This is a genomic window from Pseudomonas syringae group sp. J254-4, assembly GCF_032586855.1.
Lineage (GTDB): Bacteria > Pseudomonadota > Gammaproteobacteria > Pseudomonadales > Pseudomonadaceae > Aquipseudomonas > Aquipseudomonas amygdali.
This window is the reverse complement of sequence record NZ_JAWHOO010000020.1, coordinates 40,152-97,455: the sequence shown is the minus strand read 5'-3', so window position 1 is coordinate 97,455 and position 57,304 is coordinate 40,152. Positions and strand designations below refer to the sequence as shown.

General features: G+C 58.8%; 51 protein-coding genes. 35 read left to right on the top strand and 16 right to left on the bottom strand.

Features of this window, described 5'->3' with window-relative positions:
• The first annotated feature begins 487 nt into the window (after positions 1-487).
• Positions 488-1,405: a lipid kinase YegS gene (yegS, locus tag RYB09_RS21280; protein WP_316890098.1), complete on the top strand. Its 918-nt coding sequence runs from the start codon at positions 488-490 to the stop codon at positions 1,403-1,405.
• Here the strand turns inward: yegS and RYB09_RS21275 are convergent.
• Both RYB09_RS21275 and RYB09_RS21270 read right to left on the bottom strand, forming a co-directional pair.
• Positions 1,389-2,051 (bottom strand): response regulator, encoded by a 663-nt coding sequence (locus tag RYB09_RS21275; protein ID WP_058409056.1) that lies wholly within the window; start codon positions 2,049-2,051, stop codon positions 1,389-1,391. The genes yegS and RYB09_RS21275 overlap by 17 nt on opposite strands.
• A gap of 155 nt (positions 2,052-2,206) precedes the next feature.
• On the bottom strand, positions 2,207-2,638 hold the full coding sequence (locus tag RYB09_RS21270; protein WP_058401586.1) for a hypothetical protein: 432 nt from the start codon (positions 2,636-2,638) through the stop codon (positions 2,207-2,209).
• Between the two features lie 450 nt (positions 2,639-3,088).
• On the opposite strand from RYB09_RS21270, the gene RYB09_RS21265 reads away from it, so the two are divergent.
• Complete coding sequence (locus tag RYB09_RS21265; protein ID WP_002554114.1) at positions 3,089-4,015, top strand: chemotaxis protein CheV; 927 nt, start codon at positions 3,089-3,091, stop codon at positions 4,013-4,015.
• Positions 4,016-4,117: 102 nt separating this feature from the next.
• Positions 4,118-4,927, top strand: a complete 810-nt coding sequence (locus RYB09_RS21260) for an MOSC domain-containing protein (protein WP_057404139.1) — start codon at positions 4,118-4,120, stop codon at positions 4,925-4,927.
• A gap of 48 nt (positions 4,928-4,975) precedes the next feature.
• On the opposite strand, the gene RYB09_RS21255 is transcribed toward RYB09_RS21260, so the two are convergent.
• Positions 4,976-6,904, bottom strand: a complete 1,929-nt coding sequence (locus tag RYB09_RS21255; RefSeq protein ID WP_002554112.1) for a transglycosylase SLT domain-containing protein — start codon at positions 6,902-6,904, stop codon at positions 4,976-4,978.
• Between the two features lie 204 nt (positions 6,905-7,108).
• On the opposite strand from RYB09_RS21255, the gene RYB09_RS21250 reads away from it, so the two are divergent.
• On the top strand, positions 7,109-9,019 hold the full coding sequence (locus tag RYB09_RS21250) for an ATP-binding cassette domain-containing protein (protein WP_002554111.1): 1,911 nt from the start codon (positions 7,109-7,111) through the stop codon (positions 9,017-9,019).
• A 66-nt stretch (positions 9,020-9,085) separates the two neighbouring features.
• On the opposite strand, the gene RYB09_RS21245 is transcribed toward RYB09_RS21250, so the two are convergent.
• Positions 9,086-9,526: a universal stress protein gene (locus tag RYB09_RS21245; RefSeq protein ID WP_004665751.1), complete on the bottom strand. Its 441-nt coding sequence runs from the start codon at positions 9,524-9,526 to the stop codon at positions 9,086-9,088.
• A 131-nt stretch (positions 9,527-9,657) separates the two neighbouring features.
• Between RYB09_RS21245 and RYB09_RS21240 the strand changes: the two genes are divergently transcribed.
• From RYB09_RS21240 to RYB09_RS21210, 7 genes are all read left to right on the top strand, one after another.
• Positions 9,658-10,095: a hypothetical protein gene (locus tag RYB09_RS21240; RefSeq protein ID WP_122258393.1), complete on the top strand. Its 438-nt coding sequence runs from the start codon at positions 9,658-9,660 to the stop codon at positions 10,093-10,095.
• A gap of 651 nt (positions 10,096-10,746) precedes the next feature.
• Positions 10,747-12,912 (top strand): fatty acid oxidation complex subunit alpha FadB, encoded by a 2,166-nt coding sequence (gene fadB, locus RYB09_RS21235; RefSeq protein WP_316890094.1) that lies wholly within the window; start codon positions 10,747-10,749, stop codon positions 12,910-12,912.
• A gap of 4 nt (positions 12,913-12,916) precedes the next feature.
• The gene (fadA, locus tag RYB09_RS21230; protein WP_004656895.1) at positions 12,917-14,092 is read left to right on the top strand and encodes an acetyl-CoA C-acyltransferase FadA; all 1,176 of its coding nucleotides are present in this window, start codon (positions 12,917-12,919) and stop codon (positions 14,090-14,092) included.
• Positions 14,093-14,197: 105 nt separating this feature from the next.
• Entirely contained in the window at positions 14,198-14,434 is a 237-nt protein-coding gene (locus tag RYB09_RS21225; protein ID WP_004656893.1) for a DUF1653 domain-containing protein, read from the top strand.
• Between the two features lie 114 nt (positions 14,435-14,548).
• Positions 14,549-17,161 carry a type I DNA topoisomerase gene (gene topA / locus RYB09_RS21220; RefSeq protein WP_316890091.1) on the top strand — a complete coding sequence of 871 codons (2,613 nt, stop codon included), beginning with the start codon at positions 14,549-14,551 and terminating at the stop codon, positions 17,159-17,161.
• 122 nt (positions 17,162-17,283) lie between these two features.
• Positions 17,284-17,805, top strand: a complete 522-nt coding sequence (locus tag RYB09_RS21215) for a DUF6586 family protein (RefSeq protein ID WP_058401591.1) — start codon at positions 17,284-17,286, stop codon at positions 17,803-17,805.
• A gap of 61 nt (positions 17,806-17,866) precedes the next feature.
• Positions 17,867-18,100 (top strand): hypothetical protein, encoded by a 234-nt coding sequence (locus RYB09_RS21210; RefSeq protein ID WP_002554102.1) that lies wholly within the window; start codon positions 17,867-17,869, stop codon positions 18,098-18,100.
• Between the two features lie 15 nt (positions 18,101-18,115).
• Here the strand turns inward: RYB09_RS21210 and sulA are convergent, their stop codons facing one another.
• On the bottom strand, positions 18,116-18,586 hold the full coding sequence (sulA, locus tag RYB09_RS21205) for an SOS-induced cell division inhibitor SulA (protein ID WP_058401592.1): 471 nt from the start codon (positions 18,584-18,586) through the stop codon (positions 18,116-18,118).
• Between the two features lie 9 nt (positions 18,587-18,595).
• Entirely contained in the window at positions 18,596-19,204 is a 609-nt protein-coding gene (gene lexA / locus RYB09_RS21200; RefSeq protein ID WP_003315796.1) for a transcriptional repressor LexA, read from the bottom strand.
• A gap of 258 nt (positions 19,205-19,462) precedes the next feature.
• Between lexA and psrA the strand changes: the two genes are divergently transcribed.
• From psrA to RYB09_RS21185, 3 genes are all read left to right on the top strand, one after another.
• Positions 19,463-20,179 (top strand): transcriptional regulator PsrA, encoded by a 717-nt coding sequence (gene psrA / locus RYB09_RS21195; protein ID WP_004665746.1) that lies wholly within the window; start codon positions 19,463-19,465, stop codon positions 20,177-20,179.
• Between the two features lie 115 nt (positions 20,180-20,294).
• Positions 20,295-21,293 (top strand): beta-N-acetylhexosaminidase, encoded by a 999-nt coding sequence (gene nagZ / locus RYB09_RS21190; protein WP_177342383.1) that lies wholly within the window; start codon positions 20,295-20,297, stop codon positions 21,291-21,293.
• 9 nt (positions 21,294-21,302) lie between these two features.
• Positions 21,303-22,043 carry an S-methyl-5'-thioinosine phosphorylase gene (locus RYB09_RS21185; protein ID WP_002554097.1) on the top strand — a complete coding sequence of 247 codons (741 nt, stop codon included), beginning with the start codon at positions 21,303-21,305 and terminating at the stop codon, positions 22,041-22,043.
• Between the two features lies 1 nt (position 22,044).
• Here the strand turns inward: RYB09_RS21185 and RYB09_RS21180 are convergent, their stop codons facing one another.
• Positions 22,045-22,584, bottom strand: a complete 540-nt coding sequence (locus tag RYB09_RS21180) for a cytochrome b (protein ID WP_058401595.1) — start codon at positions 22,582-22,584, stop codon at positions 22,045-22,047.
• A 216-nt stretch (positions 22,585-22,800) separates the two neighbouring features.
• Between RYB09_RS21180 and RYB09_RS21175 the strand changes: the two genes are divergently transcribed.
• Genes RYB09_RS21175 through RYB09_RS21165 form a run of 3 tightly spaced genes read left to right on the top strand, consistent with a single transcriptional unit; the run spans position 22,801 to position 25,828 of the window.
• Positions 22,801-23,586: an endonuclease/exonuclease/phosphatase family protein gene (locus RYB09_RS21175; RefSeq protein ID WP_002554095.1), complete on the top strand. Its 786-nt coding sequence runs from the start codon at positions 22,801-22,803 to the stop codon at positions 23,584-23,586.
• Positions 23,583-24,833 (top strand): cardiolipin synthase ClsB, encoded by a 1,251-nt coding sequence (clsB, locus tag RYB09_RS21170; RefSeq protein WP_058401596.1) that lies wholly within the window; start codon positions 23,583-23,585, stop codon positions 24,831-24,833. Before RYB09_RS21175 ends, clsB begins: the two co-directional genes overlap by 4 nt.
• Positions 24,830-25,828 carry a lysylphosphatidylglycerol synthase domain-containing protein gene (locus RYB09_RS21165; protein ID WP_004665741.1) on the top strand — a complete coding sequence of 333 codons (999 nt, stop codon included), beginning with the start codon at positions 24,830-24,832 and terminating at the stop codon, positions 25,826-25,828. Before clsB ends, RYB09_RS21165 begins: the two co-directional genes overlap by 4 nt.
• Positions 25,829-25,847: 19 nt before the next feature.
• Here RYB09_RS21165 and RYB09_RS21160 read toward each other — a convergent pair whose 3' ends face one another.
• A complete protein-coding gene (locus RYB09_RS21160) occupies positions 25,848-26,756 on the bottom strand; it encodes a MurR/RpiR family transcriptional regulator (protein ID WP_010212666.1) in 909 nt (302 codons plus the stop codon).
• A gap of 309 nt (positions 26,757-27,065) precedes the next feature.
• Here RYB09_RS21160 and RYB09_RS21155 point away from each other — a divergent pair, with 309 nt between their 5' ends.
• The 15 genes from RYB09_RS21155 (at position 27,066) to RYB09_RS21085 (ending at position 46,623) form a co-directional block, all read left to right on the top strand.
• The gene (locus tag RYB09_RS21155) at positions 27,066-29,003 is read left to right on the top strand and encodes a bifunctional 5-dehydro-2-deoxygluconokinase/5-dehydro-2-deoxyphosphogluconate aldolase (protein WP_058409050.1); all 1,938 of its coding nucleotides are present in this window, start codon (positions 27,066-27,068) and stop codon (positions 29,001-29,003) included.
• Positions 29,004-29,049: 46 nt separating this feature from the next.
• Positions 29,050-29,955: a myo-inosose-2 dehydratase gene (iolE, locus tag RYB09_RS21150; protein ID WP_058401598.1), complete on the top strand. Its 906-nt coding sequence runs from the start codon at positions 29,050-29,052 to the stop codon at positions 29,953-29,955.
• Positions 29,956-29,968: 13 nt separating this feature from the next.
• A complete protein-coding gene (gene iolB / locus RYB09_RS21145) occupies positions 29,969-30,778 on the top strand; it encodes a 5-deoxy-glucuronate isomerase (protein ID WP_058401599.1) in 810 nt (269 codons plus the stop codon).
• A gap of 28 nt (positions 30,779-30,806) precedes the next feature.
• Positions 30,807-32,309, top strand: a complete 1,503-nt coding sequence (locus tag RYB09_RS21140; protein ID WP_058409048.1) for a CoA-acylating methylmalonate-semialdehyde dehydrogenase — start codon at positions 30,807-30,809, stop codon at positions 32,307-32,309.
• 35 nt (positions 32,310-32,344) lie between these two features.
• The gene (locus RYB09_RS21135; RefSeq protein ID WP_058401601.1) at positions 32,345-33,175 is read left to right on the top strand and encodes a TIM barrel protein; all 831 of its coding nucleotides are present in this window, start codon (positions 32,345-32,347) and stop codon (positions 33,173-33,175) included.
• Positions 33,176-33,233: 58 nt separating this feature from the next.
• On the top strand, positions 33,234-35,171 hold the full coding sequence (iolD, locus tag RYB09_RS21130) for a 3D-(3,5/4)-trihydroxycyclohexane-1,2-dione acylhydrolase (decyclizing) (RefSeq protein WP_316890080.1): 1,938 nt from the start codon (positions 33,234-33,236) through the stop codon (positions 35,169-35,171).
• 67 nt (positions 35,172-35,238) lie between these two features.
• Complete coding sequence (locus tag RYB09_RS21125) at positions 35,239-36,249, top strand: Gfo/Idh/MocA family protein (RefSeq protein WP_002554084.1); 1,011 nt, start codon at positions 35,239-35,241, stop codon at positions 36,247-36,249.
• A 51-nt stretch (positions 36,250-36,300) separates the two neighbouring features.
• Positions 36,301-37,161: a sugar phosphate isomerase/epimerase family protein gene (locus RYB09_RS21120; RefSeq protein ID WP_122258398.1), complete on the top strand. Its 861-nt coding sequence runs from the start codon at positions 36,301-36,303 to the stop codon at positions 37,159-37,161.
• A 66-nt stretch (positions 37,162-37,227) separates the two neighbouring features.
• Entirely contained in the window at positions 37,228-38,247 is a 1,020-nt protein-coding gene (locus RYB09_RS21115; protein ID WP_058401605.1) for a Gfo/Idh/MocA family protein, read from the top strand.
• A 464-nt stretch (positions 38,248-38,711) separates the two neighbouring features.
• Positions 38,712-39,653 carry a sugar ABC transporter substrate-binding protein gene (locus RYB09_RS21110; protein ID WP_058401606.1) on the top strand — a complete coding sequence of 314 codons (942 nt, stop codon included), beginning with the start codon at positions 38,712-38,714 and terminating at the stop codon, positions 39,651-39,653.
• Positions 39,654-39,716: 63 nt separating this feature from the next.
• Positions 39,717-41,294 carry a sugar ABC transporter ATP-binding protein gene (locus tag RYB09_RS21105; protein ID WP_316890076.1) on the top strand — a complete coding sequence of 526 codons (1,578 nt, stop codon included), beginning with the start codon at positions 39,717-39,719 and terminating at the stop codon, positions 41,292-41,294.
• Positions 41,295-41,341: 47 nt separating this feature from the next.
• Complete coding sequence (locus RYB09_RS21100) at positions 41,342-42,367, top strand: ABC transporter permease (RefSeq protein ID WP_002554079.1); 1,026 nt, start codon at positions 41,342-41,344, stop codon at positions 42,365-42,367.
• 303 nt (positions 42,368-42,670) lie between these two features.
• A complete protein-coding gene (locus RYB09_RS21095; RefSeq protein WP_002554078.1) occupies positions 42,671-43,075 on the top strand; it encodes a TraR/DksA family transcriptional regulator in 405 nt (134 codons plus the stop codon).
• A gap of 176 nt (positions 43,076-43,251) precedes the next feature.
• Positions 43,252-44,856 (top strand): methyl-accepting chemotaxis protein, encoded by a 1,605-nt coding sequence (locus RYB09_RS21090; RefSeq protein WP_230016470.1) that lies wholly within the window; start codon positions 43,252-43,254, stop codon positions 44,854-44,856.
• Positions 44,857-45,138: 282 nt separating this feature from the next.
• A complete protein-coding gene (locus tag RYB09_RS21085) occupies positions 45,139-46,623 on the top strand; it encodes a DUF2235 domain-containing protein (protein ID WP_316890072.1) in 1,485 nt (494 codons plus the stop codon).
• A 19-nt stretch (positions 46,624-46,642) separates the two neighbouring features.
• On the opposite strand, the gene RYB09_RS21080 is transcribed toward RYB09_RS21085, so the two are convergent.
• Entirely contained in the window at positions 46,643-46,882 is a 240-nt protein-coding gene (locus RYB09_RS21080; protein WP_002554074.1) for a DUF2789 domain-containing protein, read from the bottom strand.
• 445 nt (positions 46,883-47,327) lie between these two features.
• Here RYB09_RS21080 and RYB09_RS21075 point away from each other — a divergent pair, with 445 nt between their 5' ends.
• Complete coding sequence (locus RYB09_RS21075; protein ID WP_058401610.1) at positions 47,328-47,795, top strand: hypothetical protein; 468 nt, start codon at positions 47,328-47,330, stop codon at positions 47,793-47,795.
• 19 nt (positions 47,796-47,814) lie between these two features.
• On the opposite strand, the gene RYB09_RS21070 is transcribed toward RYB09_RS21075, so the two are convergent.
• The 7 genes from RYB09_RS21070 to RYB09_RS21040 all read right to left on the bottom strand — a co-directional run bounded on the left by RYB09_RS21070 (position 47,815) and on the right by RYB09_RS21040 (position 54,980).
• Positions 47,815-48,195, bottom strand: coding sequence for a Na+/H+ antiporter subunit G (locus RYB09_RS21070; protein WP_002554072.1), 381 nt, complete (start codon positions 48,193-48,195; stop codon positions 47,815-47,817).
• On the bottom strand, positions 48,192-48,470 hold the full coding sequence (locus tag RYB09_RS21065; RefSeq protein WP_002554071.1) for a K+/H+ antiporter subunit F: 279 nt from the start codon (positions 48,468-48,470) through the stop codon (positions 48,192-48,194). Before RYB09_RS21065 ends, RYB09_RS21070 begins: the two co-directional genes overlap by 4 nt.
• Complete coding sequence (locus tag RYB09_RS21060) at positions 48,467-48,955, bottom strand: Na+/H+ antiporter subunit E (RefSeq protein ID WP_058401611.1); 489 nt, start codon at positions 48,953-48,955, stop codon at positions 48,467-48,469. The genes RYB09_RS21065 and RYB09_RS21060 overlap by 4 nt, the downstream gene beginning before the upstream one ends.
• The gene (locus tag RYB09_RS21055) at positions 48,952-50,637 is read right to left on the bottom strand and encodes a monovalent cation/H+ antiporter subunit D (protein ID WP_058401612.1); all 1,686 of its coding nucleotides are present in this window, start codon (positions 50,635-50,637) and stop codon (positions 48,952-48,954) included. Before RYB09_RS21055 ends, RYB09_RS21060 begins: the two co-directional genes overlap by 4 nt.
• Complete coding sequence (locus RYB09_RS21050; RefSeq protein ID WP_002554068.1) at positions 50,634-50,978, bottom strand: Na+/H+ antiporter subunit C; 345 nt, start codon at positions 50,976-50,978, stop codon at positions 50,634-50,636. Before RYB09_RS21050 ends, RYB09_RS21055 begins: the two co-directional genes overlap by 4 nt.
• The gene (locus tag RYB09_RS21045) at positions 50,978-53,896 is read right to left on the bottom strand and encodes a monovalent cation/H+ antiporter subunit A (RefSeq protein ID WP_058401613.1); all 2,919 of its coding nucleotides are present in this window, start codon (positions 53,894-53,896) and stop codon (positions 50,978-50,980) included. Before RYB09_RS21045 ends, RYB09_RS21050 begins: the two co-directional genes overlap by 1 nt.
• 160 nt (positions 53,897-54,056) lie before the next feature.
• Positions 54,057-54,980 (bottom strand): DMT family transporter, encoded by a 924-nt coding sequence (locus RYB09_RS21040; protein WP_058401614.1) that lies wholly within the window; start codon positions 54,978-54,980, stop codon positions 54,057-54,059.
• Between the two features lie 121 nt (positions 54,981-55,101).
• On the opposite strand from RYB09_RS21040, the gene RYB09_RS21035 reads away from it, so the two are divergent.
• Positions 55,102-55,671, top strand: a complete 570-nt coding sequence (locus RYB09_RS21035) for a helix-turn-helix domain-containing protein (protein WP_058401615.1) — start codon at positions 55,102-55,104, stop codon at positions 55,669-55,671.
• Positions 55,672-55,713: 42 nt separating this feature from the next.
• Positions 55,714-57,117, top strand: coding sequence for an FAD/NAD(P)-binding protein (locus RYB09_RS21030; protein ID WP_058401616.1), 1,404 nt, complete (start codon positions 55,714-55,716; stop codon positions 57,115-57,117).
• The last annotated feature ends 187 nt before the right edge of the window (positions 57,118-57,304 follow it).

The window sequence follows — 57,304 nt, the reverse complement described above, 5'->3', positions numbered from 1 at the left end:
GCTGATCCTGGGCGTTTTGCGATGACGCGTTTGCAGCTTCAAATAGGCATCTGTTCACAGATAGTGTCCAAGCGTAGCCAGTTACGTGTCGAGGTCATGACGAATCCGGACTGTCTTTTGTGAATATCACTTTATATATGTCGTCCTGTTCCGAATTTTATTTAAGACTTTTCAACCATTTGTAGATGAAACTTCCCTCAAGTGAGGGTCCTGCTGTCAGTAAAGCTCATGAAACAAATAGCGTCAGTACAAAAGTGTGCCAACTCTGATGCAATCGTTGCTCCAGAGCTTCTGCTTCCGGGTTTTGCCCAGTATTGGCGGGGGTTGATCTGTTCTTGGTGACGTGAAAAAAATTTCTGTGACGGGTGGGCCTTTTTGACATGTGCGGGGTCACAGTCATGCGTCGTGCGAAATGTATGCGGGCGCTGACTACAGAAAGAGCGTCGCTCGCAGGCTTCAATTCGTAGGGTTCGTCAGAGGAGGTGTCATGACACAACGCAGGGCAATGCTCATTCTTCACGGTAAACAGGCGCTCAACGAAGACGTACGTGATGCCGTTGCAGACAAGCGCAAGCAGGGCTGGGAGCTGGACGTGAGGCTCACCTGGGAAGCTGGCGATGCCCAACGCCTGGTTGGCGAAGCGCTGGCCGCCGGGCATCGGCATATCGTGGCGGGCGGTGGTGACGGTACCTTGCGAGATATCGCCGAGGCCCTGGCGCTGGCTGAAACACAAGCCAGCCTGACTATTTTGCCGCTGGGCACTGCCAACGATTTTGCCCGCGCAGCCGGGGTGCCTCTTGAGGTCTCCAAGGCTCTGCAACTGATGGACGTAGCACCGCGTGCCGTTGATCTGGGTGAAGTTGGTGGCAAGCTGTTCCTCAACATGGCTACCGGCGGTTTTGGCAGTCAGGTAACCGCCAACACATCCGAAGACCTGAAAAAGGTATTGGGCGGCGCGGCCTATCTGTTTACCGGTCTGACAAGGTTCAGCGAGCTGCATGCTGCCCACGGCGAACTCACCGGGCCGGATTTCCACTGGCGTGGAGACCTGCTGGCGCTGGGTATCGGCAATGGCCGGCAGGCAGGCGGTGGACACGAGCTGTGCCCGACCGCACTGGCCGATGACGGTCTGCTCGACATCAGTATCCTGCCCGCGCCTCAGGAAGTGGTCGGCACGCTGAGGAGTCTGCTGGAAGGCGGGCTGGGCATCGACAACATGTTCATTCGCGCGCGTTTGCCCTGGGTAGAACTCAAGTCGGCTCAGGGCCTGGATATCAACCTTGATGGTGAGCCGTTGTCTGGCGAGGATCTGCGCTTCGAAGCACGACCGGGCGCGCTACAGGTGCATTTGCCGACGGATTCACCGGTGCTGAGCCGTGCACCGATGCTCAATCGTCCAGACTGATAATCCGCTCGCGAACGCAAAACAGTACCAGCCCGGCGACGTCGAATATCTGTAGCCGCTTCATGACCTGGGAGCGGTGGGTCTCGATGGTCTTGATGCTCAGTCCCAGGCCGACGGCAATCTCACGCGTGGACTTGCCGCGCACGATCAGACGCAGGATTTCCAGCTGGCGAGCGGTCAGGTGATACCGCTCCTTGGCCGCCTGGGCCCTGTCCGAGCGTGTTCCGCGCAGGGCGCGCTCGATAACGGTATGAGCGATGGCCGGGCTCAGATAGCGTTCGTTGTTGCGCAGCGCTTCCAGTGCCTGTTCCAGTTCGGTCGCGGTGGTGTCCTTGAGCAGATAGCCGCGAGCCCCGATGTCGAGCGCACGCATGATCATGTCCGGATCGGTGTGCATCGACAGGATCAAGACCTTGCAATGTGGCTGTACTTTAAATAGTTGCTCGAGCGCCTCAAGGCCGTCGACGCTCTTCATCCAGATATCGAGCAGGATGATATCGGGCTTGAGTCGCTGCGCCAGGCTCGACAACTGCGCGCCGTCCGCCCCTTCACCGAGAATGGCATAGCCCGGCATGTCTGCAACCAGCGCTCGCACGCCGGCTCTGATCAGGGAGTGGTCGTCGACCAGTAACAGATTGCAGGTCATTGTGGCTTCTTGTGTAGATGGGACCGCCGAGGCGTGCGTTCAGTCCCTGGTCAACCTTTAAGACGATTTGAAAGCAGTGAAGACAATGGACGGAAAACGCTGACGTGACAACATCACTTCACTGACATTGCGGTGTAATGCCCGACAGTCGAGCGTTATCGTTGGGTTGCATCCTTCGTCAGTGCCGATTGCGAGGAGGCGCTGGCCAGTTTTTCCAACAGCTCCAGCTGTTCGTTGTTGTCCATCGTCAACTCACCCGTTTGCGGATCGAGAAGCTCGACCTGCCAGGACATGAGCATCAGGCAGTTTTTAACGGTCAGCAGGGTTTCCTGTGAGAGTTCGTTGGCCTGGCCACCGCTTTTCAATAATTGACACAGCTGACGTGAAAACTCGGCAATGCACGGCACAGGCGCGGCTTCCGCCTCCTGGGCCAGAGTGCGCAGGGTGGTCAGAAGGCAGCCGGTGGCGTCCTCGTCGTTGGGGATCAACTCCAGGTGCGAAAGACATTCTTCCGACTTGTACAGAAGTGCCTGAGAGGTGCTCAGGAACTGGTCGTGCTTATGCTGCCAATCGTTGTTGCTCAGCATCCTTTGTCTCCACTGATCATGGATAGCGAACTTCCGCCCGCGGCGAATGGCTGACAGTTAATGTCGATTTCAAACAAAAGTATGTAGGGCATTTCTGAATGTTGCCAGCGCCGCTTGATTACAAGGTTTGAAAAGCGGACACGAACCTGACGCCATTCTTGTATTGAGAATGGCGTCACAATAGTGGCAATTAGATGTCGATCATATCAGGTTATCCCCGATTGACTTTTTGTGCTTCTTTGATTTTTACCTTGAGCGACTGGGTATGTTCAGGCTTTTCCAGGACGCGCCCATCGTCGTATTTGTCTGGCTGGAAAGCGACACCAGTAAACCATGATGGTAAAGTGACATCAATGCTGAGGATAGCCTTTCATCGCTATTAAGGTCCGGCTGGTTTCAGCCGATACAGGCTCAACAGACTCATCGTGACCATTGCTTCAGGAGCTAATAATGGCAGGCATTCTCGACACAGTAGATCAGCGCACACAACTGGTGGGCGAGAATCGCCTGGAAATCCTCATGTTTCGCCTTGCCGGTCGGCAATTGTTTGCGATCAACGTGTTCAAGGTCCAGGAAGTATTGCAGCTACCCAAGCTGACCCTCATGCCGCAACGTCACTCGTTCGTCTGTGGCGTTGTCAACCTGCGTGGCCAGACCCTGCCGGTGATCGACCTTTCCCAGGCTATCGGTATGCGGCCGCTGGTGCCGGGGCCTGGCAGCACGATCATCGTCACCGAGTACAATCGCTCGGTTCAGGCCTTCCTGGTCGGTGGTGTGGATCGCATCGTCAACATGAACTGGGACGCGATCATGCCGCCGCCGGCCAGCGCCGGTCGTCAGCATTACCTGACGGCGATCAGCAAGGTCGATGACCAACTGGTAGAAATCATCGACGTCGAAAAAGTACTTGCCGAGATCGTGCCGTACAACGCCAAGGTGTCCCGCGAGAAGCTCGAAGACCCGGTACTGGAAAATGCCCGTGGTCGTGAGGTGTTGCTGGTCGATGACTCCAAGGTGGCACTGGCGCAGTTGCGCGACACGCTGTCTCAATTGGGCCTCAAGCTGCACGTGGCCAGTGATGGTCTCAAGGCGTTGAACATGCTCAAGGGTTGGGCGGACGCGGGCGAGAACGTCCATGAAAAGCTGCTGATGGTATTCACCGATGCCGAAATGCCGGAAATGGACGGTTATCGCCTGACCACCGAGATTCGCAACGACCCGCGTTTGCGCAGTCTGTACATCGTTCTGCACACCTCGTTGTCCGGCAGCTTCAACGAATCGATGGTCAAGAAGGTCGGTTGCGACAACTTCCTCTCCAAATTCCAGCCCGACAAGCTGGTCGAGGTAGTGCGCGAACGTCTTTTGATGATTGGCTGATACCTTGCGCGATTGTTGATCGCGGATGCCTGCCGCTCCGGCTTCGGATAAGCTTTGATGTCTTCGTCAAAGCTTATCCCGCCATCAAAGGAACCGGCTCTCATGTTGCGTCTCAGCTCTCTCTATCGTTTCCCTCTCAAATCCTGCAAGGCGGAGACGCTGCAACGCGCGTCTTTCGACCAGCTGGGGTTGGCGGGGGACCGACGCTGGATGCTGGTCGACGAAAGCAACGGTCGGTTCTTCACCCAGCGCGCCCTGTCGCACATGTCCCAACTGACGGTGTTGTGGAATGCCCGCGGCGGTGTAACCCTTTCGGCACCCGGTTTCGAGCCTCTGGACGTCGCGGTTCCGCTGGATATCGAGTCAAACCTGCGCGGTGTGACAGTCTGGCGTGATTCGTTGCAGGTGCCGGACGCTGGCGATGTGGCTGCCGAATGGGTCAGCCGGTTTATTGGCAAGCCCACCCGCATGGTCTATCTGCCGGTGGAGCGTGCGCGCTGGCTGCCCGGGGGCTATCAGACGATTAACGACCGGGTGAGTTTTGCCGATGGCTTCCCGTTGCTGCTGATTGGTCAGGGCTCGCTCGATGACCTGTCGTCGCGCCTGGGCAGGCCATTGGAAATGCTGCGCTTCAGGCCCAATCTGGTGGTTGAAGGGGCTGAGGCCTTTGCCGAGGATGGCTGGAAGCGTATCCGTATCGGCGACATCGAATTCCAGCTGCTCAAGCCTTGCGCGCGCTGCATTCTCACCACTATCGACCCGGCTACCGGCGAGCGCAGCGCGGATCGCGAGCCCTTCGCCACACTCAAGACCTATCGGGAGGTGGAGGGTAACGTGCTGTTTGGCCAGAACGTGGTCAACGAGGGGCTGGGCGAGCTTGAAGTGGGTATGCCGGTCGAAGTGCTGGAATAGGTGTTGCGTGGCGGCAGGAGTGCTCTGAGAAGCACTCCTGCCGACCGGTCACTGATCGTCGAAAAACCGCTCGTGCCAGTCAACCAGCGGCTGAGGCGAGTTGAGCTTCTGGCCGTAGATCACCGAATAGGACAACACGTTCTGTACGTACTGGCGGGTTTCATCGAACGGTATGCTCTCTACCCAGACATCGAAGGCCAGGTGATTGGCACCTTTCAGCCATTGGCGTACGCGGCCTGGCCCGGCGTTGTAGGCGGCTGAAGCAAGCACGCGGTTGCCGTTGAACTGGGCATGCACCGAACTCAGGTAGGCAGCGCCCAGCTGAATGTTGGTGTCCGGGTCCAGCACCTGCTGCGGCGATGCCAGCGGGATGCTGAACTTGCGGGCAGTTTCCTTGGCGGTGGCAGGCATCAACTGCATCAGCCCGCTGGCACCGACGCCCGAGCGAGCGTCATCCATGAAGGCGCTCTCCTGGCGCGTAATGGCGAATACCCAGCTTGAGTGCAGCCCACGCACCTTGGCTTCGCGTACCAGTGTGTCGCGATGGGCCATCGGGAAGCGGATGTCCAGATCATCCCAGTATTGCGCCTGGCTGATCGTGCGAATGGCTGGGAAATACCATTTCAGGTCGTAGGCCAGTTTGGCCTGGGCAACCATTTCGTCACGGTTGAACTGGCGGCTGACGTGATACCACTCGCGTCGTCCATCGACGATTTCGCCGCGATCATGAAACTCCAGCGCACGACGCACCCCGGGTGTATTGCGTACCTTGTTGATCAGCGCCTGGCTGAGCACCAGGGGCTTGTTGTTGAGCTGATAGGGGCTTTGTGTGCGATCGGCCGCCAGAAAACCGTAGAAGTCGCGCTCTTTGGCCACGTCCTTGTACAGAGCGGCAATCAGCGGGCTGTTGGGCTGCGCCAGTTCCAGAGAGCGGGCTTCCCAGTAACGCCAGCGATTGGTCGCAGCAAGGTCCTTGGGCAGTCGACGTGCCAGTTCGTAGGCATCTTCCCAGCGACCCAGCCGCAGCAGCAGACGCATACGCCACTCGGTAACCGTATTGTCGCGCAGCTCCGGGTCGTACCGGGTCATGACCTCCAAGGCGCGGTCGTCGTAGCGACGTGCCAGGGTCAGGCCGATTTCCTTGGCAATTTCCACCTGCTCTTCACGGGAGAAGTGCATGGTTGCCGCGTAGCCATCGAGCATCGACAGGGCTTTCTGCGGATCCTCCTTGGCCAGTCTGCGCAGGCCAAGGCCGACCACATCGGACATGGCTTCATCCACCGGCGCGAACTGCGCGGGGTTGTTGACCATTTCCGGCTTCTGGGCGACGGCCAGCAGCAGGCGTCCTTGCGGGGCCAGGGAGTTGAGACTGTTGACCAGGGTGTTGGCCAGGCTGTAATTGCGTGCCTGAGCGGCCAGTTTGGCCCGTTGCCAGCGTTTCTGCTCTGTCAATTGGCCTGCGGCTGCCCATTGCGCGAAAAAGCCGTCACAGGCGGCTGGCAGTGTCTTGCCGGTCATCCACAGTTTTTCTGCGCTGGCATAGCCTTCGGCACGCTTGTTGTTGCTCAACTGGTATTGGCCGTACAGGCAATCCAGTTCGACGAAATTCATTTTCGGGTCGTAGTACTTGACGAACGGTTGCCAGTCGCCGCGTTCCGCCAGCCAGCGCAACCAGCGCAACTTCATCCAGTTGGCCTGCGGCAGGTCTCCATGCTCGGCAAGAAACTTCTCGATTTCCGCGTTGCTGGCAGTCTTCAGGCGCGCCGTCAGCTCGTCGTATTCGAGGTAGGGCTCCAGCGGATAATCGGCCAGCGCGGTGCTGTACATCTGATACGGGCCTGAATCGCCCTTGGCCAGCGCACGCTTGGCTTCGTCGTAATACTTGCGTTGTTGGTTGAGGTCTACCGCATGAGCAGTCTGGATGGCGGTGGTGGAGAGGAGCAGGCACGATAAAAAGCTGAACAAACGACTGCGCATGAGACTTCCGAGCAGATGAGTCGTGAAAAGTATTGCTAGCTTAGCCTTTTGCCAGCTCATGGTGAAAGCATTGCCGACGAGCTTGTCTCATATGGAAATAATTGTCGGTTATGAAGGGTATGTGGAAGTTGTCACGGGTGCCACGATTCCCGACATCCGCCGGTTATCTCAGGTAGAATGCGCGCCCGGTTTTTGGAGAAGCTCATGACCCTGCTCAAATTCAGCGATGTGTCCCTTGCTTTCGGCGCCATGCCGTTATTGGACAAGGTGTCCTGGCAGATCGCCCGTGGTGAGCGGGTGTGCATCATCGGCCGTAACGGCACAGGCAAATCCAGCATGTTGAAGCTGGTAAAAGGCGTTCAGAAGCCTGATGACGGGGCTGTCTGGCGTGCGCCCGGCCTCAAGATCGGCGAATTGCCCCAGGAATTGCCGGTAGCCGACGGACGGACTGTCTTCGACGTGGTAGCCGAAGGTCTGGATGGCGTCGGTGCGTTGCTGGCCGAATACCACCATCTGGCGCAGAACTGCGTCACCGAGGAAGACCTGAACAAGCTGATGCATGTTCAGCAGGACCTCGAAGCCCGTGATGGCTGGCGCCTGCAGCAGTTGGTCGAGAGCACTCTCAGCCGCTTGCAGTTGCCTGCCGACAAGACCCTGGCCGAGTTGTCCGGTGGCTGGCGTCGCCGTGTTCTGCTGGCTCAGGCGCTGGTTTCCGAGCCGGATCTGCTGCTGCTCGACGAGCCGACCAACCACCTGGATATCGGCGCTATCGCCTGGCTTGAAGAAGCCCTCAAGGATTTCCAGGGTGCGGTGCTGTTCATCACGCACGACCGGGCATTCCTGCAAAACCTTGCGACCCGTATTCTTGAGCTGGACCGTGGTGGCTTGATCGACTGGGACGGCGACTACGCCAGTTTCCTGGTCCACAAGGAAGCCGCACTGGCAGCCGAAGAGACTGCCAACGCACTGTTCGACAAGCGTCTGGCCCAGGAAGAGGTCTGGATCCGGCAGGGCATCAAGGCTCGTCGTACCCGTAACGAAGGCCGCGTGCGTGCCCTGAAGGAGTTGCGTGTAGAGCGTAGCGAGCGCCGTGAACGTACCGGCAAGGCCAATATCCAGCTCGATACTGCCGAGAAATCCGGCAAGCAGGTCATGGTTCTCGACAACGTCAGCTTCGCCCATCCGGGTGGCCCGATGTTGATCAAGGATTTCTCCATGGTTCTGCAGCGCGAAGACCGTATCGGTCTGCTCGGCGCGAACGGCACCGGCAAGACCACATTGCTCAAGCTGATGCTCGACAACCTGCAGCCGACCGGTGGCAAGGTTGAAGTCGGTACGCGTCTCGATGTGGCCTATTTCGACCAGTTGCGTCACCAGCTCGACCTGGAAAAGACCGTGATCGACAACGTTGCCGAGGGGCGTGACTTCATCGACATCGATGGCCAGAGCCGTCATGTCCTGAGTTACCTGGGTGACTTCCTGTTCAGCCCGCAACGTGCCCGCACGCCAGTCAAGGCGCTGTCCGGTGGCGAGCGTGCCCGTCTGTTGCTGGCCAAATTGTTCAGCAAGCCTGCCAACCTGCTGGTGCTCGACGAACCGACCAACGACCTGGACGTCGAAACTCTGGAGCTGCTCGAAGAGGTTCTGCTGACCTTCAAGGGCACCGTATTGATGGTCAGCCACGACCGGGCATTCCTCGACAACGTCGTCACCAGCACGCTGGTGTTCGAAGGTGAAGGCAAGGTTCGCGAATACGTCGGTGGTTATCAGGACTGGCTGCGTCAGGGCGGTTCGCCGCGTCTTCTGGGTGTTGCCGACACCAAGTCGGGCAAGGCCGAACTGGCCAGCGCTGTGGTGCAGGCCGCACCGGTTGCCGCGCAGGACATGCCGGTCGCCAAGAAGAAGCTTAGCTACAAACTTCAGCGCGAGCTGGAGGCGCTGCCTGCACAGATCGATGAGGTTGAAGGCAAGATGGCCGTCCTGACTGCAGAAATGGCCGAGCCGGGCTTTTACCAGCGTTCTGCGGAACAGACTGCTGCCGTGCTGGCGCAGCTGGAAAACCTGCAGGCCGAGCTGGACAAGCTGCTGGAGCGCTGGGCCGAACTGGACGAGTGATCGCTGACGCGTTCGTGTGATGCAAAAAAGCCCGGGTAACCGGGCTTTTCGTTGTAGCAGGCCAGATTACTCGGGCTTTTTAAGGCTCACTGCCAGCACGTCACATGGTGCGCCGTGCAGGACGTCGTTGGCAGTGGAGCCAAGCAACAAGGCCAGGCCGTGGCGGCCATGGCTGCCGACGACGATCATGTCACAAGCCTTGCTCTTGGCGAGTTTGTGGATTTCCTGCCGTGGCTGACCAATCACTATGTGGTTTTCGCTGGTTTTCAGCTGCGGGTACTTGAGTTTGAGCTTTTCGAGCTTCTCCTGGGCCTGATCCATCTGTTGCTGTTGCAATTGCGAAAGGTCCATCGGGACGTCACCGCCGAACGCCATTGCGATTGGTTCGACGATGTGCACGACCGACAGTTTTGCTTCGCTGGCCTTGGCCAGCAAGCTGGCGCGACGGATGACCGGGTCACACTCATCGGTGAGGTCAATAGCAACCAGAATGTGTTCGTATGGCATGAGGGTGTCCTCCGGGAACATTGCGATGGTGGGAGTATGGCTCTTTCGTTCGCATCTGGGCAGACCCTTGTGCAAGCCATTGTTTTCAAAAATGTTGTGAGAAGTCCGAAATCGGCTTGGGGGCAAGAAATATGACGGTCTGGATAGTCCTGTCAATCATTGGTGTGATGCTGAGCCCGCTTGTGTGGTTGCGCCCGTCGCGTCATCAGAGCGGCAGGATGGCATTGCGCATGGAGGCGCGCCGTCTGGGCATGGGTATGCAGCTTGCCCCGCAAGAGTGGCCGCACTGGCTGACGAAAGAACCGCCAAGCCCGTGCGCACAGTACCATCGCCCGCGCCTGGGCTCGCATGCAGATGCCTGGGTTTACTGGCAGAGCGAGCCAGGCGTCTGGCGCAACCGCTGGCGTGAGGTCTGCGAAGATCCAAAAGTGCTGTCTTATCTGCAGACGTTGCCCGCAGATGCCTACAAGGTCGAAGCTGACGGGCAGATGGTTGCCGTGTACTGGGCGGAGCGGGGCGAGGCAGAAGTGTTGCAGCGTATTGATAAGCTGCTCAAGGAATTGGCCTGAGCCTGAATCAAAGGCATTAAATCGCAGGCATTAAAAAGCCCGATAACAACATCGGGCCGGGGTTGGCCAGGCAGGCCGATAATTCGTCGCGTGCCGACAGGCTTTCGCTGCCATGTCGGCCTTCGCTGTTGCGCACCCGCAAATCAGCTGCATTGCGAGCCTCTTGTGGCGCAGTGTTGCGACTCTAGCCCTTTTGCTCCATTTTGTCGCGATTCCTGCAAATATTTTTTGTACGTGCCCTCAGGCGGTGCGTCCGCACCTGGCTTTCCTGGCCTACAGCTGCCTCGTGTCACCCTCTGTAGATCAGGCTACAGCACCTGAGTGCGGCTACTATCACGCTGGCGAATGATGGCGGATCGCACACAGGCGTGGGCATTATGGAGTGCCTGCATATTCCTGCGAAAACGAATATTTTCGAGTGTTTTGTCGAATTGACAATCTCTCGGTTATGCCTGATGGTGTGCGTACCCAAATCAAACGGGCGTATGAAATGATCGTTTGGTCGTCAGAAGGCTCTGACAGAATCCTGGCTACCACGTCGCGGCGGGTAAACGTGTGATTTGGCGAGTTCATCGACGGCGACGTCGTAGCCCCGTCGGACATTAATGTCCGGCGGGTATTGTTCAGCTTCCATATTGTGGAGATCAGTTGATGATTTACGAAGGTAAAGCCATCACGGTTAAGGCTCTTGAAAGTGGCATCGTCGAATTGAATTTCGATCTCAAGGGTGAGTCCGTCAACAAATTCAACCGCCTCACCCTCAACGAATTGCGTCAGGCAGTCGATGCGATCAAGGCCGATGCCTCGGTCAAGGGCGTTATCGTCAGCAGTGGCAAGGACGTATTCATTGTCGGTGCCGACATCACCGAGTTCGTCGACAACTTCAAGTTGCCGGAAGCCGAACTGGTTGCGGGCAATCTGCAGGCCAACAGGATTTTCAGCGACTTCGAAGATCTGGGCGTGCCCACCGTTGTCGCTATCAACGGCATTGCGCTGGGCGGCGGTCTGGAAATGTGCCTGGCCGCAGACTATCGGGTCATCTCCAGCAGTGCGCGCATCGGTCTGCCCGAAGTCAAGCTGGGTCTATACCCGGGTTTCGGCGGTACTGTGCGTTTGCCGCGCATCATCGGTGCTGACAACGCAATCGAATGGATCGCGTCAGGCAAGGAAAACTCCGCAGAGGATGCTCTGAAGGTCGGTGCCGTTGATGCGGTAGTCGCCCCCGAGAAGCTTCAGGCCGCAGCGCTTGACCTGATTCAGCGCGCTATTTCCGGCGAGTTCGACTACAAGGCCAAGCGCCAGCCCAAGCTGGACAAGCTCAAGCTCAATGCCATCGAGCAGATGATGGCATTCGAAACCGCCAAAGGTTTTGTCGCAGGTCAGGCCGGACCGAACTATCTGGCACCGGTCGAGGCGATCAAGACCATCCAGAAAGCCGCCAATTTCGGTCGTGACAAGGCGCTGGAAGTCGAAGCCGCCGGTTTCGTGAAAATGGCCAAGACATCTGCTGCGCAGAGCCTTATCGGCCTGTTTCTGAACGATCAGGAACTGAAAAAGAAAGCCAAGGGCTACGACGCAGTCGCCAAGGACGTGAAACAGGCCGCCGTACTGGGCGCCGGGATCATGGGCGGCGGCATTGCCTATCAGTCGGCAGTCAAGGGCACGCCGATCCTGATGAAGGATATCCGCGAAGAAGCCATTCAGCTGGGTCTGAACGAAGCCTCCAAACTGCTTGGTGGTCGTCTGGAAAAAGGCCGTCTGACTGCGGCGAAGATGGCCGAAGCGCTTAACGCGATTCGTCCTACGCTTTCCTACGGCGATTTCGGCAACGTCGACCTGGTGGTCGAAGCGGTTGTCGAAAACCCGAAGGTCAAGCAGGCGGTACTGGCGGAAGTCGAAGCCAACGTGGGTGAGCACACCATTCTGGCGTCCAACACTTCGACCATCTCGATCAGCTTGCTGGCCAAGGCCCTCAAGCGTCCGGAAAACTTCGTCGGCATGCACTTCTTCAACCCGGTGCACATGATGCCGCTGGTGGAAGTGATCCGTGGCGAGAAGTCCAGCGAAGAAGCGGTCGCCACGACCGTTGCCTACGCCAGGAAAATGGGCAAGAACCCGATTGTGGTCAACGACTGCCCGGGCTTTCTGGTCAACCGCGTACTGTTTCCGTACTTCGGCGGTTTCGCCAGGCTGGTCAGCGCAGGCGTGGATTTCGTGCGCATCGACAAGGTCATGGAGAAATTCGGCTGGCCGATGGGGCCTGCCTACCTGATGGACGTTGTCGGTATCGACACCGGCCACCATGGCCGTGATGTCATGGCCGAAGGTTTCCCTGACCGGATGAAGGATGATCGCCGCTCTGCAGTTGATGCGCTGTACGAAGCCAATCGTCTGGGGCAGAAGAACGGCAAGGGTTTCTACGCCTACGAGACCGACAAGAAGGGCAAGCCCAAGAAGGTCAATGACCCGGCTGTGCTGGATGTACTCAAGCCGATCGTCTACGAACAGCGTGAAGTGAGCGATGAAGACATCATCAACTGGATGATGATCCCGTTGTGCCTGGAAACGGTTCGCTGCCTGGAAGACGGCATCGTCGAAACCGCTGCCGAAGCCGACATGGGCCTGATCTACGGTATTGGTTTCCCTCCATTCCGTGGCGGTGCGCTGCGCTACATCGACTCCATCGGTGTTGCCGAATTCGTTGCCCTGGCTGACCAATACGCCGAGCTGGGTGCCCTGTATCAACCGACCGCGAAGCTGCGTGAAATGGCCAGTAAAGGCCAGAGCTTCTTCGGTCAAGCGTCTTCCGAGGAATGAACGAATGAGCCTTAATCCAAGAGACGTCGTGATTGTCGACTTCGGTCGTACCCCGATGGGTCGCTCCAAGGGCGGCATGCACCGCAACACCCGTGCTGAAGACATGTCCGCGCACTTGATCAGCAAATTGCTCGAGCGCAACAACAAGGTTGACCCGGCGGAAGTCGAGGACGTGATCTGGGGCTGTGTCAACCAGACCCTCGAACAGGGCTGGAACATTGCGCGCATGGCGTCGTTGCTGACCCAGATCCCGCACACTTCGGCTGCGCAGACGGTAAGCCGTCTGTGTGGTTCGTCCATGAGCGCGCTGCACACCGCTGCACAGGCGATCATGACCAACAACGGTGACGTGTTTGTCATTGGTGGCGTGGAGCACATGGGCCACGTCAGCATGATGCATGGCGTGGACCCGAACCCGCACATGTCCCTGCACGCTGCCAAAGCCTCCGGAATGATGGGCCTTACCGCCGAAATGCTCGGCAAAATGCATGGCATCACCCGCGAGCAGCAGGATGCCTTCGGCCTGCGTTCCCACCAGTTGGCCCACAAGGCGACGCTGGAAGGCAAGTTCAAGGATGAGATCATCCCGATGCAGGGTTATGACGAGAACGGCTTCCTCAAGGTCTTTGACTACGATGAGACCATTCGTCCGGACACCACCCTGGAAAGTCTCGCCGCGCTCAAGCCGGCGTTCAATCCAAAAGGTGGCACCGTGACTGCCGGTACGTCCTCGCAGATCACTGACGGTGCGTCGTGCATGATTGTCATGTCGGCGCAGCGCGCCCAGGACCTCGGTATCCAGCCTCTGGCGGTGATTCGCTCGATGGCCGTGGCCGGTGTCGACCCAGCGATCATGGGCTATGGTCCGGTTCCGGCAACTCAGAAAGCGCTCAAGCGTGCAGGCCTGACGATCGCCGATATCGACTTCATCGAGCTCAACGAAGCCTTCGCTGCACAGGCCTTGCCGGTGTTGAAAGATTTGAAAGTGCTCGACAAGATGAACGAGAAGGTTAACCTGCACGGCGGCGCCATCGCTCTGGGTCATCCGTTTGGGTGTTCCGGCGCGCGCATCTCCGGCACCTTGCTCAATGTCATGAAGCAAAATGGCGGCACCTTCGGTGTGTCTACCATGTGTATTGGTCTGGGGCAGGGCATCGCGACCGTTTTCGAACGCGTCTGATTCCTGTGTGTGATGCGAGCCGGGGCTTGGTGCCCCGGCTTTTGTTTTTTGAAAAAAAGGTTTCTTCAGCCAAATTTTTTGAACGTGTTACAAGAGGACCGCAGCATGCAACTGCAACCAGGGCTCTATCGCCATTACAAAGGCCCGCAGTACCGGGTTTTCAGTGTTGCCAGGCATTCCGAAACCGAAGAGGAAGTCGTGTTCTATCAGGCTCTGTACGGCGATTTCGGGATGTGGGTGCGTCCCTTGAGCATGTTTCTGGAGTCGGTCGAGGTTGACGGCGAGCACGTCCCGCGCTTTGCTCTGGTTGAGGCTGAACCCAGCCTGTTTTCACCAACGTGAGAAGGAATTGCACAACAGGCTGTGCTTGACCTCACCTTGTAGCCACTATATATAGCGTGGCCTTTACAAGCTCCTCACTGTCTTTCATCTAGTTATTCAGGAATTTTCTGATCCATGGGCAAATCGCTGGTCATCGTGGAATCCCCGGCTAAGGCCAAGACCATCAACAAGTATTTGGGCAACCAGTACGTGGTGAAGTCGAGTATCGGCCATATCCGAGACCTGCCCACCAGCGGTTCGGCTAGTGCCGCCAAAGACCCTGCCGCCAAGCGTGGCAAGGCTGCTGCGGGCGAGGGCCCGGTACTGACGCCTAAAGAAAAGGCGCAGCGCCAGCTGGTCTCGCGCATGGGAGTCGATCCGGAACATGGCTGGAAGGCCAAGTACGAGATCCTTCCTGGCAAGGAAAAGGTCATTGAAGAGCTGCGCAAGCTCGCCAAGGATGCCGACACCATCTATCTCGCGACGGACTTGGACCGCGAAGGGGAAGCCATTGCCTGGCACCTGCGCGAAGCCATCGGCGGGGATGACAGCCGCTACAAGCGCGTGGTGTTCAACGAGATCACCAAGAAAGCCATTCAGGAAGCGTTTTCCAAGCCAGGCGAACTGGACATTGCCCGGGTCAACGCTCAGCAGGCGCGTCGTTTCCTTGACCGCGTCGTAGGCTACATGGTCTCGCCGTTGCTCTGGCAGAAAGTGGCCCGTGGTCTGTCTGCCGGTCGCGTACAGTCGGTTGCGGTGAAGCTGGTGGTGGAGCGTGAGCGCGAAATTCGCGCGTTCAACCCTGAGGAATACTGGGAAATCCACGCCGATCTGGGCACCGCCAAAGGTGCCAATGTACGGTTCGAAGTGGCGCGCGAAAACGGCGAAGCGTTCAAGCCGCTGAACGAAACCCACGCCATGGCAGCCCTTGAAAAGCTCAAGGCGTCCAGCTACAGCATCGTCAAGCGTGAAGACAAGCCGACCAGCAGCAAGCCATCGGCGCCGTTCATCACCTCGACCCTGCAGCAGGCGGCGAGCAATCGCCTGGGCTTCGGCGTCAAGAAAACCATGATGATGGCACAGCGCTTGTATGAGGCTGGCTACATCACTTATATGCGTACCGACTCGACCAATCTATCGGCCGACGCGGTAAGCATGGCGCGTGACTACATCGAAACCGAGTTCGGCAAGAAGTACCTGCCGGAATCGCCCAATGTCTACAGCAGCAAGGAAGGCGCACAAGAGGCTCACGAAGCGATTCGACCTTCCGACGTCAACACCCACCCGACCAAGCTGGCAGGGATGGAGCGTGACGCGGAGCGCCTTTACGAGTTGATCTGGCGCCAGTTCGTGGCTTGCCAGATGCTGCCTGCACAATACCTGTCGACCACCGTCACGGTCGCCGCAAGCGACTTCGAGCTGCGTGCCAAGGGTCGCATTCTCAAGTTCGACGGTTATACCCGTGCGTTGCCACAGATGGCCAAGCCGGGCGATGACGACGTTCTGCCGGACATGGCGCAGGGCGAAGCGCTGAAGCTGAACAAGCTCGACCCCAGCCAGCACTTCACCAAGCCGCCAGCGCGTTATTCCGAAGCCAGTCTGGTCAAGGAAATGGAAAAGCGCGGTATCGGTCGCCCGTCGACCTACGCCGCGATTATTTCGACCATTCAGGACCGTGGCTACGTGGCGCTGCACAATCGCCGCTTCTACTCGGAAAAGATGGGCGACATCGTCACCGGACGTCTGTCCGAAAGCTTTTCCAACCTGATGGACTATGGCTTTACCGCCGGGATGGAGGAAAACCTCGACGACGTGGCTCAGGGTGAGCGCGACTGGAAAAACGTCCTGGACGAGTTCTACGGTGATTTCCGTAAAAAGCTCGACGTGGCCGAGGCCGCTGATGGCGGCATGCGTGCCAACCAGCCGGTAATGACCGATATCCCGTGCAAGGTGTGCGGCCGCCCGATGCAGATCCGTACCGCCTCGACGGGCGTGTTTCTGGGTTGCTCCGGCTACAGCCTGCCACCCAAGGAGCGCTGCAAGGCGACTGTCAATCTGACCCCCGGCGACGAGATTGCCGACGATGACGAGGGCGAGTCCGAGTCGCGGGTTCTGCGTGGCAAGCATCGCTGCCCGATCTGCAGCACGGCGATGGACGCGTATCTGCTCGACGAAAAGCACAAATTGCACATTTGCGGCAATAACCCCGATTGCACGGGTTACGAGATCGAGGAAGGCACTTACCGGATCAAAGGCTACGAAGGCCCGAGTCTGGAATGCGACAAGTGCGGCAGCGAGATGCAGCTCAAGACCGGTCGTTTTGGCAAGTTCTTCGGCTGTACCAATCCCGAGTGCAAGAACACCCGCAAATTGCTGAAAAGCGGCGACGCAGCACCGCCGAAAATGGACCCGGTGAAGATGCCGGAGCTCAAGTGCGACAAGGTCGACGATACCTACATTCTGCGTGACGGCGCTTCGGGCCTGTTCCTGGCTGCCAGCCAGTTCCCGAAAAACCGTGAAACCCGCGCCCCGCTGGTTATCGAAATCGCGCCGCACAAGGACGAAATCGATCCCAAGTACCACTTCCTTTGCGAAGCGCCGAAGAAGGATCCGGACGGTCGTCCGACAGTGATCCGTTACAGTCGCAAGACCAAAGAGCAGTATGTCCAGACCGAAGTAGAGGGCAAGCCTACGGGCTGGCGTGCGTTCTACGACGGCAGCGCCTGGAAGGTTGAAGACAAGCGTTGATCGCAAGCGTCCGACGCAAACGGGTCGGGAGCTGTTTTCGATAGGTACGGCCTGCGGTGCCAGAATGTTCCGGTGCCACAGGCTATGCTGTTCTCTATCCCATTGTTATGGAGAGTCTCGCCATGGCTCATGAGCTCTATACCCGTACCAACCAGAAGATCTATTTCGCAGGGCTTGCGCTCGAAGCGTTGGGGAAGGCGGAGAAGGGGCAGGCGGTCAACGCCCCTGCGTTGTTGCAGGCCGAGCGTGAGTCGGCTCTGTTTCATCTGTATGGCGCGCTGCTGGGCTTGTGCCACGAGATTGCAGGGTTCTACCGCCTGCCGCAGGCTGGCGCGCGTCGTGCGGAGGACTTGTTGACTCCGGAAGTGCTGAACGCCATCGCAATTCCCGAAATGGCCGAGCTGGTAGAGCTTGCCCAGAACCGCCAGACATGGCTGGCGCAGTTGCTGACGGCCTATAACGCGTTGTACGAGCCGCCACGGGCACCGAAAAAGCTCAAGGGTGATGTTACGCAGCCGATGATACAGGCAGTGAACCTGGACGCCGAGCCGGAGTCTGAACTGACACGTGAAGAGCTTGAAAATTGGCGTCAACAACTCAAAGGGTTGGCCATCCGTTTTCGTGAAGGCCTTAGCGAGTGCTGAAAACCAATGAAGTGCAGGCTGGCAGGCTGTTACAATGCCCGCCTCTTGCGGAGTAACTGTAATGCCTACCTCTTTCCTGGAAATTGTCGAACTGCCTGACGGACGTATTGAGCTGCGTCGTGCCGATGACGAGGGTTCTCTGGTTACACTTGATTTCTCTGCGGATGCCAAAGCGTTCATGCAAGGTCAGCATGTTGAAGTCGCCAAGGCCATGTTGAGTGTGGGTGTGCAGATGGCTGGCCGTCTGGCAGAGGGCGAAGTCGAGAAGGATGACGTACCCCACGTTCTGCACTGATCGACGACCGGGCTTTTAGCCCAGCCGGATGTTCAGGCTCTGTGCTTCCCCGATTTTTGCAGCACTGATCAATTGCTGGCGCGCCGCGCTGCCAAGTGGATTGATCCAGCTCACAACCGTATGGCTACGGCCAAGTCTGAGTGCTTCGCGAGTCAGCTCCAGCACACTTTGTGTGCCGCGCGGCTGCAGTAGCAGAATCCGTTCCCTGTTGAGTCCTGCATCGCGCAACCAGGCCTGGGTCAGGCTTGAGGGTGGCGCAATCAGCGTCAGCCAGCGTGCGTCGATTTCTTCGCTCAGTTCCCGAAGGATAGGGGCCAGAAGGCTCAGGCAGTTCCCGGCTGCACCGCGCAAAGACAGTTCACTGAACAGTTCTGGCTCGTTGCCCCAAGGTGTTTCGACTGCATCGGCAAGCAGCGGGGCGATGGGCTGAGCCAGAAACGCCTCGAACAGTGGCAATTGTGAATGCGGTGCTTGATGGAACTGCATAACGCCTCCTTAGCGGCGAATGACGCCGACGCTCAAACCTTCGATCACCAGTTCCTGATCCTTGAGATCGACCTCGATGGGGGCAAAATCAGGGTTTTCGGCCAGCAGCCAGACTTTGCTGCCTTCGCGCTTGAAACGCTTGACGGTGACTTCGTCGCCGATCCGGGCAACCACGATCTGGCCGTTGCGTGCTTCGCGAGTGGTGTGCACCGCCAACAGGTCGCCATCCAGAATCCCGACGTCCTTCATGCTCATGCCGTGAACGCGCAGCAGGTAGTTGGCGCTGGGGTGGAAGAAGGAAGGGTTGATGTTGCAGGACTCTTCGATATGTTGCTGAGCCAGAATCGGCGCACCAGCTGCAACGCGGCCAATGACCGGCAGGCTGCTGTCATCCGGCCGAGCTTCGAAGCCGGGAATGCGGATGCCGCGTGAGGCACCAGGGGTCATTTCGATGGCGCCTTTGCGAGCCAATGCCTTGAGGTGTTCTTCCGCTGCGTTGGGCGATTTGAAACCCAGCTCCTGGGCGATTTCCGCACGTGTAGGTGGAAAGCCGTTGTCTTCCAGGCAGCGTTTGATGAAACCCAGGATTTCAGCCTGGCGTGGCGTCAGTTTGATCATGATGGGCGCTCTGGCTTTTTATACAGTGACTGGGATTATATACAGTGAACGCGCGTTGGCAATCATCCTTTTTACTTTCGCCGCCAGGCGGTGCAGCGGATGGCTGCGGAGCCTTGCTTCAAAAAGCGCTGCATAAGCTGTCTGTTGTCATTTAACATCCATTTTCGTGACTGTTCGGCCACAAAATGAACGGGTCCGCTTGACAAGCAGGGCGCCTGATACGTATGTTTCAAACGTTCGTTTGTTAGGCAGAGAGCCATGGCCCAGTCGGAAACCGTTGAACGCATTCTTGATGCTGCCGAGCAGTTGTTCGCAGAAAAAGGATTCGCTGAAACTTCCTTGCGTCTCATCACCAGCAAGGCTTCGGTCAATCTGGCTGCGGTGAACTATCACTTCGGTTCGAAGAAGGCGCTGATTCAGGCGGTGTTCTCACGCTTTCTCGGCCCGTTCTGCATCAGTCTCGATCGCGAGCTGGAGCGTCGTCAGGCAAAACCCGAACACAAGCCAAGCCTGGAAGAGCTGCTGGAGATCCTCGTCGAGCAGGCGCTTGTCGTGCAACCGCGAAGCGGTAATGACCTGTCGATCTTCATGCGTCTTTTAGGGCTCGCCTTCAGTCAGAGCCAAGGCCACCTGCGCCGTTATCTTGAAGACATGTACGGTAAGGTGTTCCGTCGTTACATGACACTGGTCAACGAAGCCGCCCCCCGTATTCCGCCTATCGAGCTGTTCTGGCGCGTGCACTTCATGCTCGGTGCCGCTGCATTCAGCATGTCCGGCATCAAGGCCTTGCGTGCGATTGCCGAAACCGATTTTGGCGTCAATACCTCCATCGAGCAGGTCATGCGCCTGATGGTGCCGTTTCTGGCCGCAGGCATGCGTGCCGACACCGGCGTCAGTGACCCGACCATGATCGCCGCTCAACTCAGGCCGCGCAGCAAGAGCAGCACCGGCACGCCTGCGGTCGCCAAGGCCTGACGCTCAAAGCCTTAATGTACCGGCGCATCGCATTGCGTCAGGCTTCAGGATCAAGCACCATGCCCGGATTGCAAATGGGCACTGGTGTGTAAGGGTTTTTTCTATGAGTTCTGGCCTGCAAGGCTCCCTGATGGTCGATGTCGCCGGCACCTGGCTGACCAGCGAAGACCGTCAGTTTCTGCGTCAGCCCGAAGTGGGCGGTTTGATTATCTTTGCCCGAAACATCGAGCATCCCCGTCAGGTTCGTGAACTGAGTGCGGCAATTCGCGCCGTTCGCCCGGACTTGCTGCTGGCAGTGGATCAGGAGGGCGGCAGGGTCCAGCGCCTGCGGCAAGGGTTCGTGCGTCTACCGCCGATGCGCGCCATTGCCGACAAGCCAGATGCCGTGCTGCTGGCCGAGCATTGCGGCTGGCTGATGGCTACCGAAGTGCTGGCTGTCGGCCTGGACCTGAGTTTTGCTCCGGTGCTGGACCTGGACTACCAGCGCAGTGCGGTCGTCGGGACGCGTTCGTTCGAGGGCGATCCGGAGCGTGCGGCGTTGCTGGCAGGGGCGTTTATTCGTGGCATGAACGCGGCCGGCATGGCTGCGACCGGCAAGCATTTCCCCGGCCACGGCTGGGCTGAAGCCGACTCTCACGTGGCTATCCCGAATGACGAGCGCAGCCTGGAACAGATTCGCGCCAGCGATCTGGTGCCGTTCGCACGCCTGAGCGGGCAGCTTGCCGCAGTGATGCCAGCTCATGTCATCTACCCGAAAGTCGATTCGCAGCCCGCCGGTTTCTCAAAGCGCTGGCTGCAGGACATCCTGCGCGACGAACTGAAATTTGACGGTGTTATTTTCAGTGATGATCTGTCGATGGCCGGTGCCCACGTGGTCGGTGATGCCGCCAGCCGTATCGAGGCTGCGCTGACGGCGGGTTGCGACATGGGTCTGGTATGCAATGACCGTGCTGCGGCAGAACTGGCCCTCGGTGCGGCCCAGCGCTTGAAAGTCAGGCCTTCGCCGCGCATCGCGCGTATGCGCGGTCAGACATCAGCCAGTACCGATTATCGGCAACACCCGCGCTGGCAGGCCGCGCTTCAGGCCCTGCGCGCTGCTCAACTGATCGATTAAGGATTTGCGATGACTGTTTACGCGATTATTGGCGGTACTGGCCTGACCCAGCTGGAAGGCCTGAACATTCGGCAGTCCTTGCCGATGAACACGCCTTATGGCGCACCTTCCGGCGAAATCCAGATCGGCGATTATGCCGGTCGCGAAGTGATGTTTCTGGCGCGGCATGGCCATCCGCATCGTTTGCCACCGCATCAGGTCAACTACCGGGCCAACATCTGGGCTTTGAAGCAGGCCGGTGCCGAAGCGATTCTGGCGGTCAATGCGGTGGGTGGCATACATCCAGCGATGGGCACCGGGCACTTTTGCGTGCCGCATGATCTGGTCGACTACACCAGTGGTCGCCAGCACACATTCTTTGCCGATGATCTGGAAGAGGTCACGCACATTGACTTCAGCTATCCGTACAGCGAAGCGCTGCGGGCGCGCCTGGTTGCAGCACTGGCCGCTGAAGGGTGCGAGTTCTCTGATCGGGGTGTCTATGCCTGTACTCAGGGGCCGCGCCTGGAGACGGTCGCCGAAATCATCCGCCTTGAGCGTGATGGCTGCGACATCGTCGGCATGACTGGTATGCCCGAGGCCGCTCTGGCCCGTGAGCTGGAGCTGGAATACGCCTGCCTGGCGCTGGTGGTCAATCCGGCAGCGGGCAAGTCGACCACTGTCATAACCATGGCAGAAATCGAACAGGCCCTGCGCGATGGCATGGGCAAGGTAAAAGCCACACTTGCCCGGGTTCTTTCCGCCTCCTGACCTACAGCATGCGCTTGAGGGTATTGTCCTTGCGCACAAGGTGATGCCAGAGCGCGGCGACTACGTGCAGGGCGATGACGTAGTAGAAGATCGAGCCCAGCAGCTTGTGCACATCTTCGAACGTCTCGGCCCTGCGGTCCGAGGTCGGCAGGGGCCAGGGTATCTGCAGGTCGGTGAGGGGAATGGGTAACGCGCCTTTTTCCACCATCACCGTCAGCAGGCCCAATAAAGGCTGAGCGAACAGAAACGCATACAGCGCGTAATGCGTAAGTGTCGCGGCTAAGCGCAACGCGCCTTCAAGCGGCGGCGTTATGCCGGGCGGACGATGCCGTCGACGCTCGGCGACGCGGAAAAACGCCATGGCCAGAATCACAATCCCCACCCAGAAATGGCTCTGCACGACCAGTGTGCGGTATTCAGAACCCTTGCCAAACTGACTGCGGCTCAGAATCAGGGTATACGCCAGCACAATCAGTAGGGCCATGACCCAGTGCAGCCATCTGGCTCGTGCGGTGTAGCGTTGAGAGGTCGGTGCATCCACGGTTGGATTCCTTGTCGCTTTTTTACAGGTCCGGTAAGCAGTTTAGGCAGTTGCCAGGATCCTGCGTTTCATTTGTACGCGTTTTTTTCAGCGTCAGATCAGTGCCATTGAATATGCCCGACTGAATATGGCAAATACGCAGCACAGGCGACACGGGACGGAACCTGTGCCGATGGGTGGCTTCATATGACGTGAATATTCACCCGGGAGCGAGTCTTGACCAGTGCCAATCCGCCTGTCGGCCCTGCAACGCCAGTGTCCGCCAGTGTTTCATTGAATGTACTGACCATGAACATGCACATGGGCTTTGGCATTTTCAATCGCCGCTTCATTTTGCCGGAGTTGCGTGAAGCTGTGCGTACTGTATCGGCCGATATCGTGTTTCTTCAGGAAGTGCACGGCGAGCACCAGAGCCATGCGCGCAGCGTCAAGGACTGGCCGACGATTTCCCAGTACGAGTTCCTCGCCGACAGCATGTGGAACGACTTTGCCTATGGTCGTAATGCGGTGTACCCGGATGGCGATCACGGTAACGCGCTGCTGTCCAAGTACCCGATCATCCAGCACGAGAACCTCGACATTTCCATTCATGGCACCGAGCAGCGCGGTTTGCTGCACTGCATCCTGGAGGTGCCATACGCCGGTCGGGTGCATGCGGTGTGTGTTCACTTGGGCTTGCGTGAAAGCCATCGGCGTCAGCAGCTCAACCTGCTCGCCGAGCTGATGGAGCGTCTTCCCGAGGGTGAGCCGGTAATCGTTGCCGGTGATTTCAATGACTGGCGTCAGCGCGCCGATGCTTTGCTGGAGGGCACCGGGTTGCACGAGGTTTTTGTCGAGCGCTTCGGCGCGCCGGCCAAAAGTTTTCCGGCCCGCTGGCCTTTGCTCCGGCTTGACCGGATCTATGTCCGCAACGCGACTTCCCACAGGCCGAAAGTACTGTCCAGCCGCCCGTGGTCTCATCTTTCCGATCATGCACCGCTGGCGGTGGAGTTGACCTTATGAGCAATACGACAGGGCAGTGGTGTGATGGCAACTCGGTAGAGCTGCTGATCAACGGTGAAGACTTCTACGCCCGGGTGTTCGAGTGCATACGGGCCGCGCGCAAAGAGGTGTTGATCGAGACCTTCATCATCTTTGAAGACCGGATTGGCGAGGGCTTGCAACAGGCATTGCTCCAAGCTGCGGCCAACGGCGCGAAAGTGGTTGTCACGGTAGATGACTACGGGACATCGGACCTGAGTTCGGTGTTTGTCAAAACCATGATCGATGCCGGTATTCAGATTCAGCTGTTCGACCCGCGTCCGCGATTCATGGGTATGCGCACCAACCTGTTCCGCCGTCTGCACCGCAAGGTGGTCGTCATTGACGGCGAACTGGGCTTTATCGGCGGCATCAACTACAGCGTTGATCACATGACTGACACGGGGGTGACGGCCAAACAGGACTATGCCGTTCTGGTCCGTGGCCCGATTGTTGGGGATATTCACCACAGCGCGTTGAATATGCTCAGCAAGGTCGTTCGCGACAAATTGCCGCCCATTGCACTGAAGCTGGACCGCGCCGGTGACGCCAGCATGCTGCTCGCCGAGCGCGACAATGACGAGCACAGTACCGATATCGAAGAGCAGTACCTTGAGGCGATTCGCGCTGCGAAGCAACGGATCACCCTGGCCAACGCGTATTTTTATCCCAGCTACCGCTTTCTGCGTGAGCTGCGCAATGCATCACGGCGGGGCGTCAAGGTCACCCTGATTTTGCAAGGTCAGCCCGACATGCCGTTCGTGCGGGTCTGCTCGCGGCTGACCTACACCTACCTGCTGCGCGACGGCGTGGTCATTCACGAGTACAAGCAACGTGCATTGCACGGCAAGGTCGCGCTGATCGATCAGGACTGGTCCACCGTGGGCTCCAGCAATCTAGACCCGCTGAGCTTGGCGCTGAACCTGGAGGCCAATCTGTTCATCCGTGATCGCGGGCTCAATGAGCATCTGCAAAACCATCTGATGGAGCTTGCCGCTGCGCACAGTAAGCAGATGAGCCTCAAGGGCGCGGCGCGTGGTCAGTGGTGGCGTGCGCCGATGATCGTCTTGAGTTTCTTTTTCCTGCGGCGTTTTCCGGCCATTGCCGGTCTGTTCCCGGTTCACGGTGTGCGCCTCAAGCCGTTACGGGCCGGTGACGTGGTGCCGGAAGCGAAAGTCATCGAACAGCAGCAGAACAACCACGACATGGACCAGGAGAAAACTTCATGACTCAGGCCGCAAATGCAGCGCCGCGAAGTGCGCAGGGAGCCAAATGGAAATGGGCAAAGCGGATATTCAATCTGTTTTTCTTCATTGCTGTCCCGGTCCTGTTGTTTCTGCTGGTCAAGAACCTTGACTGGCAAGAGGTCAAGCAGGCGCTGTCGTCCTACAAGGCCAGCACTCTGGCCATTGCCGCCGTTGTGGCCTTCGCCAGTTACGCAACCTATTGCGGTTTTGACGTACTGGCGCGTTATTACACCCGTCACACATTGTCGATCAAGCAGATTGTGCCTGTGACCTTTGTCTGCTACGCATTCAACCTCAATCTCAGTTCATGGGTTGGCGGCATCGCCTTGCGTTACCGGTTGTATTCCCGGCTGGGGCTGGACGTTTCGACCATTACCCGGATTCTGAGCCTCAGCCTGATTACCAACTGGCTGGGTTACATGCTGCTGGCCGGTTTCGTGTTTTCGATGCGTTTTCTGGAGTTGCCAGAGGAATGGTCGATCGGCACCACGACCCTGCAATTGATCGGTTTCGGACTGCTGGCAGTGTGTTTTGCCTACCTCTTGGCCTGCCGCTTTTCCAAAAAGCGCTCATGGACCGTTCGTGATCAGGAATTCAATCTACCGTCGATGAAGCAGGCCTTGATGCAGGCCAGCCTGGGGGCTCTGAACTGGTCGCTGATGGCTGCGGTGATTTACACGCTGCTGCCCGACAAGGCGTTTTACCCGGCGATTCTCGGTGTGTTGCTGATCAGCAGCATCGCGGGTGTCATTACTCACATTCCAGCCGGGCTGGGCGTGCTTGAGACTGTATTCATTACCTTGCTGGCTCACCAGTTCTCCAAGGGCAGTCTGCTGGCAGCTCTGATTGGCTACCGCGCCATTTACTTCCTGCTGCCGCTGTTGATTGCATTGGTGGTGTATCTGGTGCTGGAAAAACGCGCGAAGAAAATGGGCCAGAAGAACCAGCAGCGAATGGGGCAGGAAGCGAAGACCTGAGGGCCGGGAATCTCAGCCCTCAATCATCAAACCCGACCTGCTCGTGGATCTCGTCGACTTTCAGCTCCAGCCGATACGCCACTGCAATGAATAGTGCCTGGCACAGGCACAGGGTGGCGCTCAGCGAGCGGAAGGCGAACGAGCTGCCTTCATTGACCAGCAACACCGAGTTGGCACGCTTGGCCAGCGGCGACAGATTGCTGTCGGTGATGATCAGCGTCTTGGCCTGATGATGCTGGGCGATGCGCAGGCAATGCTGGGTTTCCTTGCCGTAGGGCGTGAAGCTGATGGCAATCACCAGATCGTTGGCACGCACGCTGCGCATCTGCTCTCGATAGCTGCCCCCCAGGCCCGATATCAAGTGAATACGCTTGTTGGTGTGTTGCAGGTTGTAGACCAGATAATCCGCCACGGCAAATGAGCGGCGCACACCCACCACGTAGATATTGTCGGCGTTGACCACCAGATCTACAGCCTTTTCGAACTCATCGTCGTCCAGCTCTGCACTCAAACGCTCCAGCCCGGAGAGCGTTGCGCTCACGCATTCGCGTGCCAGATCACCCGAGTGGGCCTTCTGAGACTTATTGGCGATCATGCTGCGGATGCGTTGCTGGTAGTTCTGCACCGGCGTGGTCTTGTGCGTGTAAGCCTCGCGAAACAACGCCTGCATCTCACTGAAGCCGCTAAACCCGAAACGCTGGGAAAAGCGCACGATGGCCGACGGGTGGACTTCGCACTCGCGGGCAATGTCACTGATCCGGTCAACCATGATCCGGTCGCTCTGCTGGCTCATATAGCTGGCGATGCGCTTGAGTTGACGCGGTAAACCGTCGTACTCATCAGTGATCAGCCTTAGCAGGCCTTCGGCATTGGTCGGCGGCATGTCGACGCTCGTCTCGGGCAGAGTGGGCTGATCGGCGCTGGTCATATTCAAATCCTTTCTACTTGTTCTTTCAGGGCACATGTTCTTTCAGGGCAATTTCTTACAGCGCAACGTCTTTCAGGGTAGCGCAGTTGTGCGTCCGACGATTTGGGCTGCCTTGGGCGGGGACGACTATAGCTTACCCGCCTGTACATTGTGCCAGCACTTGAATAGCAGTATGGAAAAAATATTCCACAAAAAATAATTATAGAATAAATATTGATTGATGAGGCTCGACGTTTTACGCTGCATTCACAAAGCAGCGTGTACACATGATGCAGGCGCTGCAGGCTGATAAAAATAACAGGAGCCACCATGGGCCAGACACGCTTTGCCACTGGGCGTCAGTTGGATCTGATCTGCCTCGGACGCCTGGGCGTCGATCTTTATGCGCAACAAGTAGGTGCGCGGCTGGAAGACGTTTCCAGTTTCGCCAAATACCTGGGCGGCTCATCGGCCAACATCGCATTCGGCACTGCCAGGCTGGGGCTCAGGTCAGCCATGCTGAGCAGGGTAGGTGATGACCACATGGGCCGCTTTCTGGTCGAGTCGCTGGCCCGCGAAGGCTGTGATGTCAGCGCTATCAAGCGCGATCCCGAGCGCCTGACCGCCATGGTGCTGCTGGGGCTGAAGGATCGTGAAACGTTTCCCCTGGTGTTCTACCGCGAAAATTGCGCCGACATGGCCTTGCGTGCCGAGGACATCGACGAACAGCAGATCGCGTCGAGCAAGGCGCTGCTGATCACCGGCACGCATTTCTCTACCGATCAAGTGTTCAAGGCCAGCAGCCAGGCACTCGACTACGCCGAAAAACATGACGTCAAACGCGTGCTGGATATCGATTATCGTCCGGTGCTCTGGGGCCTGGCGGGCAAGGCTGATGGCGAGACACGTTTTGTTGCCGATCAGAAGGTCAGCCAGCATGTGCAGCGCATCCTGCCGCGTTTTGATCTGATTGTCGGTACTGAAGAAGAATTTCAGATTGCCGGCGGCTCTACCGATTTGCTCACGGCCCTGCGTACCGTGCGCGAACTGACTGCCGCGACGCTTGTGGTCAAGCTCGGCCCGCAAGGTTGCACAGTGATTCACGGCGCCATTCCTGCCCGGCTTGAAGACGGCGCAATCTACCCTGGCGTGCGGGTGGAAGTGCTCAACGTGCTGGGCGCTGGCGATGCGTTCATGTCCGGTTTTCTCAGCGGCTGGCTCAAGGATGCCAGCGACGAGCGCTGCTGCCAGCTGGCCAATGCCTGTGGCGGGCTGGTGGTGTCGCGGCATGCCTGTGCGCCCGCGATGCCGACGCCTGCAGAACTCGACTACCTGTTCAACAGCCCACACCCCATTACCCGGCCTGATCAGGATGTCGCCCTGCAACGGCTGCATCAGGTCAGCGTGCCGCGCAAGCAGTGGCGGCAGTTGTTCATCTTCGCCTTCGATCATCGCGGTCAACTGGTCGAGCTGGCCCAGCAGGCCGGGCGTGATCTGAGCAGCATCAGCCAGCTCAAGCAACTGTTCGTGCAGGCGGTTGAGCGGGTCGAAGCCGGCCTGCGCCAGCGCGGCATCGACGCCGATGTCGGGCTGCTTGCCGACCAGCGCTTCGGTCAGGATTCGCTCAACGCTGCGACCGGTCGCGGCTGGTGGGTGGCGCGTCCGGTGGAAGTGCAGGGTTCAAGACCGCTGGCGTTCGAGCATGGCCGCTCCATCGGCAGCAATCTGCTCGCCTGGCCGCAAGAACAGATCATCAAGTGCCTGGTGCAATATCACCCCGATGACGAGCCCATGCTGCGCCTGGAGCAGGAAGCGCAGATCAAGGCGCTCTACGACGCGTCGAAAGTCAGTGGTCACGAACTGCTGCTGGAAATCATTCCGCCCAAGGATCACCCCTCGTCTCATCCCGACGTGATGGTTCGGTCGCTGAAGCGTTTGTACAACCTGGGCATCTACCCTGCGTGGTGGAAGATCGAGGCGCAGAGTGCGCAGGTCTGGCAGCAACTGGACGAATTGATCCAGCAGCGCGATCCGTATTGCCGTGGCGTGGTACTGCTCGGGCTCAATGCGCCTGTCGAAGACCTCGCTGCCGGTTTTGCCGAAGCACGACACAGCCGCGTCTGCCAGGGTTTTGCCGTGGGCCGGACCATATTCCGCGAGCCAAGCCGGGCCTGGATGGCCGGGGAAATAGACGATGCGGCGCTGGTCAGTCGGGTGCAGAGCACCTTCAACTGGTTGATCGAGTCCTGGCGCGAAAGCCGCGCCTGACTCTTTCTTGATCTGACGTCGCGATAACAACAAAAAAGGTGCAGCCATGCCCGTTTCCATTTCCACACCCAGGATCCGCATCGGCATCAACCCGATCTCCTGGAGCAACGATGACTTGCCGGCCCTCGGCGGAGAGACGCCTCTGAGCACCGCCTTGAGCGAAGGCAAAGCCATTGGTTACGAAGGCTTTGAGCTCAACGGCAAGTTTCCGAAAGATGCCAAGGGGGTCGGTGATGTGCTGCGGCCCTATGATCTGGCGCTGGTGTCCGGCTGGTATTCAAGCCGTCTGGCGCGGCGCTCGGTGGCCGAAGAAATCGAAGCCATTACCCCGCATGTGCAATTGCTCGCCGAGAATGGCGCGTCGGTGCTGGTGTACGGTGAAGTGGCTGACTCGATTCAGGGGCAGCGCATTCCGTTGGTTGAGCGCCCGCGTTTTCACAGCGATGCAGCCTGGCATGAATATGCCGAAAAACTCACCGAACTGGCGCGTTTCACTCTATCCCGAGGCGTGCGCCTGGCGTATCACCACCACATGGGCGCTTACGTCGAGTCGCCACAGGATATTGATCGGCTGATGACACTGACCGGCAAGGAAGTCGGGCTGCTGTTCGATTCGGGGCATTGTTACATGGGCGGCGGCGAGCCTTTGCAGGTGCTGAGCAAGCACATCGAGCGTGTCTGCCATGTGCATTTCAAGGATGTGCGCAAACCTGTGGTGCAACTGGCACGCAACAATCTCTGGAGCTTTCCGGACTGCATCATCAATGGCACGTTCACGGTGCCAGGTGATGGTGATATCGACTTTTCAGCGCTGCTCAAGGTGTTGTTGCAATCCAACTATAGCGGCTGGCTGGTGGTCGAGGCCGAACAGGACCCAGCGGTAGCGCCGAGTTATGTGTATGCCAAAAAGGGCTATGACACCCTGCGCCAACTGCTGGCCGATGCGCGATAAGGAGGATCTATCCATGAATCTGCTGACCAAAAGCAAACCCCAGGGCCGTGACATCGTGGCGCTGGCGCCCGGTTCGCTCGAGTACGTGAACTTTGCCGCCTACCGTCTGGAAGCCGGAGAGCGCCTGCCTCTCGGTGCCGAAGAAAACGAACTGTGCGTGGTCTTGCTGGCCGGGCACGCCAGCGTGAATGGCGAAGCACCGGGGCAGGGCGCTTTCAGTTGGGAAAACATCGGCGACCGGCAATCAGTTTTCGAGGAAAAATCGCCGTTTGCGGTCTACCTGCCACCGCATAGTCAGGCAGAGTTCGTTGCGCGTGGGCCGCTGCACCTGGCGGTATGCACGGCACCGGGCGATGCGCGCAAACAGCTTGCGGCACGGCTGATCATGCCGGGCAGCATGAAACGCAGCGTACGCGGCAAAGGGGCCAACACCCGTTACGTGTGCGACATCCTGCCGGACAGTGAACCGGCGCATTCGCTGCTGGTGGTCGAGGTGCGGACTCCTTCAGGGCATTCGTCCAGCTACCCGCCACACAAGCACGACCGGGACAATCTGCCCCACGAAAGCTTTCTCGAAGAGACCTATTACCACCAGGTCAACCCGCCGCAGGGTTTCGTTTTCCAGCGGGTTTACACCGATGACCGCAGTATCGATCAGGCCATGGCCGTGGAAAACAATGATCTGGTGACAGTGCCCAAAGGCTATCACCCAGTGTCCGTGCCCTACGGTTACGAATCGTATTACCTGAACGTGATGGCCGGTCCGACGCGCGCCTGGCAGTTCCATAACGACCCGCAGCACAGCTGGCTGCTGGATCTTTGATTTCCCCTTTTTACTCTGGAGGCATGAGATGAACGAGTCACCGGTGATCGGCCATTACATCAACGGACACCTGAATGACGGCGATGGTGAGCGTTACAGCGATGTCTTCAACCCGGCAATCGGCACTGTTCAAGCGCGCGTTGCGCTGGCCAGCGTGAAAACCGTGGATGAAGCGGTCGCTTCGGCCAAGGCTGCTTTTCCCGGCTGGGCCGATCAGTCCTCGCTGCGCCGGGCGCGGGTCATGTTCAAGTTCAAGGAATTGCTGGACCGGCACCACGACGAGCTGGCGCAGATCATCTGCCGCGAGCACGGCAAGGTGCTGTCTGATGCGCGTGGTGAAGTGGTGCGCGGTATCGAGATTGTCGAATTTGCCTGCGGTGCGCCCAGCCTGCTGAAAAGTGATTTCAGCGACAACATTGGCGGTGGTATCGATAACTGGAACCTGCGTCAGCCTCTGGGCGTCTGCGCCGGGGTCACGCCGTTCAACTTTCCGGTCATGGTGCCGCTGTGGATGATCCCCATGGCATTGGTGACCGGCAACTGTTTCATCCTCAAACCTTCCGAGCGCGACCCGTCTGCCAGTCTGCTGATGGCGCGCCTGCTCAAGGAAGCCGGTCTGCCTGATGGCGTATTCAATGTGGTGCAGGGTGACAAGGTGGCGGTCGATGCGTTGCTGCAACACCCTGACATCGAGGCCATTTCGTTCGTCGGTTCGACGCCGATTGCCGAGTACATTCACCAGCAGGGCACGGCCCACGGCAAGCGCGTGCAGGCGCTGGGTGGGGCCAAGAATCATATGATCGTGATGCCCGATGCGGACCTGGATCAAGCCGCTGATGCCTTGATCGGGGCGGCGTATGGTTCGGCGGGTGAGCGCTGCATGGCCATCTCCATTGCAGTGGTGGTGGGCGATGTCGGCCAGCAACTGATCGACAAGCTGCTGCCGCGCATCGACCAGCTCAAGGTCGGCAACGGCATGCAGGCCGATTCGGACATGGGGCCGCTGGTCACCGCCGTGCACAAGGCCAAGGTCGAGGGTTTCATCGATCAGGGCGTCAAAGAGGGCGCGAAGCTGATTGTCGATGGCCGCAACTTCAAGGTGCCGGGTGCCGAGCAGGGCTTTTTCGTCGGCGCGACGCTGTTCGACCACGTCACGCCGCATATGCAGATCTACAAGGAGGAAATCTTCGGCCCGGTGCTGGGCATCGTTCACGTCGCGGATTTCGCCAGCGCCGTCGAGCTGGTCAACGCACACGAATTCGGTAACGGTGTGTCGTGCTTTACCAGCGATGGTGGAGTGGCCCGTGCGTTTGCGCGGACCATCAAGGTCGGCATGGTCGGTATCAACGTGCCTATCCCGGTGCCCATGGCCTGGCATTCGTTTGGCGGCTGGAAACGTTCACTGTTTGGCGATCACCACGCGTACGGCGAAGAAGGCCTGCGCTTTTACAGTCGCTACAAGAGTGTCATGCAGCGCTGGCCGGACAGTATTGCCAAAGGCCCCGAGTTCAGTATGCCGACTGCCAAATAGCCTTCATCAATGGAATGTTGCGGAGAACAAGAACAATGAACCAACCTCTGCGTTTCGCCCTTAATCGAATGGTCGCGCCGCGCCTGTCTCTGGAAGGTTTCGTCGATCTGGCGGTGAAGCTGGGTGCCGATGCCATCGAGATTCGCAACGACCTCAAGGGTATCGAGATCGAGGACGGCACTGCACCCCAGGTCGTTCGTGACCTTTGCGCTGCCCGGGGGGTAAAGGTGCTGTCCATCAACGCCCTGTACCCATTCGATGTCTGGAATGAAGAGCGCGCAGCCCAGGCGACGAAGCTTGCGCAGTACGCTCGCGACTGCGGTGCGCGCGGTCTGGTGCTATGCCCGCTCAATGACCGTGCAGATCCGCGTAACGGCGCGCAGCGCGCTTCGGGGTTGCGCACCGCGTTGACTGCGTTGGCACCGATTCTTCGTGAGCACGGCATTCTCGGCTTCGTCGAACCGCTGGGCTTCGAGGAGTGCTCGTTGCGCCTCAAACGTCAGGCGGTGGACGCAATCAGGGCGGTGGGTGGGCTGGACGTTTATCGGCTGGTTCATGACACCTTTCACCACCACCTGGCCGGTGAGGTCGAGCTGTTTCCAGAGTTGACCGGGCTGGTGCATATCTCCGGTGTCGAGGATGCGCAGGCACCGCTCAACAGCATTCGCGATGGCCATCGCGTGCTGGTCGGCGAAGCTGACATTCTGGGTAATGCATCGCAGATCGAGCGTTTGCTGGACAGCGGCTATCAGGGCCATCTTTCCTTCGAACCGTTCGCCGAAAGCGTCCACGCGCTGACTGACATTCCTCAGGCGATAGCGGCGAGCATGACGCACTTGTCACGAGCCGTTTCGCAGCGTCACTGACTTGCGCCGTCAGGCCATCTCAAACCCTGGCCACCTCAAACAACAACAAGGTGCGAACATGAGTACAACCCGACTGACCATGGCCCAGGCCCTGGTGAATTTTCTCGATAACCAGTACGTCGAAGTCGACGGCGTGCAGAGCAAATTCGTCGCTGGCATCTTCACCATTTTCGGGCATGGCAACGTGCTGGGTCTTGGGCAGGCGCTGGAACAGGACAGCGGCGACCTGATGGTTCATCAAGGCCGTAACGAGCAGGGCATGTGCCACGCCGCCATCGGTTTTGCCAAGCAGCACCTGCGGCGCAAGATCTACGCGTGCAGCTCTTCGGTCGGGCCAGGCGCGGCGAACATGATCACCGCCGCCGCAACCGCCTCGGCCAACCGCATTCCGTTGCTGCTGTTGCCGGGGGACGTCTATGCCAGCCGCCAGCCTGACCCGGTGCTGCAGCAGATCGAGCAGTTTCACGACCTGAGCATCAGCACCAACGATGCATTCAAGGCGGTGAGCAAATACTGGGACCGTATCAACCGTCCCGAGCAGTTGATGAGCGCAGCGCTCAATGCCATGCGCGTACTGACCGACCCGGCTGATACCGGTGCCGTCACGCTGGCGCTGCCTCAGGATGTGCAGGCCGAGGCCTACGATTACCCGGACAGCTTCCTGCAAAAACGTGTGCACCGTATCGACCGCCGCCCGCCCAGCAAGGCCATGCTTGACGATGCGTTGAAGCTGCTGGCCGGCAAGCGCAAACCGCTGCTGATCTGCGGTGGTGGCGTGCGTTATTCCAGCGCAGCCGACGCCTTGCAAGCCTTTGCCGAGCGCTTCGATATCCCGTTCGCCGAAACCCAGGCAGGCAAGAGTGCCATCGTTTCGGCGCACCCGCTGAACATGGGCGGCATCGGCGAGACCGGCACGGTGGCGGCCAATCAGCTGGCGAAAGAGGCGGACCTGATCATCGGCGTCGGCACCCGCTACAGCGATTTCACCACCGCGTCGAAATGGCTGTTCCAGAACCCGGATGTGCAATTTCTCAACCTCAATGTCGGCGCCTTCGATGTGCAGAAGCTGGATGGCGTGCAGGTCCTGGCCGATGCGCAGGTGGCATTGCTGGCACTGACTGAAAGCCTGCAAGCCAGCGGTTACCGTGCTGCCTGGGGCGATGCGCCGCAGACAGCCCGTGCGCAGCTGGATGCCGAGGTTGATCGCCTGTATGCGGTCGAGTACCAGAGCGAGGATTTCGTCCCGGAAATCAACGATCACCTGGACCCGGCCGTGCTACGCGAGTTCATCGAGCTGACCGGCTCGTGTCTGACCCAGAGCGGCGTACTGGGCATTCTTAACCAGAACCTGCCTGCCGATGCAGTGATCGTTGCGGCGGCGGGCAGTTTGCCGGGTGACCTGCAGCGTGCCTGGCGCAGTACCGGGGTCGACACCTATCACGTCGAATATGGCTATTCATGCATGGGCTATGAGGTCAATGCGGCACTGGGCGTCAAGCTCGCTGCGCCGCACCGCGAGGTCTTCGCGCTGGTCGGTGATGGCTCTTACATGATGCTCCATTCAGAGCTGGCGACCTCGATTCAGGAGCGGCGCAAGATCAACGTGGTGTTGCTGGACAACATGACTTTCGGCTGCATCAACAACCTGCAGATGGAACACGGCATGGACAGTTTCGGCACCGAGTTCCGTTTTCGCAATTCCGACACAGGCAAGCTCGACGGCGACTTTGTACCGGTGGATTTCGCCATGAGCGCTGCCGCCTATGGCTGCAAGACCTACAAGGTCAGCACCGCCGAACAACTGCGCCAGGCGCTTGTCGATGCGCAACGTCAAACGGTATCGACGCTGATCGACATCAAGGTCCTGCCCAAGACCATGATTCACAAATACCTGTCGTGGTGGCGTGTCGGCGTTGCCGAAGTATCAACGACCGGCACCACGGCCCAGGTTTACGAAAAACTCAACCGCGAACTGGCCAAGGCTCGTCAGTACTGATCACTTTTTATCGTTCAGCGCCCGTGACCCGTTCACGGCAACATCCAATAAAAAAAGGAACATGAAAATGGCATTGAAACTCGGTGTGATCGGTACAGGCGCAATCGGTCAGGATCATATCCGGCGTTGCAGCAAGACGCTGGTTGGCAGTCAGGTGGTAGCCGTCACCGACATCAACCTGGAGCAGGCAGCCAAAGTGGTGCGCGAGCTGGACATCGGTGCCGAAGTGTATGCCGACGGCCACGCGCTGATTGCCGCGCCCGACGTCGAAGCGGTGCTGGTCTGTTCCTGGGGCCCCAGCCATGAAGAGTACGTGCTGGCGGCCATTGCCGCAGGCAAGCCGGTGTTCTGCGAAAAGCCTTTGGCCGTAACCGCCGAAGGTTGCCGACACATCGTCGAGGCCGAGATCGCCAGCGGCAGGCGTCTGGTTCAAGTGGGTTTCATGCGCCCCTATGATCAGGGCTATCGCGCCCTGAAATCGGTGATCGACAGCGGCCGGATCGGCGAACCGCTGATGCTCCACTGCGCGCACCGCAACCCTCGGGTCGGCGAGAACTACAAGACCGACATGGCCATCACCGACACGCTGATTCATGAACTCAATGTGCTGCGCTGGTTGCTTAACGATGACTATGTGTCGGTGCAGGTGGTGTTCCCGCGCAAGACCAGCAAGGCCCTCGCGCACATGAAAGACCCGCAGATCGTGATGCTGGAAACGGCCAGAGGCACGCGCATCGACGTCGAAGTGTTCGTCAACTGCCAGTACGGCTACGACATCCAGTGTGAAGTGGTCGGCGAGAGCGGCATTGCCAAACTGCCCGAGCCTTCTCAGGTGCAGTTGCGCAGCGAAGCGAAATTGTCCAACGCGATCCTGATGGACTGGAAAGACCGGTTCATTGCTGCCTATGACGTCGAGTTGCAGGACTTCATCGATGGCGTCAACGCGGGCACGATTTACGGGCCTTCTGCCTGGGACGGTTATGCCGCTGCGGTGGCCGCCGATGCCTGTGTTCAGGCGCAGAACAGCGGAGCGGTCGTACCGATTGCCCTGGAGATGCGTCCCGCGTTTTATGACTGACAGAGGTGTCTGGAGTCGGGTTGTTTTTCAAACAATAAAAAGGAGGGCATCATGCGCATCGCACTGGATCCTTACATGTATCGCCACCTGTCGCTGGGTGCGATGGTCGATAAGACCGCGGAACTGGGCTACGACTATATAGAGCTTTCACCGCGCGAAGATTTCATGCCGTTCTACAATTACCCGCGCGTGGATCGTGCGCGGATCAGGGAGTTTCGCAAAGCCCTGAGCGATGCCGGTGTGAAACTCTCCTCGCTGCTGCCGCTGTACCACTGGGCCGCGCCGGATGAAGACTTGCGTATTGCAGCGGTGCGCAACTGGAAACGCGCCATTCAGGTGGCCGTGGAAATGGACTGCGACCTGATGAACACTGAGTTCAGTGGGCAATCCGATCATGCACTGGTGTGCGAAAACCAGTTCATGAAATCCATGGATGAACTGATGCCGCACTTCGAGCGAGAAGGCATCCGGCTCGATATCCAGGCCCATCCTTATGACTTCTGCGAACGCAACAACGAGTCAGTCGATATCATTCGCGGCCTGGACCGGGACTGGATCAATTACCTGTATGCCGCGCCACACACCTTTTTCTACGATGATGGCGTCGGGGACATTGCCTCCATGCTGCGGTACGCAGGTGACAAGCTCACCCACCTGATCATTGCCGATACCTATAATCACCGGGCTTCGTCCAACCTGCGCTACATCGTTAACCCGCCTGGCGTCACGGCAACGGTGCATCAGCATCTGGACATCGGGCAGGGCGAGGTGGACTGGGACGCGTTCTTCTCGACATTGCGGGACATCAATTTCGACGGTATTGCCACAGTGGCCGTATTTGCCTGGGAGGAGCGCGCAGATGAATCGAGCCGATTCATGCTGGAGCGGGTCAAAAGCGAGCTGCTTCGTTGAAACGGCGGCATCCAATACACGACCGAGGGCTGCGGCCATGAGGTTCATGGACTACAGGAGATATCCATGCGAGCAGGGCTGGTGGGCTACGGCAAAGGCGGGCGTTACTTTCATGCAACGCTGATTTCGAGTTTGCCCGGTGCCACATTTGCAGGCGTTGTCACCCGTTCACCCGAGCGAAAGCAGGAAGTGGCCAACGATCATCCCGGCGTGGCAACCTTCGACACGCTGGCTGAGCTGGTCGCTGCCGGGGTCGATGTCGTGGTGATTTCCACGCCCCTGGCTTCGCGCCGAGCGTTGATCCTTGAAGCGATAGAGCTGGGCGTCGGGGTGGTCAGCGACAAACCCTTTGCCAGCGACGCCGCCCAGGCGCGCGAGCTGGTGGAAGCGGCCGAACGGCGGGGCGTGCTGCTTAGCGTTTATCAGAATCGGCGCTGGGATTCCGACTTCCTCACCGTGCGCAAATTGATCGACAACAAGGCGCTGGGGCAGATCAGCCGGTTCGAGTCCAGTATCGAGCGCTATTCGCCACGCTCTGTCGGCAAGGCCAGCGGTGGTGGCATGCTGCGTGACCTGGGCAGTCATCTGGTGGATCAGGCACTGGTACTGTTCGGGCCGGTCGAGCGGGTGTACGCAGAATTGCAGTTCGCTACGCCGCAAGACGTACTGGACCACACGTTCTTCGTGTCCTTGAGTCATGCCAGCGGTGTGACTTCGCACCTGTCAGGCAGTTGTCTGCAAAATACCCCCAAGCCGCGTTTCAGGGTCAGTGGAACCAAGGGTTGTTACAGCGTCGAAGGGCTGGACGGTCAGGAGGAGGCTGCGTTTGCCGGCCTCACGCCACGGTCCGAGGGCGAGCGCTGGGGTGTCGAAGAGCATCGGCGCTGGGGCTGGTTCGAGCAGGGTGAGCACCGCGAGCGTGTGCCTTCGGAGCGCGGCTGCTGGCTTGAGTTCTACCGCCTGTTGCAGAGCGCCGTTGACGAGCAGGGCGGTAATCCGGTTGATCCTCATGATGCCATTGCATCGGCACAGGTCATGGATGCAGCCCGCTTGAGCGCCAGTGAAGGGCGGGTTGTGGTGCTGTAATCATCGTGTGCCACGCTGCATATAAAAGCCTGCCATCGGACAAGGCCCGACGCCTGACAAGCGTCGGGCTTTGTCGTATCTGCAGCCGAATAAAAATGAAATGGAATAAAATTCTAAAACCAGTTGAATTGGAAAATATTTTCCAATAGAGTCTTTTTCAGGTTACCGACTATCGAATCACTCGGGCTTTGAAGGTCTTTCAAGTCACGAGATGCACACCAACAAAAACAAAACAAAAGATAGGTACTGTCGATGAAAACCCCTACCTCTGGCCTCACCGCCAAGCGTTCTGCCACCTCTTCATTCTGGATTCGGACCATGGAGCGATTTCTCACAATCGTTGCCCGTGGCATGTGCGTGCAACACAAGGACGCGCAACTGTTCTGCATTCCCGGAGCAACCGGGATCCGCCTGTCACGCTGATTCGCTGCATCCGAACAACAATAATCTGGAGACAGATCCTCATGAAGACCAAGATTGCTTTGACCTCATTGGCCATTGCGCTGATGTTGGGCAGCGGTGCAGCTTTGGCCGATATCAAGATCGGTGTGGCCATGTCGCAGTTCGATGACACCTGGCTGACCTACCTGCGTGACGACATGAATGCCAAGGCCAAAGCCATGTCCACGACCGAGAAAGTGGACCTGCAGTTCGTCGATGCCCGCGCGGACGTCAACAAACAGCTCGACCAGGTCAAGGACCTGGTCAACAAGAAAGTCGACGCCCTGATCGTCAATCCTGTCGACACCGCTGCCACTGCGCGGATCACCAAGGACGCGGTCGCCGCCGGCATCCCGCTGGTCTACGTCAACCGCCGCCCTGACGATCCGAAACTGCCTGCAGGCGTCGCCACCGTTACGTCGGATGACATGGAGGCAGGTCGACTTCAGGCGCAATACATCGCCGACAAAATGAAAGGCAAGGGCAGTGTCATGATTCTTCTGGGTGACCTGGCCAACAACTCCACGCAAAACCGCACCAAGGGCATCAAAGAGGTGCTGGCCAAGTACCCGGACATCAAGATAGATCAGGAGCAGACCGGCATCTGGCTACGCCAGAAGGGCATGGACCTGACCAACGACTGGCTTACCCAGGGCCGTAAATTCAACGCGGTGCTGGCCAACAACGATGAAATGGCCATTGGCGCGGCGATGGCGCTGAAGCAGGCAGGCGTGGATGTGGCTAAAGGCAGCGTTTTAGTCGCCGGTGTCGACGGTACGCCAGACGGGCTCAACGCCGTTACCAAGGGCGACCTCGCAGTCTCCGTTTTCCAGGACGCCAAGGGCCAGGCCGACGGAGCGATTGATGCTGCCGTGAAAATGGCGAAAAAGGAAAAGGTCGAGCCCCAGGCGATCATCATCCCTTATCGCCTGATCACGCCTGAAAACGTCGCCACCTTCAAATAACAACGATCGCCAGGCCCGGGAGGATCTTTCCTCCCGCAGCCTGCCGTTTGAGGAGTTGTGATCATGTTTGGTTCAGCTACTGCCAACCCGCCCGCACAACGCGATCTGCCGTCCAGTGACAGCGGTAGCCCAACGCCGGATGCCCAGCCGCCTTATCTGCTGGAAATCAGCCATATCAGCAAGGGCTTCCCCGGTGTCATCGCGCTCAACGACGTCCAACTGCGTGTGCGCCCCGGCAGCGTGCTGGCGCTGATGGGCGAGAACGGTGCCGGAAAGTCAACGCTGATGAAAATCATCGCTGGCATCTACCAGCCGGACTCGGGCGAAATCCGTTTGCGTGGCAAGCCGATTCGCTTCGAGACGCCACTTTCGGCCCTTCAGGCCGGCATTGCGATGATCCATCAGGAGCTGAACCTGATGCCATTCATGAGCATCGCCGAGAACATCTGGATCGGTCGCGAACAGCTCAACGGTCTGCACATGGTTGATCACCGGGAAATGCACCGCTGCACTGCCGAACTGCTGGAGCGCCTGCGCATCAGGCTCGATCCCGAAGACCTGGTGGGCAACCTGAATATCGCCGAGCGGCAGATGGTCGAGATCGCCAAAGCTGTGTCATATAACTCGGACGTGCTGATCATGGATGAGCCGACTTCGGCCATCACCGAAACCGAAGTCGCTCACCTGTTTTCGATCATCAACGACCTGCGCGCTCAGGGTAAAGGCATCATCTACATCACCCACAAGATGAACGAAGTTTTCGAGATTGCCGACGAAGTAGCGGTTTTTCGCGACGGCGCCTATATCGGCCTGCAGCGCGCCGAAAGTATGGACGGCGACAGCCTGATCACCATGATGGTAGGGCGTGAGTTGACGCAACTGTTCCCCGAGCGGGAAAAGCCGCCAGGCGAAGTGCTGCTTTCAGTCAGCAACCTGTGCCTGAACGGCATTTTCAAGGACGTGAGTTTCGATTTGCGTGCCGGAGAGATTTTTGGCATTGCCGGATTGATGGGGTCAGGCCGGACCAATGTGGCCGAGACCCTGTTCGGCATAACCCCCAGCGACAGCGGCGAGGTACGCTTTGATGGCACTACGGTACACATTGCCGACCCGCATCAGGCCATTGAACTGGGTTTTGCGCTGTTGACGGAAGACCGCAAGTTGACTGGGCTGTTTCCATGCCTGTCGGTGATGGAAAACATGGAAATGGCCGTGCTTGCCAACTATGCCGGCAACGGTTTCGTGCAACAGAAGGCACTGCGTGCGCTGTGCGAGGACATGTGCAAAAAACTTCGGGTCAAGACCCCGTCACTGGAGCAGTGCATCGACACCTTGTCGGGCGGTAACCAGCAGAAGGCGTTGCTGGCACGCTGGCTGATGACCAATCCCCGGGTACTGATTCTGGATGAGCCCACCCGCGGCATCGACGTAGGGGCCAAGGCGGAAATCTATCGCCTGATCTCCCTGCTCGCCAGTGAAGGCATGGCCGTCATCATGATCTCTTCAGAGCTGCCGGAAGTCCTCGGTATGAGCGACCGGGTCATGGTCATGCACGAAGGCGAAATGATGGGGATCCTCGATCGAGGCGAAGCGACCCAGGAAAAAGTCATGCATCTGGCCTCCGGCCACAAGGTTCATTGAGTTCGCACTACAGCGCTCGGTAGAAGAAGAACAAAAGGGGAACGAACATGAGCAACGCGATTTCGCAAAACAAACCAGCCTTGGCACCGACCAGGAACAAACGGCGGCTGCCAACCGAGCTGAGTATTTTTCTGGTGCTGATCGGCATCGGCCTGATCTTTGAGCTGTTTGGCTGGATCGTCCGTGATCAGAGCTTTCTGCTCAACTCCCAGCGTCTGGTGCTGATGATCCTTCAGGTATCGATCATCGGCTTGCTGGCCATCGGCGTGACTCAGGTGATCATTACCACAGGCATCGACCTGTCATCCGGTTCGGTGCTGGCACTGTCGGCGATGATTGCCGCGAGTCTGGCGCAAACCTCGGACTTTTCCCGGGCGGTATTCCCTTCCCTGACCGACCTGCCGGTGTGGATTCCGATCGTGGTCGGGCTCGGAGTCGGGCTGCTGGCGGGTGCCATCAACGGCAGCATCATTGCCATAACCGGTATTCCGCCGTTCATTGCCACGCTGGGCATGATGGTCTCCGCGCGTGGCCTGGCGCGTTTCTACACCGAAGGTCAGCCGGTGAGCATGCTCTCGGATTCCTACACGGCTATCGGGCAGGGCGCGATGCCGGTGATCATCTTTCTGGTGGTGGCGGTGATCTTCCACATCGCCTTGCGTTACACCAAGTACGGCAAATACACCTACGCCATCGGCGGCAACATGCAGGCTGCGCGTACTTCCGGGATCAACGTCAAGCGCCACCTGGTTATCGTCTACAGCATCGCCGGGCTGCTGGCCGGGCTGGCAGGGGTGGTTGCCTCGGCACGTGCCGCAACCGGGCAGGCCGGGATGGGCATGTCTTATGAACTGGACGCTATCGCTGCCGCAGTCATCGGCGGCACCAGCCTGTCCGGTGGGGTAGGACGAATTACCGGCACTGTGATCGGTGCGCTGATTCTCGGCGTAATGGCCAGTGGTTTTACCTTTGTCGGCGTAGATGCTTATGTTCAGGACATTATCAAAGGTCTGATCATTGTAGTGGCGGTAGTAATCGATCAATATCGCAACAAGCGCAAGACCAAGCGCTGATTTCAATCATCTGCATCAAAGGGCCTTTTCAGGCCCTTTTGTGCGTTGGATGTTGCAGGAACCGATTAGCTGTCAGCAGGTCAGAGCCTCATCAAGCAGCATGCTGGCCGGGTCTTTCGCCCGCATTTCAAGGGTTTTACGGCAATTGTTGTACAAAAATCCTTCAATTGTGTTGCCGAGCCCGCTAGCCGGCCTTAGACTGCCGCCCCTCGTAAATTGAGTGCCAGGTGGCGCTTGGAGATTATTGGTTTGCACGGCAACGTCAAGCCGCTCCTCAATGCACGTTTTTTTATAGAGAAATAAATGACAAAGGAAAAGTTGCTGGCCATGCCGGCCGATGACTACATGAACGCCGAGCAGCACGCTTTCTTCGTCGAGCTGTTGCAGGGCATGAAGGTCGAGATCCACGAGCGAATCGAGCAGAGCCGTATTGCGATCGAGAGCCTGGACACGCCTGCCGACCCTGCAGACGCTGCTTCGGTTGAAGAGGAGCGTCACTGGCTGGTCAATGTGATTGACCGCGACCAGCGCATGCTGCCCCAGTTGGAAATGGCCCTTTCGCGTATTGCCGACGATACCTTCGGCTGGTGCGATGACAGCGGTGAGCCAATCGGCCTGAAGCGTCTGCTGATCAGCCCGACCACCAAATATTGCATCGAGGCGCAAGAGCGCCACGAGCAGATCGACAAGCACCAGCGTCAGGCCTGATACGCAGGCAGCAGCTGAGTGACCGAACCGGGAGGCAAGCGATTGCCTCCCGGTTTTGTTGTGCGCGGAATTTGTCGAAAACGGATTGCTCGCTACGACCAACGGGGCATGGCATAAGGCCGTTATCTAGCGTTTAATAAACGTAATAATGATAAATACCGACGGGGTGACGCAGCATGGCCGAGAACCTATCCATGGCAGCCGGATTACCACTGGCCGATGCTCGCGGTGCTGCGTCGAAGTGGTGGGTGCCGGCGGTGCAAAGTGTCGTGTTATGCCTGCTGTTCGCCGCCATGAGCGTTATCGGTTTGTCTCTTTATATCGTCATTCCCGCAGCGCTGCTGGTGGCCTGGCTGCCGCTTTTGTTGCGCAGAAGGCAGCCTGGCTTACAAGTCGAGGCAAGTGACAGTGATATCGCGCTGCTGACCCGCGACCTGTCGCGTACCACCAGTCACAATGCACTGTCGGCCGCTCAGGTGGCATTTTCTGTCGGGCAACTGGCGGGCAAGGTGCAGTCGCAGCTGGGTGCTGCCGGACAGATAGTCAACAGCGCCGAACAGATGATTGCGACCGAGCAGCAGACTGCCCAGTTGAGTCAACAGGCGTTGGTTGCAGCCAGCGAGGCGCGTCAGCGCAGCGAATCGGGAAGCAGCGTTCTGAATGAGTCCATCGAGCGCATGCACCTCTTGAGCAAGCGTGCTATCGGCAGTCGTGAGTTGATCGAGGCGCTGAGCCAGCGCAGTGAAGAAATCCAGCGTGTGACGCTGGTCATTCAATCCATCGCCAGCCAGACCAACCTGCTGGCGCTTAATGCGGCCATCGAAGCTGCCCGGGCAGGTGAGCACGGGCGCGGTTTCGCGGTGGTCGCTGACGAAGTACGCGGGCTCGCCGGCCGTACCGCCAGCGCCACCGGGGAAGTCGGGCAGATGGTGGCCGATATCCAGCAGCGCACCGCTCAGGTGGTGGAGCAGATTCGCGAGCTGTCTTCTGACCTCGATGCGGGGGTCGAGCAGGTCGAGCTGACCGGCCAGCATCTGGGCAACATTGCCCGGCTTGCGATCGAGGTGGAAAGCCAGGTCAGCGAAATTGCTCAAGGCGCGAGGAGCAACCAGGACCAGTTGGCCAGCCTGTTCGATGCTGTCGAGCACATGCGCAGTGATCTTGCCGTCAGCGATGAACAAACCCGGCAACTGGCCAAAGCCGCCGTGCAGATGGAGGGGCAGGCCGAGACCATCAGCCAGCGGCTGGCTCAGGTCGGTCTGGATGAATATCATCAGCGTATCTATGACCTGGCTCGCGAAGGGGCGCGGCTGATCGCGGAAAAATTCGAGGCTGACATTGTGCAGGGGCGCGTCAGCCTGGATGACTTGTTTGATCGCAACTACAAACCCGTCCCCAATACCTCACCCACCCGCTTTACCACGCGTTTTGATCGCTACACCGATCAGGTCTTGCCAGCATTGCAAGAACCGCTGCTCTCGCGCCATGAAGGTCTGGTATTCGCCATTGCCTGCACGCAGCAAGGTTATGTGCCGACGCACAACAACGCTTTCAGTCAGCCTTTGACAGGCGATGCGACGGTGGACAATGCGCGTAATCGAAGCAAGCGCAAGTTCGATGACCGTACCGGCATTCGCTGCGGCAGCCATCAACAGCCTGTCCTGCTGCAAACCTACACGCGGGACACTGGCGAGTTGATGCACGACCTGTCCGTGCCTATTGTGGTCAACGGGCGACATTGGGGTGGTCTGCGCCTTGGGTATAAACCGCAAAGCCGCTGATTTTTAAAACAGGCGGCTCAGGTTAGATCAAGTATTAAATAACCTGCCCGGCTGGTTTTTCTGTTTGGTGAAATTGCGGGTTCTGAAACCCGTTTGCACACACGTGTAGGTGTTTGTTTATAAATAATAAATACCTGACGACAGAAGTTGTAGGAATACTCTGAATACGCGCTGCATGACTTGACTGATCACCGTCTTTAAGCAAGCTGTTTAAATCAACGTTATTTACGTTTTGATTTAAGTGCGGCCTTTTCTTGGCCTGCCTCTAAGGATGGAAAAGATATGAACGATAAATGGAGTGTCGAACAAACGGCAGCAATCTCGGATGTGGTAACGCGGCGCGTTACCGCGCGGGTCGGAATTTTCTTCGACGGTACGGGAAATAATCGCGTCAACAGTCAGATCGGGGCTGACTGTCAGGCATTGATTGAAATAAATGGTGGTCAGCACATTAAAGAGTGCGCGGGTCGTCATGCTCATTCTGGCAGTAGTTACAGTAATGATCCGAGCAATATAGCCAGGCTGGTCGATCTTTATCGTCTGCAGCGTGTTGCCGAACATGACAGTGCAGGCTTGAGAGTGTACTACTCGATCTATGTAAGCGGGGCGGGTACTACCTCCGGCGGGCGTGATTCGGTATGGCCGGGGCAGAGTTTCGGTCGGGGCACCACTGGTGTGATATGCAAGGTGGAAAATGCATTCAGAAAGCTTGAAACGGTATTGAAGGCATTTCCACGGGACAACCCGGATTGTGTACTGGAAGGGCTTGAGCTGGACGTGTTCGGCTTCAGTCGCGGTGCTGCGTCGGCCAGGCACCTGGCCAACGAAGTGCTGAAACAGCAGGCAGGAATGCTTGAGCCGATACTTCAAAGCCGCAAGGTCAGGCTCAGTGAGCATTTCAGTTGGCGCAACGGCAGTGTACGGCTCAAGGTTATCGGCCTGTTCGACACTGTCGCCGCCATCGGCAGTTTCAGGGATATGGGCAATACCCGGGACGCGAACAACAGGAGGGTCAATCTTTACTTGCCGCCGGGGTGTGCCCAACAGGTGCTGCATCTGGTGGCTCGTGATGAATCACGGCGTAACTTCGCGCTTAACAGCGTCCTGCCGGCATGGCCGAAAGAAATCGTTTTACCCGGTGCCCATTCCGATATAGGCGGTGGTTATCCTCCACAGATGGAAGAAAGCGTGTTGCTCACGCGTCCGCAAAGCAGCCAGGTCAATCGTGACAGCCCGTGTGAGGCGGCGCCTTGCTGGAAGGACGCCCAGGCCCTGTTAAGCGCCATGAGCCGGGATGACTGGATCGACCCGCTGGACAGCCAGGCATTTCTGAGGGTTCAGACCTGCGAAAGCAAATGTTACCCGTGCAGAAAAACCCTGAATGGCATGAAAACGATCGTTGCTGCAGTGGGGATGAACCGCCAGGTTTTTGGTCACTTGTCGAGGGTGTCGCTACAGGTCATGCATGCACTGGCCTGTGACGAGGGGGTGCCTTTCGGCCCGGTGCCAAACAGCCTTGAATTTCAGCTTCCTCCCGAGCTCGAACGCATTTCAGCCCGCCTGATCGATTATGCGCGAGGCGGGCCTTACTTACTGGAAAGTCATGAAGAGCGGCTATTGCGCTGGCGCTATATCCATCAGTCCGCGCACTGGAATGCAGTGGTCGGCAGAATGGGCACCTTTGGCGACGCCGTCTTTGTGCATGCTCCGCAACCGGGTGGCAGGACGTTGCATCCCAATGTCGGCCAGCCCGGTTATCCGCAGTAGGAATCAACGCCCGAGTGGTTCACTCGGGCTTTTTGTGAAGGCGCACATTCAGTTCGTCGACCACCATCGCCCATTCGGCATCCTCATGCAGCTGCTCCTTGAGAAAGTCAGCCTGCCGCGGCGTCCAGAAGTCGGCATCAATCAGCTTCACGTCGTCAGGCAGGGGATGGCTGGCGATGAACGCTTCGATGCTCTCATCGTCCGAATCCAGTGCCAGTTGGGCGAACAGGTCGTTGATGGTCGTTGTAGTCTGTTCCATGTCATCTCCTCGCCGGGGGATATCCCCGTCTTCATCAGTTCTTATGGGAGTGGCCGACGCACTCAAGAGTTCGATGCATTTGGCCGTGTGAGAAGATGGCCTTTTGTGCTCTGCCTACAAGTGATATGTTTCCAGTATCGCCGAATGCACACTGATCGCCTGGCTGGAGCCCGTCCAGCCTTTGAGCCGTGATCAGGCTGGCCGCCGGTTTCAGGGCACCAGCGCTTTTGCGACACTGCAGTGTACAAAAGGTATATATCCCGTAGCTGCCATGAGCCGGTAGAATCCGCCACCCGCCTGCACAAGGTTTGCGGTGGCGCTTTCAGCGCTTCTGCGTGCAGCGTGCCGGAAAATTTCCGGTCGCTTGACGCGGTCTATGGATTAACCACTTTCTTGACTGCCCTGACATCAGGCAGCCTCATTTTCATGTTTGAGGGTTTGTACTTTGGCTGTAAGTAATCTGGATACCCATGCCTTGTTCGTGCTCGGCGATCTCCGCGCACAGTTGGTCAAGCAGTTTCAGTCCCGTTTTGTCTACATCACCGAGCAGTCAGCCGAAGGTATTTATATCGCTGAAATCGACACCGAAACCGCTCTGGTCGTCGACGACAAGCCGCGCCTGGAGCTCAAGGTAGGCGATCATTTCCGCGCGTCGGTATTGCCAAGCCGTGAAGGCGGCAAGCTCGAATTGAAATTCCGTGAAATCAAAATGACTGTGTATGGGCTGGGCGAATATGCATTCGTCGATATCCCTGAAGGCCACGGCATTGTGTTCAAGGAAGGTCAGGCTGTGGTCATGGTGTTTGCCGCAAAAGAGCAGCTGCAGATCGGCATGAGCAAGGTTCTCAAAGGCGCAGTCGGCAAGGCCGCCAAATGGCGCAAGGGCGAGCTGACCTTCAAGGCCAGCGAGTAACACTGGCCAGGCTGAGAGCTCAGCCGCCTGCCGATTCTCCATTGCCAGTGCCGCTGCTGACTTCTGCGGGTACATCGTCACCGGCCATGCGCTTGCGGAACAGCGCTGTACGTGCCAGCAGCAGCGTGGTCACAGGCACGGTGATCGCCAGCAGCACCGGAATCAGCCAGGCGTGAATCACCGGCTCTGCCTTCAGAGCAGAGAAATAGATGATCGACGCCAGCGCGACGCACCAGGCACCTAGCGTCGAGGCGAGGGCTGGCGGGTGCATGCGCTGGAAGAAGTCCTTGAGGCGCAGCAGCCCGAGAGCACCGGTCAATGCAAACAGACTGCTGGCGATCAGCAGCCCGGCGGTCAGTATCTCGGCCCAGAAGGGCACGGTGTTCGGCAGTCCGGTCATTCGATCACTTCTCCGCGCAGCAGGAATTTGGCCAGAGCGAAGGAGCCGACAAAGCCGAACAGGGCAATCAGCATGGCTGCTTCGAAGTACGTGTCACTGGCGTAGCGGATGCCGAGCACCAGCATCATCAGCATGGCAATGATGTACAGGTAGTCCAGCGCCAGCACCCGGTCCTGGGCCGATGGGCCCTTGAGCAGGCGGAGCAGGGTGATCACCATCGCCAGGGCGAAGATCAGCAGGCTGATCAGGATCGCGTTGTCGAGCAGTGCACTCATTGAAAGATCTCCATCAACGGTCGCTCATAGGTGGTCTTGAAGTGTTCAATGAATTGCGCTTCATCCTCCAGATCAAAAACATGCATCAGCAGCACACTGCGATCCAATGCCAGTTCCGACCATACCGTTCCGGGTACGACCGTAGTGACCATCGCCAGCGCGGCGAGGCCGTGGGCATCGTGCAGGTCCAGCGGGATACGCACAAAAGCCGAGCGTGGCGGACGACCTTCCAGGCGCCATACGCTCAAACCGACCTGAAGGTTGGACACCACCACATCCCATCCGACCGTGCACAGAAACTTCAGGATTGTGCCGGGTTTGCGGATGCGCACCGGCAGCGGGCGCAGCGGTGCCATCAGCAAGGGCGCGAGAAAGCCCAGCACGGCACCCAGCAGCAGGTGGCCAGGGCTGATCGACAGGTTCAGCACCAGCCATAACAGCCACAGTGCCAGAGAAAGCAGAGGAGCCGGAAACAGGCGCTTCATGGCTGCCCCTCCGAACTGACTTCCTGGCTGGTAGGGCCGGGTATCGGGCGTGTGGCAAGCACCGACTGCACATACTGTTTGGGTTCATGCAGTGCGGCGGCGGTGTCCTGGGTGTAGCGCAGCAAAGGCTCTGCCTTGAACGTCAGCGCAACGCACAGGCCCAGCAGGATGATGATCGGCAGGCATTCGTTGCGGCGCAGCAACGGCGAAGGACGCTCGTGCGGTGTCCAGAAGCGCTGTGTGCCGAGCCTGGAAAAAGCGATCAGCGACGCCAGCCCGGAAAAGATCAGCAGGCCGATCAGCAGCCATGCCTGGATTGAGAGCGCTTCGTCCTGCGCGACGTCCAGCCCCAGCGGGTTCATCAGGGCGCTGAGCAGCGTGAGTTTACCGATGAACCCCGACAGCGGTGGCATGCCGATAATCAGCAACGCACAAGCGATAAAGCTCAGGCCCAGAAATGCCATGGTCATGGGGATGACTTGACCGACCACGACTTTCTGCTCGTCGTCCAGGTTGGTGCCGGGTGGCGGATGCAGCGACTCAAGGGTGCGGGGCAGTTGATCCACGTCGTACTCCAGAGGGATCTCGTTGGCCGAGCGGGAACGCTCGACCAATTCGCCCAGCAGGAACATGGCGCTCAGCGCCAGCGTCGAGCTGACCATGTAGAACAGCGCGCCCGAGGTCAGGCTCGGCTGGGCGAAACCGACCGCAGACAGCAGAATGCCCGCTGACACCAGTATGCTCAAGCTGGCGAGGCGCTCCAGGCGCTGGGCAGCGATGATCGCAATCGCAGCGGTGAAAATCGTCGCCATGCCGCCGTAGATCAACCAGTCGCCGCCGAAGAATGCCGAGGCCCCGGCCTGCCCGGAAAACAGCAGCGTCCACAGGCGTAGCAGGGTGTAAACGCCCACTTTGGTCATGATCGCAAACATTGCCGCTACCGGCGCGCTGGCTGCCGAATAGGCCGGGACCAGCCAGAAGTTCAGTGGCCACATGCCTGCCTTGGCCAGAAATGCCGTGGCCAGAATGGCAGCGCCAGCATGCAGCAGGCCCAGATCTGACTCTGCCACTTGCGGGATCTTGATCGCCAGATCGGCGAAGTTCAACGTGCCGGTCACGCCGTATATCAGCGCAGCGCCGATCAGGAACAGCGATGAAGCCAGCAGGTTGATGGAAATGTAATGCAGGCCGGTCGACACCCGCGCCCGGCCGGAGCCATGCAGCATCAAGCCGTATGACGCTGCCAGCAGGACTTCAAAGAATACGAACAGGTTGAACAGGTCGGCGGTCAGGAATGCGCCATACAGCCCCATAAGCTGGATCTGGAACAGTGCGTGGAAACTGGCACCTGCCCGGTCCCAGCGCGCCAGCGCGAACAACAGGGCGCAAACACCGATGATGCCGGTCAGCACCAGCATCAGTGCCGACAGGTGATCCACCACCAGCACGATACCGAACGGCACACCCCAGTTACCTGGCAGGTAGACACCGATCGAGCCACTGTTGCCGCTGTGCTGTACCCAGAGAAACAGCACCACGGAAATGCCCAGCCCGAGGATGCTGGAAAACAGATTGATGCGTCCCTTGAGCGGCCGATGCTTTTCGCCCAGCCAGAGCATCAGCCCGGCGGTCAGTAACGGCAGCAGGATCGGCGCAATGATCAGTTGATTCATCCAGCTCATGCCTTGGGCTCCCGGCCATCTACATGGTCGGTGCCGGTCAGGCCTCTGGAGGCGAGCAATACCACCAGAAACAGCGCGGTCATGGCGAAGCTGATGACGATGGCGGTCAGCACCAGCGCCTGCGGCAGTGGGTCAGTGTAATTGAGCAGGTCCTGAGGAATGCCGTCCTTGATGATCGGTTCTCTGCCGATGAACAGGCTGCCCATGCTGAAAATGAACAGGTTGACCCCGTAAGACAGCAGGCACAGCCCCATGACCACCTGAAAGGTGCGTGGCCGCAGGATCAGCCAGACGCCCGAGGCGGCCAGCACGCCGATGGCGATTGCAATGACTTCTTCCATCAGAGGATTCCTTGCGGGTTGGCAACGGGTTTGGGCAGTTGCGTCGGACGGTGGCTGCGCACCGACTGGTGAGCCAGCGCGGTGAGGATCAGCAGCGTCGAGCCGACGACCACGGCGTACACACCGACATCGAAGAACAGCGCACTGGCGATGTGAATATCGCCCAGAATCGGCAAATCGACGTGCGCGGTGTGCGTGGTCATGAACGGATAACCCAGCACCATGGAACCGGCTCCGGTCAGAACCGCACACAACAGGCCTGTGCCCATCCAGCGTAACGGACGCAGGCTCATTTGCGCCTCGACCCATTGGGTACCTGCCACCATGTATTGCAGGAGGAACGCCACCGACATCACCAGCCCGGCCACAAACCCGCCGCCTGGCTGGTTATGCCCTCGAACGAACAAGTACATCGAAATGATGAAGGCAATCGGCAGCAGCAATCGCACCAGCGCTGCCGGAACCATCATGAAGCCGAGTGCGGTATCGCTGGCACTGCGCGGGTTGACCAGGTCAGTCACCACGTCACGGGCCAGCAGGCGTTGCTGTGTGGGCAGCAGAATGCTTTCCTTCGGCGGGCGGAAGCGACGCAACAGGGCAAACACTGTCAACGCCACTGCCGCCAGCACGGTGATTTCGCCAAACGTATCGAAGCCGCGGAAATCCACCAGCATCACGTTGACCACGTTGGTGCCACCGCCCTGAGGCAGCGCGCGGCTCAGGTAAAAGGACGAGATGGCGTTGGGTGTCTGGCGGGTCAGCATGGCGTAGGACAACATCGCCATGCCCAGGCCGACAAGAACCGCCAGCCCGAAGTCACGTATCCGCCGGGTGCGAGCGCGCAGGCGTGCACTCAGTGGGGCGACGTCTTCGTTGCGTCGCGGCAGCCAGCGCAGACCGAGCAGAATCAGTACGGTCGTCACCACCTCCACGACCAGTTGAGTCAACGCCAGATCAGGTGCCGAGAACCAGACGAAGGTGATGCAAGTCATCAGGCCGCAGACGCTGACCATGACCAGTGCCGCCAGACGGTGGAACTTACCTTGCCAGGCTGCGCCTATTGCGCAGGCAATTGCGATAAGCCAGAGCGTGACAAACACCCCGGAACCCGGAATCTTCGGCCGGTCGCCCCAGGTCAGGCCACTGAAATACATCGGGATGAAGCCACCTGATACAGCTGCCAGTACCAGCAGAAACAGTTGCGGCTGCAAGCGACGAGTGCTGACCTTGCGCTCGAAACGCCGCGCCCAGTGCATCATCACCACCTGACTGCGTTCGAAAAAACGCTTGCCGTTGAGTCTGCCCACCAGCGGCGGGGCAGTAATGCGCTCGTGCTTGAGAGGTTTGCGCAGCAATAGATACAGGATGATACCGCCAGCCATCGCCACCAGGCTCATGACCATCGGCAGGTTCCAGCCGTGCCAGATCGCCAGGCTGTACTCGGGCAGCGTCCCGCCGACTACCGGACGCGCAGCGGCGGCGAGCAGGGGAGCGACCGATTGCGCCGGGAAGATCCCCACCACCAGACACGTCAGCACCAGCAGTTCGACCGGTGCACGCATCCAGCGCGGCGGCTCATGCGGCAAGTGCGGCAGGTCCTTGGCTGCCGGACCGAAAAACACATCGACCGTGAAACGCAGCGAATAGGCAACGCTGAATATCCCGGCGATGGTCGCGATCACCGGCAGGGCAATCTCGACCCAGGCAGTGGCGGAAATGAACACGGTTTCGGCAAAGAACATTTCCTTGGACAGAAACCCGTTGAGCAGCGGCACACCTGCCATCGATGCACTGGCGACCATCGCCAGTGTTGCGGTGTAGGGAAGCAGCTTCACCAGCCCACTGAGACGCCGGATATCTCGCGTTCCGCTCTCGTGGTCGATAATCCCGGCGGCCATGAACAGCGAGGCCTTGAAGGTGGCGTGGTTGAGAATGTGAAAGACCGCAGCTACCGCAGCCAGCGGGCTGTTGAGGCCCAGCAACAGCGTGATCAGGCCCAGGTGACTGATGGTCGAGTAGGCCAGCAGGCCCTTCAGATCATTTTGAAAGATGGCCGCGTAGGCACCCAGAATCAGAGTACAGGCACCTGCGCCACTGACGATCCAGAACCATTGCTCAGTGCCGGACAACGCAGGCCACATTCGCGCCATGAGAAACACCCCGGCCTTGACCATGGTCGCCGAGTGCAGATATGCCGACACGGGTGTGGGGGCTGCCATCGCGTGCGGCAGCCAGAAATGGAAGGGGAACTGGGCGCTTTTGGTCAATGCACCGATCAGAATCAGGGTCAGCAATACCGGGTACAGAGCGTGGGCGCGAATCGCATCTCCGGATGCCAGCACCCGGTCCAGGTCATAACTGCCTGCCACGTGGCCGAGGATCATCATGCCGGCCAGCAGCGCCAGCCCCCCCGCACCGGTGACCATCAGCGCCATGTACGCGCCGCGCCGTGCATCGGCGCGGTGGTGCCAGTAGCCGATCAGCAAGAAAGAGAACAGGCTGGTCAGCTCCCAGAAAAACACGATCTGAATCAGATTGCCGGACATTACCAGGCCGAGCATGGCGCCCATGAAAGCCAGGAAAAACGCGAAGAAGCGCGGCACCGGATCATCTGGCGACATGTAGTAGCGGGCGTAGAGCGAGACCAGCGCACCAATGCCCAGCACCAGCATCGAAAACAGCCAGGCGAAGCCGTCGATACGCAGAACGAAGTTCATCCCCAGGCTCGGCAGCCAGAAGTACTCTTCGCGAATAACGCCGCCGTCGGCGATCTGCGGGAACCACAATGCCATCTGGATAGCGCCGATGAGGGCGACCAGACCGGCCAGAAACGATTCTGCGTTACGCGCGTTGTGCGGCAAAAAAGCCGCCAGACAGCTGCCGATGAAAGGCAGAAGCAGTAGAACTATCAGGGACATAGGCTTCTAATCTGCAGGGGAATGTCAAGCATCATACGTGCCAGACACCCCGATACCAAAGGGACTGTTTCCGAAATTTCCTACAAAAAGTGTCTGCTGTTTTTAAGTCAGCAAAAAGTTGTCACGGGAAATGTGTTTAACCGCGGACAACGACCACCGCTCACTCGGCTTTGCGCATGCCATCTTCTTCAGCAAGGCTCTGTTCACCGGGTGCAGAACGCCGCTTCATTTCGCTGACGATCACCCCGGCCACAATCAATGCTGCGCCCAGCAGGGCGATACCCGGCAAGCGTTCACCGGCCAGTCTTCCGACAATCCCGGCCCAGACCGGTTCACCGGCATAAATCACCGTGGCGCGGGTAGGCGAAACACTTTTCTGTGCCCAGTTCATGGCGATCTGGATAATCGCACTCATCGCGCCAAGCCCTACTGCGCTGAGCACCAGCAACCAGGAAAAGTCCGGCAAGCGTTCCTGAGTCGGCACGATCATCAGAAAAGCCAGAGCGGAGGCGGTTGCCAGTTGCACCACGGTGACCCGCCGCACATCGACCTTGCCGGCATAGGCACTGATCATGATGATCTCGGCGGCGATGGCCACCGCGCTGATCAGCGTCACGATTTCACCGGAGCTGAGTTGCAGAGAAGCGCCTTGCGGCCCGGATACCAGCATCAGCCCGGTAAAGGCGAGGAGGATGCCCAGTGTCGGCATCAATCCCGGTCGACGGCCAAGCACCAGCCATTGCAATAAAGGTACGCAAGGTACATAGAGCGCGGTGATGAAGGCGGACTGGCTGCTGGGGATGGTTTGCAGTCCGATGGTCTGCAAGCCATAACCGAGCATGATCGAGGTGCCGATGAACACGCCGGCCTTGAGTTCAATAAAGGTCAGCCCGCGCAGCACCTTCATTGAAAACAGCGCTACGATAAGCGCCGCTGCGGCGAAACGCAGACCGACGAAGAACATCGGGCCGCTGACGGTCAGCGCATGCTGGACCAGCAGGAAAGTACCGCCCCAGAGCATGGTGATCAGAATCAGCACGGCTTCTGCCTTGCTGATGCGGGGTAATCGGCTGATAGACTTCATGTCAGCTCCAGATTCCTGTGAATGGCGATGAATGACGATGCGCCTGATGAGAGGCAGAACACTCTGAAAGCGTTCCCGGATTGGGCAGTATAATGCGCAACGGTTTTATGTGAGCACCACCATGCACAAAGAAAATTCTCAGCGGCCACCGGTGTTGCAGCACGTCAGTCAGAACGTGCGGCGTTTGCGCAACTGCGCTGACCTCAGCCAGACCGCTCTGGCGGAAAAGTCCGGGGTCAGCCGCCGCATGCTGGTCGCTATCGAGGCGGGCGAGAAAAACGTCAGTCTGGCAACGCTGGACCGGGTAGCCGAAGCATTGCAGGTGGCGTTCAGTGACTTGATCCAGGCCCCCGAAAATCCCGATTACAGCCGTATCAACGAACTGGCCTGGGCCGGTACGATTTCTGGCAGCAAGGCCGTCCTGCTGGCCCGAGCGGTTGCCCGCCGGGAAGTCGAGCTGTGGGAGTTCTGCCTGGAGCCCGGTGATGCCTATGTCTCGGAAGCCGATCCGGATGGCTGGAGTGAGCAGGTGTATATCGTGGAGGGGTATCTGACTCTGCGCCTCTCCGATCCTGCAGCCGTGCAACAGGTCGGCCCGGGCGAGTTTTTCATGTTCCCCAGCAATCAGCCGCATCGCTATTGCAATGAGGCTGACGTGCCCTTGCGCTTTGTGCGTAACGTCGTGCTCTGACCTCCCGACTCTTTTATCGCAACCCGACCGAGGTGCTGCTCGATGACCGAAGACCCTAACCAGACGGCTGACATTCTGATCATCGGCGGCGGTCTGAGCGGCACCATGCTGGCGGCGCAGTTGCTACGCAGGCCTGGCCAGCGCCGGATCCTGATTATCGAAACCCGCAGCGAGCTTGGCCGGGGCGAGGCCTACAGCGCAACAGAGCCGGGCCATACGCTCAATGGCAATGCGGCGCGCATGAGCGTCGACCCCGATGACCCGGACGACCTCACGCGCTGGCTGACGGCCTATCTGGCCGAGGGCGGCTGGCCTGAAGCGGCCGGGCAGAAGGTCCCGGTCGCCGAGCTGTTCCCGCCGCGCGGCGTGTTCGGGCTTTATGTCCAGCAGCGATTGCGTGAAGCCCGTGGCGCTGGCGAGGCGTTTGGCTCTACGGCAACGCATGTGCCCGGCGAAGCTGTCGATGTACAGGTCGATGAACAGGGCGTGAGCGTCACGCTGGCCGACGGTCGTATATTGCGTGGCAGCCAGGCCGTGCTGGCGACCGGTATGTACGCCGCTTCACGCACACCGCAGCGTGAGTCGAACGCACTGAACGCGGCAGCGCTGGACCCCTGGAACGTACAGGCAATGCAACAGCTCGATGCACAGTCCAGGGTGTTGATCATCGGCTCGGGGCTGACCATGGTCGATGCGCTGGTCTCACTGGAAAAGGCCGGGCACCGCGGGCCGATTCAGATCTATTCCCGGCATGGTCTGCTGCCCCATGTACGACGCCAGCCACCGGAATGGTCTGATTTCCTGGCGCAGGACCCGAGTATCCGCAGCACTCGCCAACTGGTACGCAAGGTGCGCGAGCAGTGCGAGCTGGCCATCGAAAGCGGCATTGACTGGCAGGCCCCGCTGGACACCGTACGCGCCAACGTCGGCAGGCTGTGGAATCAGGCCAGTGACAGGCAGCGCCGTCAGTTTGTCCGTCATGTACGGCCATGGTGGGAGAGTCATCACCATCGCTCGCCGCCACCCAGCGCGGCATTGCTGGCGCAACTGATCAGACAAGGTCGGCTGAGCATTGACGCCGCTTCGTTGCAGGCTGTTGCGAGCCTGCCGTCAGGCCAGGTGCAGATCAGCGTGCGTCGGCGCGGTGATAGCGAACCGACGCAGATCGTTGGCGATGCCTTGATCAACTCCACCGGCATCGAGTACGACTGGCGACGGGTGGATCGCCCGTTGCCTCGTCAATTGCTGCTGCGAGGTTTGATTCAGCCCGGACCGCTGGCGCTGGGCATTGCTGCCGACGCCGGTGGCGCGGTGCTCGACGCGCAAGGTCACTGCTCGTCACGCCTGTTCGCCATGGGCCCGCCACTGCGCGGCATGTGGTGGGAAAGCACCGCAGTGACCGACGTGGCGATTCAGGCCAAGGCTCTGGCGATGCGTTTGTCGTGAAGCGCCGCGTGATCAGGAGAGGACGCAGAGCGTCCAGAAAGGCATACCCACGCGGAGCATGGGCACGATAGCGTTCTTACGGATGGCGATCGTTCCTCAGGCTCCAGCGTGGAAATACCGTCCATGATGCTCCGCGTCAGCTTTTGGCGCCGCGTGCTTGGGAGACGACGCAGAGCGTCCAGAAAGG

Excerpts from the sequence above, each read along its gene's own strand:
- yegS (WP_316890098.1), top strand. The coding sequence starts at position 488 with ATGACACAACGCAGGGCAATGCTCATTCTTCACGGTAAACAGGCGCTC.
- RYB09_RS21275 (WP_058409056.1), bottom strand. The coding sequence starts at position 2,051 with ATGACCTGCAATCTGTTACTGGTCGACGACCACTCCCTGATCAGAGCC.
- RYB09_RS21270 (WP_058401586.1), bottom strand. The coding sequence starts at position 2,638 with ATGCTGAGCAACAACGATTGGCAGCATAAGCACGACCAGTTCCTGAGC.
- RYB09_RS21265 (WP_002554114.1), top strand. The coding sequence starts at position 3,089 with ATGGCAGGCATTCTCGACACAGTAGATCAGCGCACACAACTGGTGGGC.
- RYB09_RS21260 (WP_057404139.1), top strand. The coding sequence starts at position 4,118 with ATGTTGCGTCTCAGCTCTCTCTATCGTTTCCCTCTCAAATCCTGCAAG.
- RYB09_RS21255 (WP_002554112.1), bottom strand. The coding sequence starts at position 6,904 with ATGCGCAGTCGTTTGTTCAGCTTTTTATCGTGCCTGCTCCTCTCCACC.
- RYB09_RS21250 (WP_002554111.1), top strand. The coding sequence starts at position 7,109 with ATGACCCTGCTCAAATTCAGCGATGTGTCCCTTGCTTTCGGCGCCATG.
- RYB09_RS21245 (WP_004665751.1), bottom strand. The coding sequence starts at position 9,526 with ATGCCATACGAACACATTCTGGTTGCTATTGACCTCACCGATGAGTGT.
- RYB09_RS21240 (WP_122258393.1), top strand. The coding sequence starts at position 9,658 with ATGACGGTCTGGATAGTCCTGTCAATCATTGGTGTGATGCTGAGCCCG.
- fadB (WP_316890094.1), top strand. The coding sequence starts at position 10,747 with ATGATTTACGAAGGTAAAGCCATCACGGTTAAGGCTCTTGAAAGTGGC.
- fadA (WP_004656895.1), top strand. The coding sequence starts at position 12,917 with ATGAGCCTTAATCCAAGAGACGTCGTGATTGTCGACTTCGGTCGTACC.
- RYB09_RS21225 (WP_004656893.1), top strand. The coding sequence starts at position 14,198 with ATGCAACTGCAACCAGGGCTCTATCGCCATTACAAAGGCCCGCAGTAC.
- topA (WP_316890091.1), top strand. The coding sequence starts at position 14,549 with ATGGGCAAATCGCTGGTCATCGTGGAATCCCCGGCTAAGGCCAAGACC.
- RYB09_RS21215 (WP_058401591.1), top strand. The coding sequence starts at position 17,284 with ATGGCTCATGAGCTCTATACCCGTACCAACCAGAAGATCTATTTCGCA.
- RYB09_RS21210 (WP_002554102.1), top strand. The coding sequence starts at position 17,867 with ATGCCTACCTCTTTCCTGGAAATTGTCGAACTGCCTGACGGACGTATT.
- sulA (WP_058401592.1), bottom strand. The coding sequence starts at position 18,586 with ATGCAGTTCCATCAAGCACCGCATTCACAATTGCCACTGTTCGAGGCG.
- lexA (WP_003315796.1), bottom strand. The coding sequence starts at position 19,204 with ATGATCAAACTGACGCCACGCCAGGCTGAAATCCTGGGTTTCATCAAA.
- psrA (WP_004665746.1), top strand. The coding sequence starts at position 19,463 with ATGGCCCAGTCGGAAACCGTTGAACGCATTCTTGATGCTGCCGAGCAG.
- RYB09_RS21185 (WP_002554097.1), top strand. The coding sequence starts at position 21,303 with ATGACTGTTTACGCGATTATTGGCGGTACTGGCCTGACCCAGCTGGAA.
- clsB (WP_058401596.1), top strand. The coding sequence starts at position 23,583 with ATGAGCAATACGACAGGGCAGTGGTGTGATGGCAACTCGGTAGAGCTG.
- RYB09_RS21165 (WP_004665741.1), top strand. The coding sequence starts at position 24,830 with ATGACTCAGGCCGCAAATGCAGCGCCGCGAAGTGCGCAGGGAGCCAAA.
- RYB09_RS21160 (WP_010212666.1), bottom strand. The coding sequence starts at position 26,756 with ATGACCAGCGCCGATCAGCCCACTCTGCCCGAGACGAGCGTCGACATG.
- RYB09_RS21155 (WP_058409050.1), top strand. The coding sequence starts at position 27,066 with ATGGGCCAGACACGCTTTGCCACTGGGCGTCAGTTGGATCTGATCTGC.
- iolE (WP_058401598.1), top strand. The coding sequence starts at position 29,050 with ATGCCCGTTTCCATTTCCACACCCAGGATCCGCATCGGCATCAACCCG.
- iolB (WP_058401599.1), top strand. The coding sequence starts at position 29,969 with ATGAATCTGCTGACCAAAAGCAAACCCCAGGGCCGTGACATCGTGGCG.
- RYB09_RS21140 (WP_058409048.1), top strand. The coding sequence starts at position 30,807 with ATGAACGAGTCACCGGTGATCGGCCATTACATCAACGGACACCTGAAT.
- RYB09_RS21135 (WP_058401601.1), top strand. The coding sequence starts at position 32,345 with ATGAACCAACCTCTGCGTTTCGCCCTTAATCGAATGGTCGCGCCGCGC.
- iolD (WP_316890080.1), top strand. The coding sequence starts at position 33,234 with ATGAGTACAACCCGACTGACCATGGCCCAGGCCCTGGTGAATTTTCTC.
- RYB09_RS21125 (WP_002554084.1), top strand. The coding sequence starts at position 35,239 with ATGGCATTGAAACTCGGTGTGATCGGTACAGGCGCAATCGGTCAGGAT.
- RYB09_RS21120 (WP_122258398.1), top strand. The coding sequence starts at position 36,301 with ATGCGCATCGCACTGGATCCTTACATGTATCGCCACCTGTCGCTGGGT.
- RYB09_RS21115 (WP_058401605.1), top strand. The coding sequence starts at position 37,228 with ATGCGAGCAGGGCTGGTGGGCTACGGCAAAGGCGGGCGTTACTTTCAT.
- RYB09_RS21110 (WP_058401606.1), top strand. The coding sequence starts at position 38,712 with ATGAAGACCAAGATTGCTTTGACCTCATTGGCCATTGCGCTGATGTTG.
- RYB09_RS21105 (WP_316890076.1), top strand. The coding sequence starts at position 39,717 with ATGTTTGGTTCAGCTACTGCCAACCCGCCCGCACAACGCGATCTGCCG.
- RYB09_RS21100 (WP_002554079.1), top strand. The coding sequence starts at position 41,342 with ATGAGCAACGCGATTTCGCAAAACAAACCAGCCTTGGCACCGACCAGG.
- RYB09_RS21095 (WP_002554078.1), top strand. The coding sequence starts at position 42,671 with ATGACAAAGGAAAAGTTGCTGGCCATGCCGGCCGATGACTACATGAAC.
- RYB09_RS21090 (WP_230016470.1), top strand. The coding sequence starts at position 43,252 with ATGGCCGAGAACCTATCCATGGCAGCCGGATTACCACTGGCCGATGCT.
- RYB09_RS21085 (WP_316890072.1), top strand. The coding sequence starts at position 45,139 with ATGAACGATAAATGGAGTGTCGAACAAACGGCAGCAATCTCGGATGTG.
- RYB09_RS21080 (WP_002554074.1), bottom strand. The coding sequence starts at position 46,882 with ATGGAACAGACTACAACGACCATCAACGACCTGTTCGCCCAACTGGCA.
- RYB09_RS21070 (WP_002554072.1), bottom strand. The coding sequence starts at position 48,195 with ATGACCGGACTGCCGAACACCGTGCCCTTCTGGGCCGAGATACTGACC.
- RYB09_RS21065 (WP_002554071.1), bottom strand. The coding sequence starts at position 48,470 with ATGAGTGCACTGCTCGACAACGCGATCCTGATCAGCCTGCTGATCTTC.
- RYB09_RS21060 (WP_058401611.1), bottom strand. The coding sequence starts at position 48,955 with ATGAAGCGCCTGTTTCCGGCTCCTCTGCTTTCTCTGGCACTGTGGCTG.
- RYB09_RS21055 (WP_058401612.1), bottom strand. The coding sequence starts at position 50,637 with ATGAGCTGGATGAATCAACTGATCATTGCGCCGATCCTGCTGCCGTTA.
- RYB09_RS21050 (WP_002554068.1), bottom strand. The coding sequence starts at position 50,978 with ATGGAAGAAGTCATTGCAATCGCCATCGGCGTGCTGGCCGCCTCGGGC.
- RYB09_RS21045 (WP_058401613.1), bottom strand. The coding sequence starts at position 53,896 with ATGTCCCTGATAGTTCTACTGCTTCTGCCTTTCATCGGCAGCTGTCTG.
- RYB09_RS21040 (WP_058401614.1), bottom strand. The coding sequence starts at position 54,980 with ATGAAGTCTATCAGCCGATTACCCCGCATCAGCAAGGCAGAAGCCGTG.
- RYB09_RS21035 (WP_058401615.1), top strand. The coding sequence starts at position 55,102 with ATGCACAAAGAAAATTCTCAGCGGCCACCGGTGTTGCAGCACGTCAGT.
- RYB09_RS21030 (WP_058401616.1), top strand. The coding sequence starts at position 55,714 with ATGACCGAAGACCCTAACCAGACGGCTGACATTCTGATCATCGGCGGC.